Consider the following 57,089-nt stretch of genomic DNA (forward strand, 5'->3'; position numbering starts at 1 on the left):
GGCTTCGAGTGCCGCTGCGACAATGTGCTGCACCCCGTTGCATCAGGGGTGCAGCGCTATCCTGGGCGAGCTGATACAGATCAATTAAATCAACGAACCAGGTTCTTCGGCCTTCACATGTTGGCGCCCGTCGTGGGCGCCGGCGACCGTGAGCGCATCGGCCTCGGCTTCAGTGATATAGATCCGCTCGGCCGCCAATTCCACATAGGACATGGATTTGTCGGTGTCGGTGACGATATTGACCCGTGTCGCCGGCACGCTCTGTTCCTGGCCATTGTCATCGAGCATGAAGTAGCACAGCTGGTTTTCGATACGAATGGGCATGCCGTTCTCCTTTCTCATGGGCTATGAACGTTAGGGCGCAGCGATGTGCGCGGGTTCAAGGCAACTGACTGGCGGTCGCCGCTGTCCATCGTTGACCCATAAAGACAAAAAGGACGGCATCCATGGACGCCTGGTGGCAAGAAGTGTGGCAAACCCTGCAAGCTGAATTTGCCGATATCGGCGATGCGAAACAACTCACCCAAATCACCGTGCGCCTGCTGATCGCTGCGGTCCTGGGAGGCATTCTCGGTTTCGAGCGCGAGAGCAAGGGCAAGGCCGCGGGCGTGCGCACCCACATGCTGGTGGCCTTGGGCGCGGCGCTGTTCGTGATGGTGCCGCAGATGTCCGGCAATCAGGCCGATGCCATGAGCCGCGTGGTCCAGGGCGTGATTGCCGGGATTGGCTTCCTCGGCGCCGGGACCATCATCAAGGGCAAGGACGAGGAAGAAGGGCACGTGAAGGGCCTGACCACCGCCGCCGGCCTGTGGATGACCGCTGCGATTGGGGTCTCGGCCGGGTTGGGCCGGGAATCGACAGCGGTGCTGAGTACCTTGCTGGCTCTGCTGGTGTTCAGCGTGATGCCAAAAATCGTCAAGCGCTTTGAGAAGGGCTGACAATCACGGGCGGCATGGTGGTCGGCGGCTCCTCCACGGGTGGCGGGTCTTGGGGCGGGTCTTGTTCCGGAATCGGCTCCGGCTCGGTGGGTGGCAGCGTCGGGTTGTCGATATTCGGGTCCGGGGTTTCTGCCGGGATCGGGATATTCATCGGTGTGGCCTCCTTTGTGCTTTGCTCTATCGGTGGACAGCCGCCGGGGCGATTTGATTCCCGCTCAATGGCCGCACATCCACCTGAACTTTTCCCGGTGAGGCAGGCTCGGACCTTATACGGCCCTGCTCAGGGAGAGCGGCGTCGTCTCAGAATTCAGATCAAGCAAAGAGCGTCCACAGGGCGTAAGGGGAAGATGCTCGATGACTGCTGAAACACAGGTTCCAGAAGAATCCCTCTTGCCGCTGTCCCAGGCATTGTTGCTGCCCAGGATCGCGATCGAAAGCACCACCCCCGTGATCGATGGCGGCGAATTCGCCGTCAAGGCGGTGGTTGGCCAGCGCATTGACGTCACCAGCAAAGTCTTTGCCGACGGCCACGACAAGCTGGCGGTGCTGATCCGCTGGCGCCCGCTGCACCAGGAACACTGGCACAGCGTGGTGATGAACGACGTGGGCAACAATGGCTGGGAGGGCGGGTTTACCGTCAGTGACCAAGGCCCCCACGAATACTGCATTGAAGCCTGGATCGATACCTTCGCCAGCTTCTGCTACGAACTGCGCAAGAAACATGAGGCCGGGGTACCGGTCAGCCTGGAGTTGCAGGAAGGCCGCAGCCTGGTGCTGCAGGCCGCCGAACGCAGCGACAACGAGTTGCGCGACCGCCTGATGCTGCTGCACCACGAACTCTCCGGCCTGCTGGAAACCGAGCAGGTCGCGCAGTTCCTGCACGAAGACAGTGCACATTTGATGACCCAGGCCGACCACCGTGCCTATTTGAGCATCAGCCGTGTCTACCCGATTGATGTCGAGCGCGAGGCGGCGCAATTTGCCAGCTGGTACGAGCTGTTTCCGCGCTCGATCACTGACGATCCCGCCCGCCACGGCACCTTTAACGATGTGCACTCGCGCCTGTCGATGATCCACGACATGGGGTTCGACGTGCTGTATTTCCCGCCGATCCACCCCATCGGCCGCAGCCATCGCAAGGGCAAGAACAATTCCCTGACCGCCGGCCCGGAGGATCCGGGCAGCCCGTATGCCATCGGCAGCGAGGAGGGCGGCCATGAGGCAATCCATCCGCAATTGGGCAGTCGCGATGACTTCCGGCGCCTGGTCAAGGCCGCCGCCGATCACGGCCTGGAAATCGCCCTGGACTTCGCCATCCAATGCTCCCAGGACCATCCGTGGCTCAAGCAACACCCGGGCTGGTTCAACTGGCGCCCGGACGGCACGATCAAATACGCCGAGAACCCGCCGAAGAAATACCAGGACATCGTCAACGTCGACTTCTATGCCGCCGACGCGATCCCGAGCCTGTGGACCGAATTGCGCGACATCGTGGTGGGCTGGGTGGAAGAGGGCGTGAAGACCTTTCGCGTCGACAACCCTCACACCAAGCCGCTGCCGTTCTGGCAATGGCTGATCAGCGACGTGCGATCCAAGTACCCCGACGTAATCTTTCTCGCCGAGGCGTTCACCACGCCGGCGATGATGGCGCGCCTGGGCAAGGTCGGCTATTCCCAGAGCTACACCTATTTCACCTGGCGCAACACCAAGGCCGAACTCGGTGAGTACCTGACGCAGCTGAACCAGTCGCCGTGGCGTGAATGCTACCGGCCGAACTTCTTCGTCAACACGCCGGACATCAACCCCGGCTTCCTGCACGAATCCGGTCGGCCGGGCTTTCTCATCCGCGCCGCACTGGCGACCATGGGCTCTGGCCTGTGGGGCATGTATTCGGGTTTCGAGCTGTGCGAGGCGGCGCCGGTGCCGGGCAAAGAGGAATACCTGGACTCGGAGAAATACGAGATCCGTCCACGGGACTTCACCGCGCCCGGCAACATCATTGCCGAGATCGCCCAACTCAACCGCATCCGCCGACAGAACCCGGCCTTGCACACGCACTTGGGCCTCAAGCTCTACAACGCCTGGAATGACAACATCCTGTATTTCGGCAAACGCAGCGAGGATGGCAGCAACTTCATCCTGGTGGCCGTCAACCTCGACCCGTTCAACGCCCAGGAAGCGCATTTCGAGCTGCCGCTATGGGAGTTGGGCCTGCCCGACGATGCCCAGACCCAAGGCGAAGACTTGATGAACGGCCATCGCTGGACCTGGTACGGCAAAAACCAGTGGACCCGCCTGGAGCCGCATATGCCGTTCGGGATCTGGCGCATCACTGTTGCCTGAGACCGTCTCCCCTGCACGCGCCGGCTCGCCGGCGATGGCAGCGGGCCTGACACCTTTTTTTCCCTGAAACACCGCGACCGCCGGCAAGCCGGCTCCGACAAGGGCTCGCGGTGTTTCAAGTGGATGTTCACGCATTTCAGGAGTTTCCAATGGCGAAGAAACCCAAGGCTGCCACCTTTATCAAAGACCCGCTCTGGTACAAGGACGCGGTGATCTATCAGGTTCACGTCAAATCCTATTTCGACTCCAACAACGACGGCATCGGTGACTTTCCCGGGCTGATCGCCAAGCTCGACTACATCGCCGACCTGGGCGTGAACACCATCTGGCTGCTGCCGTTCTACCCCTCGCCGCGCCGCGACGATGGCTATGACATTGCCGAGTACCGGGGCGTGCACAGCGACTACGGGACCATGGCCGACGCCAAGCGCTTTATCGCCGAGGCCCACAAGCGCGGATTGCGGGTCATCACCGAGTTGGTGATCAACCACACCTCGGATCAGCACCCGTGGTTCCAGCGCGCGCGCAAGGCCAAGCCCGGTTCGGCGGCGCGGGACTTCTACGTGTGGTCGGATGATGACCAGAAGTACGACGGCACACGCATCATTTTCCTCGACACCGAAAAATCCAACTGGACCTGGGACCCGGTCGCCGGCCAGTACTTCTGGCACCGCTTCTATTCCCACCAGCCGGACCTCAATTTCGACAACCCGCAGGTGATGAAAGCCGTGCTGTCGGTGATGCGCTACTGGCTGGACATGGGCATCGACGGCCTGCGCCTGGACGCGATTCCCTACCTGATCGAACGCGATGGCACCAACAACGAAAACCTTCCTGAAACCCACGGCGTGCTCAAGCAGATCCGCGCCGAGATCGACGCGCATTACCCCGACCGCATGCTGCTCGCCGAGGCCAACCAGTGGCCTGAAGACACCCAGCTGTACTTCGGTGACCGCAAGGGTGATGACGGCGACGAGTGCCACATGGCCTTCCACTTCCCGCTGATGCCGCGCATGTACATGGCGCTGGCCCAGGAAGATCGCTTCCCGATCACCGACATCCTGCGCCAGACCCCGGAGATCCCCGCCAACTGCCAATGGGCGATTTTCCTGCGCAACCACGATGAACTGACCCTGGAAATGGTCACCGACAAAGAACGCGATTACCTGTGGAACTACTACGCCGCTGACCGCCGCGCGCGGATCAACCTGGGTATCCGCCGGCGCCTGGCGCCGTTAGTGGAGCGCGACCGTCGACGTGTCGAACTGCTCAACAGCCTGTTGCTGTCGATGCCAGGCACGCCGACCCTGTATTACGGCGATGAAATCGGCATGGGCGACAACATCTACCTGGGCGACCGTGACGGGGTGCGCACGCCGATGCAGTGGTCCATCGACCGCAACGGCGGTTTTTCCCGGGCCAACCCGGCGAGCCTGGTGTTGCCGCCGATCATGGACCCGCAATACGGCTACCAGTCGGTCAACGTCGAAACCCAGGCCCAGGACCCACACTCGCTGCTCAACTGGACCCGCCGCATGCTTGCGGTACGCAAGCAGTCCAAGGCGTTCGGCCGTGGCAGCCTGAAAATGCTCTCGCCAAGCAACCGCCGCATCCTCGCCTACACCCGCGAATTCACCGGCGACGATGGGCGCACCGAAATCATCCTGTGCGTGGCCAACGTGTCGCGCAGTGCCCAGGCGGCCGAACTGGACCTGTCGGCCTTCGCCGGCATGGTACCGGTGGAGATGCTGGGCGGTAATGCGTTCCCGCCGATTGGCCAGCTGAATTTCCTGCTGACCCTGGCGCCATATGGCTTCTATTGGTTCGTGCTGGCGGCGGAAAACCAGATGCCGAGCTGGCATGTGGAACCGGCGCAAAGCATGCCGGACTTCACCACGTTGGTGCTGAAAAAACGCATGGAAGAGCTGCTCGAAGAGCCGTGCCGCACGACCCTTGAGCAGACCTCGCTGCCGGCCTGGCTGCCCAAGCGCCGCTGGTTTGCCGGCAAGGACACGGCCATCGACAGCGTGCGCATCGTTTATGGCGCACGCTTTGGCGACCCGCAGCACCCGGTGTTGCTCAGCGAGCTTGAGGTGACCGCCGGTGGCCAGGTCAACCGTTATCAGCTGCCATTCGGCTTTCTCGGCGAAGACCAGTTCACCAGCGCCTTGCCGCAGCAACTGGCGCTGGCCCGCGTGCGCCGTGTGCGCCAGGTCGGGTTGGTGACGGATGCCTTCAGCCTTGAGCACTTCATTCGCGCGGTCATCCAGGGCCTGCAAGCCGGCACCGTGCTGAACACCAGCGATGGCGACCTGCGTTTTGAAGCCACGCCGCACCTGGCCAAGTTGCAGCTCAATGACGAGTCGGTGGTGCGCTACCTGTCGGCCGAGCAGTCCAACAGTTCAGTGGTGGTGGGCGAAAGCCTGGTGCTCAAACTGATCCGCAAAGTCAGCGCCGGGGTGCACCCGGAGCTGGAAATGAGCGCCTACCTGACCGCCGCCGACTACCCGAACATTTCGCCATTGCTGGGCTCGATGGTGCGCCGCGATTCGGCGGGCGACGACAACCTGTTGATGATTGCCCAAGGCTACCTGAGCAACCAGGGCGATGCCTGGAGCTGGACCCAGAACAACCTCGAACGCGCGATCCGCGACGAACTCGCCGAAGCCATTTCCGAGCAGGAACAGCACTACAACGCCCTGGGCGAACTGGCCGACTTTGCCGGATTGCTCGGGCAGCGCCTGGGCGAAATGCATGGGGTACTGGGCGCGAAGACCACCAACAAAGACTTCAAGCCCGAGGTCACCACAGTCAAGGACACCCAGGCCTGGGCCAAGGATGTCGGTGCACAGATCGACCGTGCGCTGCAATTGCTCAAGCTGCACCAAAGCCAATTGAACCCTGGCGATCAGGCGCTGGTCAGTGAATTGCTGGCGCAGAAAAAAGCCATCGCCAGCCATGTGCAGGCCTTGGCGAAAGCCACGCTGGGCGGCCTGCGCATTCGTGTCCACGGTGATTTGCACCTGGGCCAGGTGCTGGTGGTGAAGGGCGATGCCTACCTGATCGACTTTGAAGGCGAGCCTGCGCGGCCGCTGCATGAGCGCCGGGGCAAGCACAGCCCGTACAAGGATGTGAGCGGGGTGTTGCGTTCCTTTGATTACGCGGCGGCGATGGCGCTGAATGTGCAGGGCGTGGATCACTCGTCGGAGGCGGACGTTGCCCGCAAGCGCGTGACCGATCGTTACCTGAAAGAAGCGCGCCAGGCATTTATACAGGCTTATCAGGCAGCTACGTCTACACTGGCGCATGACTGGCAGGATGCCAAGGGCCAGGACGCTGCGCTGACGTTGTTCAGCCTCGAGAAGGCCGCGTATGAAGTGGCTTACGAAGCGGAAAATCGCCCGACCTGGCTGCCAGTGCCCCTGCAAGGGTTGCACGGCTTGCTGAGTGGGCTTGTACCTATATCGAAAACTGTACGCGGTGGGGAGACGTCATGAGCTTTACACATAAAGAACCGCTGCAGCCGAAATTGACTGCATTGCCGGCGTCCAACGACGTCGAAGCGCTGGTGCGCGCCGAGCACCATGATCCGTTCTCGATCCTGGGGCCGCACGATGACGAGCAGGGCGGCCAGTTTATCCGCGCCTTCCTGCCGGAAGCCCTCAGTGTGCAGGTGCTGGCACGCGACAGCGGCGAGCAGATCGGCAGCCTCGATGCGACCCAGGTGCCGGGTTTGTTTGTCGGGCACTTCGCGACTCGCCAGGCCTACCTGCTGAAAATCCAGTGGGCGGGCGGTGAGCAGATCACCGAAGACCCGTACAGCTTCCAGCAACTGCTGCTGGGTGAAATGGACCTGTACCTGTTTGCCGAAGGCAATCACCGCGACCTCGGCAGCTGCCTGGGCGCCCAGGTGACCAGCGTCGACGGCGTGGAGGGCGTGCGATTTGCCGTGTGGGCGCCGAATGCCCGGCGTGTGTCGGTGGTCGGCGACTTCAACATCTGGGACGGGCGTCGGCACCCGATGCGCCTGCGTCATCCGTCCGGTGTATGGGAGATCTTTATCCCACGCCTGCAACCGGGCGCAGCCTACAAATACGAAATTCTCGCTGCCAACGGGATCCTGCCGCTCAAGGCCGACCCGATGGCGCTGGCGACCCAACTGCCGCCGGACACCGCCTCCAAGGTCGCGGCGCCATTGCAGGTGGACTGGCAGGACCATGCGTGGATGCAGTCGCGCGTCGAGCGCCAGAAGACCACCGCGCCGCTGTCGATCTACGAGCTGCACGTGGGTTCCTGGCAGTGCGAGCTGGACGAGGCGGGCGAGGTCTCGCGCCAATACAACTGGCGCGAGCTGGCCGAACGGCTGGTGCCCTATGTGCAGCAACTGGGCTTCACCCACGTTGAACTGATGCCGATCATGGAGCACCCGTTCGGCGGCTCCTGGGGGTATCAGGCGCTGTCGCAATTCGCCCCGACGGCACGCTTTGGCTCGCCGGAAGACTTTGCCTACTTCGTCAATGCACTGCATCAGGCGGATATTGGTGTGATTCTCGACTGGGTGCCGGCGCATTTTCCTACCGATACACACGGTTTGGCGCAGTTCGATGGCACCGCGCTGTATGAATACGCCAATCCGCTCGAAGGCTTTCACCAGGATTGGGACACGCTGATCTACAACCTGGGCCGCACCGAAGTCCACGGCTTCATGCTGGCTTCGGCGCTGCACTGGCTCAAGCACTTCCACATCGATGGGCTGCGCGTGGATGCCGTGGCGTCGATGCTGTACCGCGATTATTCGCGCAAGGCCGGTGAATGGGTGCCCAATCGCCACGGCGGTCGCGAGAACCTCGAAGCCATCGACTTCCTGCGCCACCTCAACGACGTGGTCGCCCTGGAGGCGCCTGGCGCGCTGGTGATCGCCGAAGAATCCACCGCCTGGCCCGGCGTCAGCCAGCCCACCCAACAGGGCGGCCTGGGTTTCAACTACAAGTGGAACATGGGCTGGATGCACGATTCGCTGCACTACATCCAGCAGGACCCGGTGTACCGCGCCCATCACCACAATGAACTGAGCTTCGGCCTGGTGTATGCCTGGTCCGAGCGTTTCATCCTGCCGATTTCCCACGATGAAGTGGTGCACGGCAAGCACTCGTTGATCGACAAGATGCCCGGCGACCGCTGGCAGAAATTTGCCAACCTGCGGGCTTACCTGGCGTTCATGTGGATGCACCCTGGCAAGAAACTGCTGTTCATGGGCTGCGAATTCGGCCAGTGGCGCGAGTGGAACCACGACCAGCAGCTGGATTGGTACCTGCTGCAATACCCGGAACACCGCGGCGTGCAGAAACTGGTAGGCGACTTGAACCGCCTGTACCGCGAGGAACCGGCCCTGCACGAACAGGACGACGCGCCCCAAGGCTTCCAATGGCTGATCGGCGACGATGCGATCAACAGCGTGTATGCCTGGCTGCGCTGGAGCAAGGATGGCAAGCCGGTGCTGGTGGTTGCCAACTTCACCCCGGTGCCGCGTGAGGCGTACGCCGTCGGCGTGCCGTTTGCCGGGAGCTGGAGCGAAGTGCTCAACAGCGACGCCGACCTGTATGCGGGCTCCAATTACGGTAACGGTGGCATCGTTTCCACGCGTGATGAGCCGCGCCATGGGCAGGCGGTCTCGCTGTCCTTGAATCTGCCGCCGTTGGGGGTGCTGATTCTGCGGCCGCAAGCGCTTTAAAGCGCTCTACACGGCTGGATTCTGTTGTCCGCGCTACTGGCAGGGTGCCACAATGGCACCCTTGTCGTGGCAGTTGAATCAGGCGAATTTCATGAACGGCCTTGGGCGTAGGCAGGACCAGGATTGCTTTATAGAGGAACAGGTGCGGACTGACCGTTTGCATCAGTTGTTTCGGCAGTCCTTTGCCGCGATTTTCGGCAGTTACCTCGCTGCGGTGATGCTCTGCTGGCTGTGTTGGGAGCGTTTTGACCACACGGTCATGCTGGTCTGGCTGCTGGTGCTGGCGGCCACGTCATTGCTGCGGGTCAAGATGTTCATGGAGTGGTTCCGCTGTCCCAACGGCGAGCGCACCCCACAGCGCTGGGAACGTCGCTACTGGATCACGCTGATGCTGTCTGCCGGCGTCTGGGGCGCCGGCGCACTGGCCGTGATGCCGACCGACGATCGAGTGTCGCAGGTGCTGGTCATGCTGTTTACCGTGGGCATGTCGGTCAGTGCCGTCTCGTGTTATTCCGCGTATCGCTACATGACCCTGGCGTCCCTGGCCCTGGTGCTGCTGCCGTGCACGCTGTGGCTGTTGTTCCAGCCGTCGTCGATGCAAGTCGGGGTGGCAGTCGCCGTGCTGGTGTTCTCCACCTTTGTGGTCAGCGCCACGCGCAAGCTGTCGGATGCGCTGGAAAAAGCCTTTCGCCTGACCCGGCAAATGGAACGGGCCCACAACATCTCTACACGCGCCGCACAGACCGACGAACTCACCGGGCTGATGAACCGTCGCGCGTTTTTCGAACATGCCCAGGTGTTGTACGCGCAATGCCGCCACAACCAGCAGCCGCTGTGCGCGCTGATGCTGGACATGGACCACTTCAAGCAGATCAACGATACCTACGGTCACCAGGCCGGTGACCAAGTGCTGCGCCAGATTGGCGGGGTGATCAGTGCCTCGTTCCGCCAGGCCGATGTGTACGGCCGCCTGGGGGGCGAGGAGTTCGCGGTGCTGCTGCCCAATACCTCGCTGGAGGCGGCGCGAGACATTGCCGAGCAGTTGGTCAAGGCGATCTCCGGCCTGGTCTCCGAGCCGGTGCATGGCTTGACCGCCAGCCTCGGCGTGGCCTCCACCCATTCCCTTGACCAGGATTTGCACGGCCTGATGAACACCGCCGACAAGGCGCTGTATCGCGCCAAGGCGTTGGGTCGCAATCAAGTGGCCGTAGCGGAATAGGCTCAGTCCTTGAGCATGGCCTTGGCCAGCACCCGTGCGACCTGGTCGGCGGAGTAGGGCTTGGCGAGGAACTCGAAGCCTTCATAGCCGCTGTCAGCCAGCTCCTCGCTGTAGCCCGACGTGAGAACTATCGGCAGGTCCGGCCGGCGCTCGCGCAGCACCCTGGCCATCATCACGCCGGTGATCCCCGGCATGACCACGTCCGAGAACACCCCGTCGAAGGCCATGGCGTCCGCGCCGGCCATCGCCAGTGCCTGTTCGGCATCGGTGGCCCAGGTGGTCTGGTAACCCAGGTCCTGGAGGATCTGGTTGGCGAAGCGGCCCACGTCGAGGTTGTCTTCCACGATGAGGATATGGCGGTGCGACGGGTCATGGTCCGGGCACGCGGCTTGCTGCAGGTGCGCCAACTGGACTGCCTGGGATTCAACGGCCGGCAGGTACAGGGTAAATACTGTGCCCTGGCCCGGCGTGCTGGCCACGTCGACGTTGCCGCCGGACTGCTTGGCGAAACCGAACACCTGGGACAAACCCAGCCCGGTGCCTTTGCCGACGGCCTTGGTGGTAAAGAACGGCTCGAAGATGCGCTCCAGGTTGTCGCTGGCCATGCCGCTGCCGGTGTCCGCCAGGGACACCGTGACGAAGGGCTGGCGCGACTCGGCGTCGCCACGGATACGCGGCAGGGCCGCCACGGTGGCCACGCGCAGGGTCAGCGTGCCTTGGCCGTTCATGGCGTCACGGGCGTTGAGGGCCATATTGATCAGCGCGGTTTCGAACTGGCTGGAGTCGACGCGCACATGGCACGGGCTGTCGGGCAACTCGACGCGCACCTGGATCCGCGCCCCGGTGAGGCTTTCCAGCATCTCGCCGATATTCTTGACCCGCAGGCTCACATCGAACACTTCCGGGTTCAATGGCTGGCGCCGGGCGAAGGCGAGCAGCTGGCTGGTGAGTTTGCTCGCCCGCTCGACGGTGTCCGACACCGCGCCCATGTAACGCTGGCGCCGCTCCTCGGAGAGACCGGGCTGGCGCAGGAAATCCACCGACGAGCGAATGATCGTCAGCAGGTTGTTGAAGTCATGGGCGACGCCGCCGGTCAACTGGCCGATGGCTTCCAGCTTCTGTGACTGGCGCAGCGCGGCTTCGGCCTGGGAGAGGGCGGTGGTGCGTTCCGCCACCCGCTGTTCCAGGGTCGCATTCAGCTCGGTGAATGCGGCCAGGCCCTCACGCACGGCGACGTCGGCGCGCACGCGCTCGATATGTGCCCAGGAGCGTTCGGTGACTTCGCCCACCAGGGCCAGGTCATAGGGCGACCACACGCGCGCCGCTTTGTGATGCACGGCCATCAGCGCGGTGAGCCGGCCATGCTTGATCAGCGGGAAACACACGGTCGCCAACGCGCCCAGGGCCTGGTAGCTGGCGGCGATGTGCGGCTCGAATTCGATGCGATTGTCCTGCACCACCACCGGCTCGCCGGCGTGCAGGCGTTGTACGGCCAACTCACCGAACGAGGCCAGGCTGTAGCGTCCGACGATGCTCGGCGAGCCGGGCGCCGCCCAATTGCCGCGAATGGTGAAGCCGTCTTCATCGGCGTCCATGTCTGCATAGGCGCAGTTGGACACCTGCAGGTGCTCGGCCAGCAGGCGCGTGGTGGTGGACATGATGGTTTCGGCGTCGGTGGCATTGGTCACGGCGTTGCCGATCGCATCCAGCACCGCCAGGCGTCGCGCAAGAAATACCGTGGCGGTGGTTTCGGTCACCGTGTCCAGCAAGCCGACGACCTTGCCCTGCGGATCGCGGATGGGGCTGTAGCAAAAGGTGAAGTAGGCCTGCTCGGGGCCCGCGCCACGCTCGATCAGCAGCGGGAAGTTCTCGACGTAGGTGGCATGCCCTTCGAAAGCCGCGCCCGCGATGGGGCCGACCTGGTCCCACACTTCGTGCCAGGTTTCGCTGAATGGTCGCCCCAGCGAGTAGGGCTTATCGCCAAGGATGGGCACAAACGCATCGTTGTAGAGCGTGATCAGGTGCGGCCCCCAGACGATGGCCTGGGGAAAGCTCGAGGCAAAGCACAACGCTACCGTGGTCTTGAGCACATCCGGCCATTGTTCCAGCGGGCCCAGGGGCGTACTTGCCCAATCATGCTGGCGTACCCGCTCAGCCATGTCGCTGCTGCTTTGCAGCCAATTCATCATTGGGAGAACACCTTGTTTGCCACAATCGGTCGAGCGCCTGAAGAGGTCAGGCTAACAAGCAACAGACCGGAATGACCGTTGCCAGTTCAGCGGAATTATCCACGAGATGGCAATTTGATGCTGCATCCATTTGAATAGATAAATATTCCGCGATCCGGGCGCTGTTTTTACTGCGATGTGCCGAACAAACCGGTCCAGTAGATCCCTGCGTCACTTTTCGGGTCCATGGCATAGGCCGCGCCCAATTCGCGAAACTGCGGGTTCATCAGGTTGGCGCAATGCCCGGGGCTGGCGAGCCAGCCGTCGACGACCTTGCGCGGCGTGTCCAGGCCGGCGGCGATGTTTTCGCCGATGTTTTTCGCCGGGTAGCCGGCCAGTTCAGCGCGGTCACCGGGGGTGCGGCCGTCGTGGTCGAGGTGGTCGAAGAAATTGCCGTTGGCCATGTTGCGCGTGTGGCTGTTGGCGGCGCCGGCCAGGTCGTCATTCCAGGACAGCGGGGTGGTCGCGCTGAATGCCTGGGTGCCGCACTGGCGCGGTTGCGCGCGCGCGGTGTTGATCAGGGTGAGCAGTTGCTTGCCTTCGGTCTGCCAGTCGCCGAGGCCGCTGGACAGCAGTGGACGGGCGAGCACGATGCGCCAGTCCTGGCCGCTGTTGCTCACACCGATATCGACAAATTGCGGGTCCAGCACCACGCGGCAGAAACTCTCGCGCACCGCCTTCATGGCAGCCTGGGCATCCTTGGGGCCGGACAGGCTGATGGCCTGCACATTCACCATCGGGTATGCCGCCCGGGCCAGGGCCTGTTGCAAGTCGCCGACATTGGTGGCCGGCAGCACCAGGCGGGTGTCGCTGGCCAAAGGTGGCAGTTCCTGGGAACCCTGGTCACCGCAGCGCTGTACCTGGCTGCGGTAGTCGTTGATCTGTTGCACCAGCTGGATTTCTTCATTCGCCATCGCGCTGGCGCAGAACACCGTACTGGCGGCCAGCGTCGTAAGACCCATCATCAATGACAGAACGCGCATGGACGTTACCCTTGAGCTTGAAAGTGCCCATGATGCGCGATGTAGGTGCGTCCATGCACCCGTTGGTCCGAACTTTTTTCCTCAGTTCTTGAATGCCGAGTGCTTGCGGCCCTGGTCACACAACGCAAACACCACCACCAGCAGCGCCGAAATGGCGAGGATTATCACCACGCCATCAGTGGAGTGGGTGGCCGATGCCGCCACCATCGACAGCGCACCCAGTGGCGCCAGGCCGCCAGCGATGGCGGTGCCGATTTCACGGCCGGTACCGAAGCCGGAAGAGCGCGTCTGGGTCGGGAACTGCCGGCTCAGGAACGAGCCCTGCGGGGCAAACATCATCGGTGCGAGGAGGCCGGTGCCGACGCCGATCGCGATGTAGATCATCAGGCTTTCGCCGCTGTTGAGCAGGGCCAGGAACGGGTAGGCGAACAGCAGCGAGCACAGCCCGCCGAGGATCAGCACGTGCTTGCTGCTCCACTTGTCACACAGCCAGCCAAAGCAAGGCACGGCGACGATGGCGATCAGGCTGGCGATGGTTACCGACAGCGACGTGACGTGCACATCCACGCCTTTGAATTGGGTCAGGTACGCCAGGGAGAAGGTCTTGAAGATGTAGCTCAGCGCGTTGTAGCCGATGGCCACGAAGAACACTACGGCCAGGCCTTTGAGGTCGTTCTTGAACAGGGCCTTGAGCGGCGAGGCCTTGGCCTTGGCGGCTTCTTTGCTCAGCTCCTTGAACTGCGGGGTTTCCGGAATGCTCTTGCGTACCCACAGGCCGACGCCCACCAGCACGATGCTGCAGACGAAGGGAATACGCCAGCCGCCGGCCAGCAGGAACTCGTTGCCGTTGATGGTCAGCAGGTACACGGTGAGCGACGACAGCAACAGGCCCAGGTTCAGGCCCAGCGCCGGCCATGCGCCCTGACTGCCGCGCTTGCCCTGCGCAGCGTGCTCATAGGAGGTGACCGCCGCGCCGGACAGTTCGGCCCCCGCACCCAGGCCCTGGATGATGCGGATGAACACCAGCACGATCGGCGCCCAGATGCCGATGGAGGCGTAGCTGGGGATCAGGCCGATCAGCGTGGTGCACACGCCCATCAGGCAGAAGGTCAGTACCAGCACTTGCTTGCGACCGAACTTGTCGCCGAGGTAGCCAAACAGGATGCCGCCGAACGGACGTGCGATAAAGCCGATGGCAAAGGTCGAAAAGGCCATCAGCGTGGCGGTCTTCGGGTCGCTGTTATCGAAGAAGATTTTCGAGAACACAATCGCCGCCATGGTCGCGTACAGGTAAAAGTCGTACCACTCCAGCATTGAGCCAAAGATGGTCGCGGCGGCGACTTTGCGCAGGCGCTTGCGGGTTTGTTCAGGCGTTTCGGTGCTGGGGATGGAGGCAGATGCCGTCATGCTGTACTTCCTTCTGAGTCTTTGTAGTTATTGTCAAATGGAGGCGTATTGCCGGGTGTTACTGGGGCGTGAACAGGCGGTCGGCGATCATCGCGCCGATCGGCATGGCTGACGTCGCGGCCGGTGAGGGCGCGTTGCAGACGTGGAGCATTCGCGAGGTCTGGGCGAACAGGAAGTCGTGCACCAGGCTGCCGTCGCGCATCACCGCCTGGGCGCGGATCCCGGCTTCATAGGGCAGCAGGTCGTCGAGGGTCAGTGACGGGCAATACTTGCGGCACTGCTCCAGGTAGCCGGATTTGAACAACGAGTTCTTCATCTCGGTGGTGCCCGAACCGAGGTTCTGCCAGAGGGTTTTCCAGAAGCCGGGGAAGCGCGCGTACTCGGCCACATCGCGCCAGTTGATCGAGAACTTGCGGTAGTTTTCGCGACCCAGGCCCAGCACGGCGTTCGGCCCGACGGTGATGCTGCCGTCGATCATGCGGGTCAGGTGCACACCGAGGAACGGCAAGTCCGGGTCGGGAATCGGGTAGATGAGGTGATTGACGAGACCGTTTTTTTCCGGCGGCAGGCGGAAATATTCGCCGCGGAACGGGATGATCTGGTGGTCGATCTTGATCCCGGCCAGGGTCGCCAGGCGGTCCGACTGCAAGCCAGCGCACACCACCAGATGACGCGCCTGCCAGGTTTCGCCAAGGGTGTTGATGGTGACGGTGTCGGTGTCTTCATGGATGCCGGTGACGGTGCGTTCCAGGCAGATCTCGCCACCGCTGCGGCGAATCACCCGCGCCATGGTCTCGCACACCTGGCGGTAATCGACGATGCCGGTGGCATCCAGGAACAGCCCGCCCAGGCCGACGATGTTCGGTTCGCGCTCGCGCAACTGGTCCGCATCGAGTCGCTCGACCTGCATGCCGTTGAGTTGGGCGCGGGCATGCAGCGCTTCCATTCGCTGCATTTCCAGCGGGCTGGACGCCACCAGCAGCTTGCCGCACACCTCGAACTTGATGCCGTGCTCGGTGCAGAACTGCTTGGTGGCTTCGGCGCCACGCTTGCACAGGTCGGCCTTGAGGCTGCCGGGCGCGTAGTAGATGCCGGCGTGGATCACGCCGCTGTTGTGGCCGGTCTGGTGCTTGGCCAGCACCGATTCCTTTTCGAGGATCACCAGCGAGGCGCCCGGCTGGCGCTTGAGCAGCTCCATGGCGGTGGCGAGGCCGACGATGCCGCCGCCGATGATGCAAAAGTCGTGAATCATTGCGTGGGGTACCTGCGGTTGCACATCAGTCTGCTTATCAGGTTGTCAGACTAATGTTTTGGTTAAAAAAATGGCGTGTCGGGGACACGCTGCAAAAGGGTGGATTCGGTCAATGTTTGGCGGGCAGTTCCAGGCTCAGGCGGCGTGCTGCCGCGCGCAGGTGGGCCTCGGCACTCGCGGCGGCACGCTGGGCGTCGCCGTCGGCAATCGCCTGGAACAGTGCCTGGTGTTCCTGGGTGGCGTCGGCAGAGCCGGTGACAAAACGCGAGGCGGAGTTTTCCCAAGCGGTCTTGCGGGCGCTGGCCAACTGGCTGCGCAGGAAGTCATGGAAGGCCACGAAGTAGTCATTCTTGCTGGCGTCGGCGATGGCGCGGTGGAACTCCACATCGGCGAGGGCGGCCGCTTCGAAGTTGTCGCGGTGCTCCTGCATGTCCTGCAGCGCGCTTTTCATGCGCTGCAGGTCGGCTTCGTCGCGGCGTTGCGCGGCAATCGCGGCGGCCTGGGTCTCGATCCACAGGCGCACTTCGAACATCTGCGCGAGGTCGGGGCGTCGTCCATTCGGCTGCGGGAAACGGAACACCGTACCGGCTGGCGTCTGCGAGATAAACGAGCCCAGGCCCCGGCGCGCAGTGATCACGCCATCGGCCTTGAGCTGGGCAATGGCTTCACGCACCACGGAGCGGCTGACGTTGAGTTGTTCGGCCAGTTGCTGTTCCGTGGGCAAGCGCGACTCGGGCGGCAGTTGGCCGGAGTCGATTTCTGCGCGGATGGCACTGACAACCCGGACGACCAGCGAATCGGGGCGTTGAAGCTCAAGCATGGGAAAACCTTGTTGATCAGGTTGTCAGACAATAGTCGTTACGATTTTACCTTGTCAATATCGGCGTGGCTTTTGGGTGCGGCCTGCAGGCCATACACTTGCCGCAACAGGTACAATCGCCGCTGCCTTGACGCGAAACCCCAGGAATTTGCATGTACAGCCTTACCCGCTACACGACACCGTGCCCCGAGCCCATCAACGCGCAGGTCCTGCAGATGGTGGTGGACAACCTCACCGACATCAGCAGCGTCGCGCTGCCGCCGAGTAACCTGCTCTACAACATCTACCAGTACGCCATCGGTTTTGAAGTGCACCTGTACCTGGAAGCCCTGGACGGTTCAAAGGGGATTGCCGTCGAGTTGGTCGTGGCGATGGACGCGGAAAAACTGCTTGGCTTTTGCCTGTACCTGCCCGTCAAGGACGATCCGCAAGCCTGTGGGATTGCGTTCATGGCCGTGCAGGTCGGCCATCGGCGCCAGGGTGTGGCGCGCGCGATGATGCGCGATGTGCTGGGCCGTTATCCCCATGCGGAACTCGCGTGCTCGGTAGAAAAAGTACCGGCTTTTGAACGCATGGGCTTTCAGGTGCGGGGCGCGCGCGGCACCCAGGTGCTGATGAATACCCGCGACTACGGCACTGATGGCCTGATGGGCGTGCTGGACGTGGCGTCGATCTACAGCTCGCTGGAAGTGCGCCAGATCCACACGTACTTGCTGCAAAAGCACGGCAAGCGCGCGATGCTCGACGCCGAGAAACAGCGCGACCGGCATCTGGATCAACTGACGCGCAAGGTGCGGTTGTTCGTCCAGAACCTTCCGGCGTAAACCGTCAACCGCGCCCGCGATTGACCATCGCCAGCAGGGTCTCGAGCAACTCCTGCTGCGCCTCTTCACGGCTGACTTCGCCACTGGCTGCCGCCTGCGACAAGGCTTCCGCCGCGCCCAGCACCGCTCGCAGGCCGACCTGGGACACCGTGCCGCCGGGCGCGAAGGGCGATAGCGCGTCGCGGCACTTGGCGAGGAAAATCGCCTCGTATTCGCGCTTGAGGGTTTCCAGTTCCGGGGAGCTGCTCAGCGCGGCGATCACCCCCGGAATCTCCCGGCCCTGCAACAGCACGCAATCGACATAACTCGAGGCGATCACCCACGCGCGACCCTCCAGCGTGGCATCGCTGGCCTCGATGGCTTGGGTAAACACCTTGTCCTGGCGCGCGTCGAAGTCGGCATACAGCGCGGCGAGCAACCCCGCGCGGGTGACGAAATGGTCATAGACCACCGGCTTGGTCACTCCCGCGAGTTCCGCCAGGCGCCCCAGCGTCAGGGCTTCGGTGCCTTCATCGCGGACCAGTTGCCAGGCCACATCGAGCAACTGGCGCAGACGATCTTCACGGCTCAAGCGCCGGCGTGGGGCAGGGGACTGACTGCTTGACATGCTTATATACCAAAAGTAACTTAGTGACTGTAACTTACTAAACGTAGCTTAAGCCCAAAGGGAGTCAATGTCATGCATGCACTCATCGTTGTCGCGCACCACGACCCACAATCGCTCACTCACGCCGTCTCGGCGCAGGTGGCCGCCGGCCTGACTGCCAGCGGCCACACCGTGGAAATCGCCGACCTCGCCGCCGAAGGCTTCGACCCGCGCTACACCGCCGCCGACCACCGCGTACACCGCACTCGCGCCACGCCACCGGCCGACGTATTGGCCGAGCAGGCGCGTATCGACCGCGCCGATGCGCTCGTACTGGCATTCCCGATCTACTGGTGGTCGCTGCCGGGCCTACTCAAGGGCTGGGTCGATCGGGTGTTCGTCAACGGCTGGGCCATCGACTACGGCCCGGACACGCCGGTGGTGAAAAAGCTGCGGCACTTGCAGGTGCATCTGCTGGCGCTTGGCGCCGCTGATGAAAGCGCGTTTGAACGGCATGGTTATGCCCAGGCGATGCGTACGCAGATCGACTACGGGATTTTTGACTACTGTGGAGCGCAGGTGCTGACGTCCGAGCTGTTGCTGGAGTCGGAAAGCGACAGCGCGCAAAGCCATTTACGCACCGCCGAGAAGCTCGGCCGGCAGTTGTTTGTCCCGCGTCAGGTACGAGAGAACGCCTGAGCGCCAGCCTGTTCCAGGTTGCTTTGAATCAAGTGTGCCCAGTGCCATGTACCAGCGAATCCGTCGGAACGCGGCAACCGCTAGTTCGAGCGCGGTTCAATCGTCGCGAAACAGGTCGTGGGCATCCAGCAGGCGGTAGGCGATCTCGGGGTGTTTTTCCATGCCCCGGCGAATCGCCGCCGGGATCGATTGGCGGGTCTTGCGGCACAGGCCTGGCAGGTCGTCGATGACGATCTGGATGCCGCGCATGCTCTTGACCTCGGCGTGGCCGGGGGCGATGTGCACGCGGATTCCGAGGAGTTCGTACATGCGCTGCTGCATGCGTTCGAGGTCCTGCAGGCTCTGCAGGTTTTCGAGGCGTTCGACCAGGCGTTTTTCTTCCTGGCGCGTCAGGCTGAGGATGCGCAGGTCGGCGCCGGGACGTTCCAGAAGTTGTTCACGTTCGCAGACGCAGGCGCCGGGTGGGCAGGGTTGGCGAATTGTCATGTGCATTGCCTCCCCATTCCGGCGCCGATGCCTCAGTAGGTCAGTTGGACCCCGAGACTGCCCAGGGCCTTCCAGTACTCAGGATAGGTCTTGGCCACGCAGTCCGGATCCTGGATGCGGATGCCCGCAACCTTCAGCCCGGCCAGCGCAAAGCACATGGCGATGCGGTGGTCGGCGTGGGTGTCGATCAACGCGTTGCACGCGGTGCCGGCCAACGCAGGGTCGGCGGCGACCAGCAGGTCATCGCCCTCGATCGTGGCCAGGCCCGCACGGATTTCATTCAGGCCATCATGCAGCGTCTGCACGCGGTCGCATTCCTTGACCCGCAGGTTGGCCAGCTCGGTGAAGCGCACCGGGGTGTTGTTGAATGCGGCGAGCACCGCCAGGGTCGGGATGGCGTCCTGCATCTGCGAACCGACGACCGTGGCCTGCATGTTCGGGAATTGCGCGATCACCGCCTGGGCCTTGGCGTCCGGCTGGGTGAAGTCCTGCGCGGCGACGCCGATGTCGATGCGCCCACCGGTCAGCACTTCAGCGGCCCACAGGTAGGTGGCGGCGGAGGCGTCGGGTTCGATCAGGTAGTCGTGCGCGGTGTAGCCGGTCGGCGCCACACGCCAAGTGGTGTCGTCGACCACCTCGACCTGTGCGCCGAACGCGCGCATGCAGTCCAGGGTCAGGTCGACGTAGCCGCGTGCACCGATGTCCTTGCCGGTCAGCGCCACTTCAATCGGCGCTTCGCCGCAGGCCGCCAGCATCAGCAGGGCCGACACGTACTGGCTGGACAAGCCGCCGTCGATCTCGAAGCGCTTGGCCGCGACCTTGCCCGCACCGTGCACGGTGACCGGTGGACAACCGGTCGGGCTGTCGACCGCGATGCCGTTCTGGCGCAGGGTGGCCAGCAGCGGGCCGATCGGGCGTTTTTGCATATAGTCGTCGCCGTCCAGCACGACGGTGCCTTCGACGGTGGCGACGGCGGCGGTCAGAAAGCGCATGGCGGTGCCGGCATTGCCGAGGAACAGCGGCTGCGTCGGCAACTGCAGTTTGCCTTGGCCGGTGACGACGAAGGTGGTGTCATCCGGCTCGTCGATGGTCACGCCCATCTGGCGCAGGGCGACCGACATGTGGCGGGTGTCATCGCTTTTCAAGGCGCCGCTCAGGCGGCTGGTGCCCTTGGCCAGGGCCGCCAGCAGCAGGGCGCGGTTGGTAATGGATTTGGAGCCGGGGGGCGCGACCTTGCCATTGAGGGGGAAATTGGGCGGTGTCACGGTCACGGTTTTCTGCGAACTCAAGGTACGAGGCTCCTGATTCTAGGCGAGGTGGCACGGAGTGGCCGACGGGGCGGACTTGAATAATCGGGTATAGATGCGGTGCTTGTCGAGCTTGGGGTCGTGGTTGCTGATATTTATTGGGTGGGATTTGGTGTCACTGTGGGGGGATCAGGTGGGGGGTATATCCGTTTCTGTGGTGACGGCGGGCTATGGTTCCGCCCTTACGGCGGGTCACTTTTGGAAAGGAGCCCCAAAAGTAACCAAAGGGCTCTTGCCCCAACACTCGGCACCTCGCCTAGGCTCGGTGTGCCCGTAATCCGACATTGATTTGGGGGGCGCCGCCACGCGCCATCCATGGCGCGGGGCGGCTAAACCGGCATCCCTGCCGGTTTACCCCCAAATCAATATCGAATTCCGGCCAGCGTGTTTGATGGGGCGCCTGAGATCAAGATCACGATCAAGAGCAAAAGCACGGCGGCCTGATAGCCGGCCTGAGTGGTTAGATCAAAAGCAAAAACCTTTAGGAGCCGGCTTGCCGACTCGGGGTTTCAGATGGGCTCTGCAGCTTTTTATCGTTTTGCCAACCAGTAGTCATGCAGCGCGCGTGCGGCGGGTTCGAGTTCGCTGACTCGCTGCTGGTGTGTTTGCACGTCGAGGTCGGCGGGTAATTCGAAGTTGTCCTGTTCGGCGCACCAGGAGATTTTTTCCAGCAGTGCGGCTTGTTCCGCCGGCAGTTCCGGCCAGTTGCCGATGGTCGCGCCGCGGATGTAGCCAAAGCACCATTCTTCGGCCAGGGTGACGTTCTGGCCCTGGTGTTCGGTTTCGTCGAAGCGAGCCTTGAAGCCACGGGCGTCGGTGGTCAGTTGGCTGGCCAGGGTGTTGAGGTGGCGCACGCACAGTTCGAGGAAGCTTTGTGCTTCGTCCATGTTGTCCCACTCCGGGTTCTGCCCGCCCCATATCGCCGGGAACCACTCGGCCACGTCGACCTGGGCTGGGCTGGAGACCAGCGCGGTGAAGTAACCGTCGAGTTCGGCCAGGTTCAGCACCGAGTGGTCGTCGCCGTACTTGAGCAGGGTCTCTTCGATGAAGTCGAAATCGGCGGCGGTGAGGGGTTGGGCGTGCATGGCATTTCCTTGAGCGTCGAGCGCCGCTGATGGGGCGGCTTAAAGCGCAAAGGATGGCGCTTGAGGCGGTTTTTATCCAGCGTTTTGCAGGGTTTTTAGCCGAACCGCTGGCACAGTTTGCTCACGCACACCGCGCCCACTACCGCCAGAATGATCGGCACCAGGAAGTCATGGTCGATCCGGGTGAATTCCGCCACCAGCACGATCGCGGTCAGCGGCATGCTCATGCTCGCGGCCAGGAACGCTGCGGCGCCGATGATCGCGAACGCGCCCAGCGGCACGCCGGGCCAGGCCAGGCTCCAGGCGCCACCGAGGATGATCGCCAGCAGCGCGCCATTCGCCAGGCCCGGCGTCAGCAGGCCACCCTCGGCGCCGGCGCGCAGGCTGCTGGTGGTGATCAACACCTTGACCAGCAGCAACAGCGCCGCCAGGCCAATCGTCAGTTCATTGTCGAAACCCAGTTGCGCCGGGCCTTTGCCATTGCCGAGGATCTGCGGCAGCAGCATCGCCAGGCCGCCGATCAGGGTGAAGTTGATCAATGACCACACCGGCAGGCGCCAGCCGCGCGCGGCGTTGGCCCGCGCCGCACCGGTCAGGCGGGTGAAGCCATACGCCGCCACGCCGAACACCGGGCCGCACACCAGCGCCCAGGCGATCAATGCCGGGCTCAGCACGAAGTGCGGCACCACGTACTGCGATTCGGCACCCAGCCCGATCCAGGCCACCGCCGCGCCAATCGCCGAGGTGGCCAGGGCGATGATCGCCGCCGGCCAGCTGAACGCGCCCACCAGCACCTCCAGCACAAACACCGCGCCGCCCAATGGCACGTTGTACACCGCCGCCAATCCGGCCCCTGCACCGCAGGCGACGATCAGGCGATGCATGTGCGGTTCCAGCCGCGCCCGCTGCGACAACCACGTCGCCGCCAGCGCACCGACTTCACGCGGCGCCACTTCACGCCCCAGCGGCGAGCCGAGGGCCACGGTGATGATCTGCAGCAAGGCGTGGGCGAGGGTGGTCTTGGGCGGCATGATCGGCATCTTCTCGGACACCGCCTGCCGGATGCTCACCAGCGGGCGGCCGTAGCGATAAAGCGTCCACCAGCCCAGCCCCGCGACCAGCCCGCACACCACCAGCACCAGCAGGCGCCGTTCGGGCGCTGCAGCGGTCACGCCGGATAAAAAGGTTGCATGGCTGACCAGGCTGTCGAGGCTGTAGCCGTAAGCCAGGTGCTGGATGCCATGCAGCAGCAACGCCAGGAGCATCCCGCCCAAGCCGGCACCGATGCCGGTCAGCACGACCACCAGGGCCAGGATCAAGGATGAGCGAAACGTGGTCGGCATAGGCGGCTCCAGGCAGTGGCCCTGATTGTATAGCCGATAAACCGGACCTTACGGATGAAATGTATCGGCACTGCACGCAGCGCGTCCTCACAACATTCCATTACCTTTGCCAGTCCCGGTTTTGGCCGATGCGCCGTGGCGTACCCTTGTTATAGTTCGGGCCTTATCACTCGCCAGTCAGGGATCACTGCCATGTCCGAATACCAAGCTTTTGTCGTCGAACTCACCGGCAACGTTGCCCATGTGCAGATCAACCGCCCGGAAAAGATCAACGCGATGAACGCCGCGTTCTGGACCGAGATCATCGACATTTTCCAATGGATCGAAGACACCGACGCCGTCCGCGCGGTGGTGCTCAGTGGTGCCGGCAAGCATTTCTCCTCGGGTATCGACCTGATGATGCTGGCTTCGGTCGCGAATGAATTCGGCAAGGATGTGGGGCGCAACGCACGCTTGCTGCGCCGCAAGATCTTCGAGCTGCAAGCCTCATTCAACGCCGTCGACAACTGCCGCAAACCGGTATTGGCGGCGGTCCAGGGTTACTGCATCGGCGGCGCCATCGACCTGATCAGCGCCTGCGACATGCGTTACGCCGCCGAGGGCGCGCAGTTCTCGATCAAGGAAATCGACATCGGCATGGCCGCCGACGTCGGCACCCTGCAGCGCCTGCCGCGCATTATCGGCGACGGCATGTTGCGCGAGCTGGCCTACACCGGCCGCCAGTTCGGCGCCGAGGAAGCGCGCAGCATCGGCCTGGTCAACCGGGTGTATGCCGATCAGGACAGCCTGCTGGCCGGAGTCTTCGAAATCGCGCATGAAATCGCCGCCAAGTCGCCGATTGCGGTGACCGGCACCAAGGCGATGATCAGCTACATGCGTGACCATACGGTCAATGATGGTCTGGAATACGTTGCCACCTGGAACTCGGCTATGTTGCAATCCAACGACCTGCGCGTGGCCATTGCGGCCCATATGAGTAAGCAGAAACCCGAATTCGTGGATTGACTGACATGACCCCAGGCTGGATTACCACAACGCTGCTGGACAACGACGCCCCTGGCGGCTGGGCCGTCGCCCGCAGCCGCGACGGCTTTTTGCATGATGCCAACGGCCCGCTGTTCCCCCGGGAATGGCTCAAGCGCCAGGACCTTGCTGTGTTCGCCGAACACGGCATCGGTCACCTTGATGGCGAACCGGTGTACCTGCTGGAACTCGACGCGGCGGCGCAAGTGCCCGACTGCAGCTGGCAAGGCCTGCGCGGCTTCATGCTGCAAGGCGATCACACCCTGTACAAAGTGCTCGGCTACGCCGCGCAGATCGGTACCTGGGCGCGCGAACACCGTTTCTGCGGCAGTTGTGGCCAGGCGATGGTCCAGGTGCCACGGGAACGGGCGATGTTTTGCCAGGCCTGTGACCTGCGCAGCTATCCACGGATCTCGCCGAGCATGATTGTGCTGGTGACGCGTGGCGACGAAATCCTGCTGGCGCGTTCGCCGCGTTTTGTGACCGGTGTCTACAGCACGCTGGCAGGGTTTGCCGAGCCGGGCGAGTCGGCCGAAGACTGCCTGATCCGCGAAGTTCGCGAGGAAGTGCAGGTCGAGGTCAAGAATATCGAGTACCAGGGCAGCCAGTGCTGGCCGTTCCCGCATTCGATGATGCTGGGCTTCCACGCCGAGTACGCCGGCGGCGACATCGTGCCCCAGGCCGACGAGATCGAGGACGCGCAGTGGTTCAACATCCACGACCTGCCGCCGCTGCCGGCGTCACGTTCGATTGCGCGTTACCTGATCGACCTCTATGTGGCTCGGCGCCTAGGCCACGCTGAACCAGTGTTGCCAGGCTAGGCGCACTGTCAGCCCGAGCACCACGGTGATAAACACCGGGCGAATGAATTTGGCGCCGCCGCTGATAGCGCTGCGTGCGCCAAAAAACGCGCCGCCCATCACCGAGAAGCCCATGACCAGGCCGACGATCCAGTCCACCGAGCCATTGAAGATAAACACCGACAGCGCTGCCGCGTTGCTGACAAAGTTCATGCTGCGCGCCACGCCGCTGGCCTTCACCAGGTCGATGGGGTGCAACAGCATCGTGCTGACGGTCCAGAACGCCCCGGTGCCGGGCCCGGCCACGCCATCATAGAAACCCAGGCCAAAGCCCTGGGTGGATTGCCATTTCTTCTTGATCGGCGCATCGGCGTCCAGCGGCGCCTTGGGCGTGCCGCCGAACAACAGGTACAGGCCGCAGCCGAACACAATCACCGGGAGCATCTTGTTCAGGGTTTCGGCAGGCAGGTAGTGCGCGACCACGGCGCCGGAGAGGGCGCCGATCAACGTCCCGACGATGGCATGCACCCACTGGCGCGGGTGGAACAGCTTGCGCCGGTAAAAGGTGAAACTGGCGGTGGCGGAGCCGAAGGTGGAACTGAGCTTGTTGGTGCCCAGCACCAGGTGTGGCGGCATCCCGGCGGTGAGCAGTGCCGGGGTGGTCAGCAGGCCACCGCCGCCGGCGATGGCGTCGATGAAACCGGCGATAAAGGCAACGACGGCGAGAATGGCGAGGGTGGTCAGGTCAACGCTGAGTTCGAAGGGCATGGCAGGGCTTATTCTTGGAAGGGCGCAGCGAAGGGGCTACACCGAAGGCCTGCATCTTACCTGCCTGCTGTACACAGATCCAAATGTAGGAGCCGGCTCGCCGGCGATAGCGCAACATCAGCCACTCTCTCTGGAGCTGACGAACCGCAATCGCCGACAAGCCGGCCCCTGTAATTGAACGTTGTGGGCGCGGCTATTTGTGGTTGCCCAGCCACTCCAGTGCCGTACGCCAGATACAAATCCCGAGGAAGTACGCCGACATCAACGACCACAACCCAAATGTCCACGGGTTGGTATTCGGGTAATCCATCACCATCAAAAAGCTGCACAGCAGCCAGATGGTGGTCACCGCGATGTTGATCGGCATGAACCGCTTGACCCGGAACGGGTGCAGGAACTTCATCGGGGTCACGGTCAGCAGTGCCAGGCCGATCACCGTCAGCAAGGTCACCCAGGCTTCCGGCTGGATGATGTACACGCACAGCGCCACCACGTTCCAGGCGGCGGGGAAGCCGACGAAGTAGTTGTCCTTGCTCTTCATGTTCACGTTGCAGAAGCAGAACAGCGACGACACCAGGATCACCGACACCGTGAACAGGTGAGTAAATTCCGGCAGGTCGATATAGCGGTAGATAAACAGTGCCGGGATAAACACGTAGGTGAGGTAATCGATCACCAGGTCCAGCACCGAGCCGTCGAAGCTGGGCAGCACCGTGCTGACATTGACCCGTCGCGCCAGGGAGCCATCGACGCCGTCCACTACCAGCGCGAAGCCGAGCCAGAGCAGGCAGGCCTTGGGCGAGTTTTCCAGCAGCGCCAGGGTGGCCAGGAAGGCCAGTACCACGCCGGTGGCGGTAAAGCCGTGGGCGCCCCAGGCTTTGAGTCTGGCTACATGCAGGGTCGATATCACGGGCGGTTCTCCAAAAGGTGAAACGGGGCAGCCGACGGTGTGACACCGTCGGGTCTGGCCGGGGAATGCAGGTATCGACCGGGAAGGGGGGATAAGGTTCACCACCCCGGTGTATTGCTTAGCGTAGCAAGCGTAGGACGTTTCGGCATCAACCCTGGCGGAACACCAGGGCCTTCAAGCCACTTTGTGGGTCGATATCCGGAAATTCCGGCGGATTCTGCAGCCGCTCGACAAAGCGCAGGCCCGGTGCTTCGCGGGTTACGCCGTCGATCAGGAAGTCTTCGCCGAAGGCCGGGTCGTTCATGCACGCCAGCACCGTGCCCTGTGGCGTCAGCAAGTCCGGCAGGCGACGCAGCACGCGCTGGTAGTCCTTGGTCAGCAGAAAGCTGCCTTTCTGGAACGACGGCGGGTCGATGATCACCAGGTCATAAGGGCCGCTGTTGGTGACCTTGGCCCAGGACTTGAACAGGTCGTGGCCCAGGAAGCTGACCTTGCTCAGGTCGTGACCATTCAGGCGATGGTTGTCGCGGCCACGGCTGAGCGCGCCACGCGCCATGTCCAGGTTCACCACATGATCGGCGCCGCCTTCGATGGCCGCCACGGAAAACCCGCAGGTGTAGGCAAACAGGTTGAGCACGCGCTGGCCCTTGGCCTGTTCGCGCACCCAGTTGCGCCCGTAGCGCATGTCGAGGAACAGCCCGCTATTCTGTTTTTTACCCAGGTCGATCAGGTAGCGCAGCCCGCCTTCGGTAATCACCTTCTCGTCGACAGCGTCGCCCGCCAGCCATTCGGTGGTGCTGTGCGGCAGGTAGCGGTGTTGCAGGGCAATGGTATGGGTACCGAATTCAGCCTGCAGCAGGTTTTTTAGGGCCTGCAGGTGCGCGGCCTCGGGCTCCTTGAACAGCGCGACCAGCAGCACGCCTTGCAGCCAGTCCACGGTCAATTGTTCCAGGCCCGGCCAGCAACGGCCACGGCCGTGGAACAGGCGCCGGGTTTCACTCGGCGGAGTGGCCAGGGCGGTGAGCAGGTGGGCGTGCAGGGTGGCGAGGGCGTCTGGGGTCATCGTTAAACGTCAGTCATTGAGCGGGCGGCATTTTAAACACACTTGCGGGCTTGCGGGTTGGCTGAGCACAACGTGCTGGTAAAACCAGGATTGGCAGTGATTCATGCTCAAAATTCTGCTGTCTGCGCCTGATAACAGGCAAAAAATCCTCCGGCACCCACATAAACTGGAAAAAAAGCCCGGAGGTGCCCATGAACGGTTTCGCGAGTGCAGTCAATCACACAGCCACGGATCAGTTGGAGCAGGACGAGTGGCGCGATGCCCTGGCCTCGCTGGTGGCCAACGCCGGACCCGAGCGCGCCCGCCAGATCCTCGACCTGCTGGCCCGCGACGCCAGTGCGCCGCACATCGACTGGACACCGCGCCACGGCACGCCCTACATCAACAGCATCAGCGTCGAGCAGCAGCCGGCGTTCCCCGGTGACCTCGCGACGGAAGAGCGCCTGGCCTCGCTGGTGCGCTGGAACGCGCTGGCCATGGTGGTGCGCGCCAACCAGGCGTATGGCGAACTCGGCGGCCACATTGCCAGCTACGCCAGTGCGGCAGATTTGTTCGAAGTGGGCTTCAACCACTTTTTTCGTGCCCGCAACGATGGGTTTGGCGGCGACCTGGTGTTCTACCAACCGCATTCCGCGCCGGGCATCTATGCGCGTGCGTTTCTCGAGGGGCGTCTGAACGAGGGCGACCTGGCCCACTATCGGCAGGAACTCGGCGGGCCAAAAGCCGGTGCGCGCGGGCTCTCCAGCTATCCGCACCCATGGTTGATGCCGGACTTCTGGCAATTCCCCACCGGCTCCATGGGCATTGGCCCGATCAGCTCGATTTTCCAGGCGCGCTTTATGCGCTACCTGCAGCATCGCGGCTTGCAGGACACCACCGACCGCCACGTGTGGGGCGTGTTCGGCGACGGTGAAATGGACGAGCCGGAGAGCATGTCTGCGCTGACCCTGGCCGCGCGCGAAGGCCTGGATAACCTGACGTGGGTGGTCAACTGCAACTTGCAGCGCCTCGACGGGCCGGTGCGCGGCAACGGGCGCATCATCGACGAACTGGAGGCGTTGTTCGGCGGCGCCGGCTGGAACGTGATCAAGCTGGTCTGGGGTTCGGATTGGGATGCCTTGCTCGCCAAGGACGCCGACGGCTCGCTGGTCGATACGCTGTCGAACACCGTCGATGGGCAATTCCAGACCTTCGCCGCCAAGGACGGTGCCTACAACCGCGAACACTTCTTTGGCCAGAGCGAGGCCTTGGCCAGGCTGGTCGAGGGCATGAGCGACGAACAGATCGACCGTCTCAAGCGCGGCGGCCACGACATGGTTAAGATCCACGCCGCCTACCACGCCGCGCGCCGCGTCAAGGGCAAGCCCACGGTGATCCTCGCCCAGACCAAAAAGGGCTTCGGCATGGGCGAGGCGGGGCAGGGCAAGATGACTACGCACCAGCAGAAGAAGCTTGATCGCGAGGCGCTGATCGCCTTTCGCAATCGCTTCCAGTTGCCGCTGAGTGATGAACAGGCCGAGTCGCTGAGCTTCTTCAAGCCCGAGGACGACAGCCTGGAATTGCGTTATCTGCATCAGCGGCGCAAGGCCCTAGGCGGTTATGTGCCCAGCCGCAGCCAGCTTGCTGCGCCGGTGAGCATCCCGCCCATGGCGGGCTATGCCGGTTTCGCCACGGCGGCCGACGGCAAGGAAATGTCCACCACCATGGCCTTCGTGCGCATGCTCACCCAGCTGCTCAAGGACAAGGCGCTGGGCCCGCGCATCGTGCCGATTGTGGCGGATGAGGCGCGCACCTTCGGCATGGCCAACCTGTTCAAGCAGATCGGCATCTATTCCAGCGTCGGCCAGCGCTACGAGCCGGAAGACATCGGCTCGATACTCAGCTACCGCGAGGCCACGGACGGGCAGATCCTGGAGGAAGGCATCAGCGAAGCCAGCGCCATCAGCTCCTGGGTCGCAGCGGCCACCAGCTACTCGGTGCATGGCCTGCGCATGTTGCCGTTCTACATCTATTACTCGATGTTCGGCTTCCAGCGCGTGGGCGACCTGATCTGGGCCGCCGCCGACCAGCGCGCCCGCGGTTTCCTGCTCGGCGCCACTGCCGGGCGCACCACCCTCGGCGGCGAAGGCCTGCAGCACCAGGACGGCAGCAGCCACCTCACGGCCGCCACCGTGCCGAATTGCCGCGCCTATGACCCGGCATTTGCCGGCGAATTTGCAGTGATCCTCGACCACGGCATGCGCCAGATGCTGGAGCACGACGTGGACGAGTTCTACTACGTGACCCTGATGAACGAAAACTACCCGCAGCCAAGCCTGCCGGAAGGGGTTGAAGCGGCGATCATCAAGGGCCTGTATCGCCTGCAAGGCACCGCCGGCGCCCAGGTGCGCCTGCTCGGTGCGGGCACGCTGGTGCGTGAGGCGCAGGCTGCGGCGCAGTTGCTGGCAGACGATTGGCAGGTGACCAGCGAAGTGTTCAGCGTGACCAGTTTCAGCGAACTGGCGCGTGAAGCGCGCGAAGTGGAACGCTGGAACCGCCTGCACCCGCAGGAAGCCGCACGCAGCAGCCACCTCGCGGATTGCCTGCCCACCGGCGCGCCGGTGATCGCGGTGTCTGACTACGTGCGCGCAGTGCCGCAGATGATTGGCTCGTACCTGGACTCGCGCTACACCGTGCTCGGCACCGATGGTTTCGGGCGCAGTGATACGCGTGCGGCGTTGCGCGATTTCTTTGAAGTGGACCGCCATCACCTGGTGCTGGCAGCGCTGACGGCGTTGGTGGAGCAGGGGAGCCTGCAGCCGCAGGTGTGCCAGCAGGCGATTGAGCGGTACGGCCTGCAGGCGGAACGCGAAGCTTCCTGGACCCGCTGAACCTGCAGGAGCCCGGCTGGCCGGGCTCCTACGGGGCAGCGGTGTTGGTCAGAGGGTGGCGATCAGGGCCGGCCCAAACGCTTCTTTCAAGAAAACCGGGGCGATATACCGCTCGTAATGCGCCTCGGACAGCAGGAAAAACTCGCGGTCAATCGCATCGCGCAAATCCGCCAGGCTGCGCTCGCGAAACTCCGGCAGCAACGCCAGGCCATACGCATCCAGCTTGGAAATCACCCGCGCACCCCGCGCAATCAGCTGGTAGGCCCAGCAATACGGCGACTGATGCGGCATGAAGCGAATCTTGCGGTCTTCCAGCTGCTGGCGCAGGCGCTGCGGGTCAAGCACTTCGAGCTTACTGGTCATCACCTGCACCAACAGCTGTTCCAGGCGCAGCCACACCGCCTGCTTTTCATCGGCGTTGTAGCCATTCCACTGGATGACTTCATGGTGATAACGCTTGCACCCCCGGCAGACCAGGTCACCGTAGACGGTAGAGCACAGGCCGACGCAGGGCGTCTTGATGGTTTGATTGGGCATAAATAGCGACTGCTTTTCTAATCAAGAAAACGTGGGCTCATTTTCAATCTGGTGATGAAAGTGTTAGCGCGTTTTGTCGGTTTTTCTTTGTGGCTGAGCGGGCAAAGATGGGCGCATTCCACACCGAGTACCGATCATGAAACTCACCCTCAAACCCCTGGGATACTGGCTCTGCGCAGTGATGATTGCCGTTGCGAGCAGCGTCTTCGCAAGTCCGCCCTCTAACGGAGTTACCGTCATGAACAAACAGCTGGTATCGATCGCAGTCCTCAAGGCCAAGCCAGGCAAACAACAGGCGCTCAAGGAAGGCTTGTTGGCGCTGGTGGAGCCTACGCGCACAGAACCCGGCAACCTTGACTATGTGCTGTATGAACTGCGGGACGAACCCGGCACGTTCTACATGCGTGAAGCGTTCAAGGACCAGGCGGCACTCGATGCGCATTTTGCGACGCCATACTTTCAGCGGTTTGCCGCGACGGCGGATGAGCTGCTCAGCGAGCCGTTGAAGCTGATCTTTCTGGAGCAGGTTTCCAACTGAAGAGCGATGTCGGTCTTCAGGGCGCCATCGCCGGCTTGCCGGCGATAGCGTCCACAAGATCAATCAGTCCCAGCTCAACGCACCGCCAGTCTGGTACTCGATCACACGGGTCTCGAAGAAGTTCTTCTCTTTCTTCAAGTCCATGATCTCACTCATCCAAGGGAACGGGTTGGTCGTGCCTGGATATTCTTCCTTCAAGCCAATCTGCGACAGGCGACGGTTGGCGATGAACTTGAGGTAGTCCTCCATCATCGCCGCGTTCATGCCCAACACGCCGCGCGGCATGGTGTCGCGCGCGTATTCGATCTCCAGCTGCGTCCCTTGCAGGATCATCTGGGTCGCTTCTTCTTTCATCTCGGCATCCCACAAGTGTGGGTTTTCGATTTTGATCTGGTTGATCACGTCGATACCGAAGTTCAGGTGCATCGACTCGTCACGCAGGATGTACTGGAACTGCTCGGCGACGCCGGTCATTTTGTTGCGGCGGCCCATCGACAGGATCTGTGTAAAGCCGCAGTAGAAGAAGATGCCTTCCAGGACGCAGTAGTAGGCGACCAGGTTGCGCAGCAGCTCCTTGTCAGTCTCGACGGTGCCGGTTTCGAACTTCGGATCGGAGATCGAACGGGTGTATTTCAGGCCCCAGGCGGCTTTTTTCGCGACCGATGGGATCTCGTGGTACATGTTGAAGATTTCGCCTTCATCCATGGCCAGCGATTCGATGCAGTACTGGTAGGCGTGGGTGTGGATCGCTTCCTCGAAGGCCTGGCGCAGGATGTACTGGCGGCACTCCGGGTTGGTGATCAGGCGGTACACGGCCAGGACCAGGTTGTTGGCAACCAGCGAGTCGGCGGTGGAGAAGAAGCCGAGGTTGCGCATGACGATGCGACGTTCGTCGTCGGTCAGGCCTTCGGGGTTTTTCCACAGGGCGATGTCGGCGGTCATGTTGACCTCTTGCGGCATCCAGTGGTTGGCGCAGCCGTCGAGGTACTTCTGCCAGGCCCAGTCGTACTTGAAGGGCACGAGTTGGTTGAGGTCGGCGCGGCAGTTGATCATGCGCTTTTCGTCAACGGCGACGCGGGCGGCGGAGCCTTCCAGCTCGGCGAGGCCTTCGGCGACGTCGAGTTTGTCGAGGGCGGCCTTGGCGCGGATGATCGCGGCGGAGTCGTTGGCCGTCACGTTGCGCGCTTCGAGCGCGGCGGCGGCGCCTGCGCCATCCAGGCGGTCCATGTTGGCTTCACTGGCGTGGCCGGCGTTGGCGCCCTTGATCACCGCTGCACCGGTGTCTTCGTTGTCGACTTCATCCCAACTCAGCATTGAAATACTCCTTCCTGGTCTGTTCTGACGGCGTGTGAACCCGTCCAAAAATATGCAATTTGCAGGCTACTAGGCATTGAAATACTGCGCGTAGTGTGGTCGGTAAATATCGATTCTGCACACTATGTAGTGGTCTGTTCTGTTTGTGGGCACACTATATGGTGTGTAACAAAGATGGTCAACGCACAAGATGTACGCTCTCGAGTGGCTGGCGTGACGTGGGTCAGCTATAAAGACCGGGATTATTGACCCGAAGCAGGACCTCAAGGGAATGAGCCATTTATTGATCCGCGCCGCCCGTCTGGAAGACGCCGAAGGCATTTTCCAGGTGCACAAAAACTCCGTCGAAAGCCTCTGCCACGCCGATTACGGCCCCACCCAGATCAGCATGTGGCTGGATGGCCGCTCGCCCGAGACGTACCGCGAGGCAATCGTCGCCGGCAATGTGTGGCTGGCCTGCACGGACGTGATCCAGGGGTTCGTGGAAATCGATGGCCACGAAGTCAGCAAACTGTTTGTGCGTGGCCAGGCCGCCGGGCAGGGCGTAGGGGCTCGCCTGCTCCGCGAAGCGCTGGCGCGCATCGAAGCCGCCGGTCATGCCAAGGCGTATCTGGAAGCGACCCTCACCGCCGAAAAATTCTATGCCGCGAGCGGCTTTCGCAAGATTGGCGAAGGCACCTTCAGCCGTGGCAACAGCCCGGTTTGCATCGAGATCATCAAGATGGAGCGCGCTTTTCCGCGGGCATGAGAAAAACTCACAGCCCCATGACTTTTAATGGTTACGCCCGCCCTCAGCGCCAGTGCTAAAAAATCGCCAACCAGCTCCCCATAACAACAAAGAGCGTTTGCGAAATGAAAACACTGGATCTGTACATCGGCGAAGGCTTTGAAGGCCCGGGCGTCAACGCGGCCCACATCAATATCCTGATCGGCCCGCGCAACGGCCCGGCCGGCCAGGCGTTCGCCAACAGCCTGGCGTCTCCCAGCCAAGGGCATTGCCCGTTCATGGTGATCGCCCAGCCGAACATCCCGGTCAAGCCCATGACCCTCTACGTCAACAAGGCCGCGATCGGCAGCGACCTGCACGGCAACGCCACCTGGGGCGCCTCCCAGGCCGGTATCGCCAAGGCCGTGCTCGAAGCGTTGCTGGACGGCACCTTGCCGGCCGAGGCCGAAGACGAGTGGGCCATCGTCACCGCCAACTGGGTCAACCCGGCCTGCGACGACCTTGATGCCGTCTACCTGAACAACTACAACGCCTGCCGCACCGCGATCCGCGCAGCCCTCACCGGCACGCCGTACACCGCGCAACTGGCGGACGTGGTCAACCAGATCAGCAACCCTTTCTACACGCCTAAAGCCTGAGGACATCCCCATGCAATACATTCGTTTGGGCAACTCCGGCCTGCAAGTCTCGCGCCTGTGCCTGGGCACCATGAACATGGGCACCCCGGACTGGAAACCGTGGATCTTCGACGAGAAGCAAAGCGAGCCGATCGTCGCCCACGCCCTGGCCAACGGCGTCAATTTCATCGACCTGGCCGACTTCTATTCCGCCGGTGTCGGCGAGGAAGTGGTAGGGCGCATCCTCAAGCGCGTCGCCCGGCGTGACGAGATCGTGGTCACCACCAAGGTCGGCTACGGCACCCGCAGCGGCATCAACGCCAGCGGCCATTCGCGCAAGCACATCATGGACAGCATCGACGCATCCCTCAGCCGCCTGGGCATGGATTACGTCGACGTGTTCATGCTGCATTACTTCGACGTGAACACCCCGGTCGAAGAAACCATGAGCGCCCTCAATGACATCGTGCGCTCCGGCAAGGCGCGCTACATCGGCGTGTCGACCATGCTCACCGGCCAGCTGGCGAAAATTCTCCTGGCCTGCGAGCGCAATGGCTGGGTCAAGCCGATCAACATGCAGCTGCAACTGAACTGCGCCTACCGCGAGGAAGAGCGCGAGATGATCCCGTTTTGCCGCGACCAGGGCCTCGGCGTGTCGGTGTTCAGCCCGCTGGCGCGCGGCTTGCTCACCGGCGAGGTGCAATCGACGCGCAACCAGACCGACTTCTTCACCCAGCAGATGTACAGCGACCAAACCTCGTTCGATATCGCCCATTCGGTGCAGCGCGTGGCACGTGCCCGTGGCGTGTCCAACGCGCAGATCGCCCAGGCGTGGGTCGCCAACCATCCAGGTGTCGATGTGATGCTGGTCGGCGCCGACACCACCGCGCAGTTCGACAGCGCGCTGGCCGCCCTCGACACCCAATTGGATGCCGAAGAACTGCATGAGCTGGAACGCAACTACACACCGTGCGATGTGATCAACGACTACACCGCCGGCAAGCGCATCCTGCGTGCGGCCCGTCCGGGCCTGGACCGTTTCAACCTGATCGAGGCCGTGGCATGAACCCGCTGATCCGTACTGGCAACTACATCGATGGCCAATGGTCCAGCGGTGGCTCGACCTACCCGGTGCTCAATCCGGCGAATGGCGCGCTGATCGCCGACGTACAACGCGCCGGCGCTGAGCACACCGACCTGGCCATCGCCGCCGCCCACCGCGCGTTGCCGGCCTGGCGTACGCTCACCGCCAAGGAGCGCAGCCAGCGTCTCAAGCGCTGGAGCGAGCTGATGCTCAGCCATCAGAAAGACCTCGCGCAGTTGCTCAGCCTCGAGCAGGGCAAGCCCCTCGCCGAAGCCATGGGCGAAGTGGTCTACGCCGCGAGCTTCCTGGAGTGGTTTGGCGAAGAGGCCAAGCGTGCCTATGGCGACGTGATTCCGAGCCACAAGGCCGATGCCCGCATCATCGTGACCAAGGAAGCCACCGGCGTGGTCGCGGCGATCACGCCTTGGAATTTCCCCCTGGCGATGGTCACCCGCAAGGTAGGCCCGGCGCTGGCGGCGGGCTGCACGATGATCCTCAAGCCCTCGGAAGAAACCCCGCTGTCGGCCTTCGCCCTGGCGGTCCTTGCCGAGCAGGCCGGCATTCCGGCCGGTGTGTTCAATATTGTCTCCGGTGACGCCGTGGCCATCGGCGGCGCGCTGCAGGCCTCCAGTGTGGTGCGCAAGCTGTCGTTCACCGGCTCCACGCGCACCGGCAAACTGCTCATGCGCCAGGCGGCGGACACGCTGAAAAAAGTCTCGCTGGAACTGGGCGGCAACGCGCCGTTCATTGTGTTCGACGACGCCGACCTCGACGCCGCCGTCAAAGGCGCGATGGCGTCCAAGTTCCGCAATACCGGGCAGACCTGTGTGTGCGTCAACCGCTTCTTTATCCAGGACGGCGTGTATGACGCGTTCACCACCAAACTTGCCGAGGCGGTCAAGGCCATGCGCGTCGGCAGCGCCCTGGACGGCGACACCGAGCAAGGCCCGCTGATCAACGCCGCCGCGCTGGCCAAGGTTGAAGCCCATGTGGGCGACGCCTTGGAAAAGGGCGCCAAACTGTTGTGCGGCGGCCGGCGCCATGCGCTGGGCGGCACCTTCTTCGAGCCGACCATCCTCACCGAAGCCCACGGCGAGATGCTGATCGCCCAGGAAGAAACCTTCGGCCCGGTGGCGGCGTGCTTCCGCTTCAGCGATGAAGCCGAGGTACTGCAGCGCGCCAATGACACGCCGTTCGGCTTGTCGGCCTATTTCTACAGCCGCGACATTGGCCGCGTGTGGCGCATGGCCGAAGGCCTGGAGGCGGGCATGGTCGGCATCAATGAAGGGATCATCTCCACCGAGGTCGCGCCGTTTGGCGGCATCAAGGAATCCGGCCTCGGCCGCGAAGGCTCCAAGTACGGCCTGGATGATTACCTGGAGATCAAATACCTGTTGATGGGCGGGCTGTAGACCCCCAGGTCTGCAAACAGCACAGGTCGACTGTGGAAGCTGGCTTGCCTGCGACAGCGGTACGCCAGCGACCCATGCTTCGACCGATCCACTGCTCGCACCACAAGGCGCACGCCCACCGTTACTCCATCAAAAACAACAATAGGGAGAACACCATGACCGCCCAACCCGTCAATATCGACGACCTGCCGATCGGCCGCTTTCACCTGAAGATCGCCGGCCTGACCTTTGGCGCGCACTTCACCGATGGCTACATCCTCGGCCTGATCGGTATCGCTTTCACCCTGCTCAGCCCGCAGATGCAACTCGATGCCTTGTGGCAAGGCTTGATCGGCGCCTCGGCGCTGATCGGGCTGTTCCTCGGCAGCCTGTTTTTCGGCTGGATCTCCGACACCCTCGGCCGGCAGAAAATCTTCCTGGTCAGCTTTGTGTTGATCACTGTCGCCTCGGTCATGCAGTTCTATGCCGAAACAGCCATGGGCCTGTTGTTGTGCCGCATCCTCATCGGCATTGGCCTGGGCGGTGATTTCAGTGTCGGCCATGCCATGCTGGCGGAGTTCTCGCCGAAGAAACATCGCGGCGTGTTGCTGGGCTCATTCAGTGTGATCTGGACCTTCGGCTACGTGGCCGCAACCTTTGTCGGCACGGCCATGCTCAGCCTGGGTGACGATGCCTGGCGCTGGATGCTGGCGTCCTCGGCGATTCCCGCCGGGCTGATCCTGATCGCGCGTATTGGCACCCCGGAATCACCGCGCTGGCTGATCAACCGTGGGCGCATCGCCGAAGCCCGCGCCATCGTCAAGAAGCACCTCGGCGAACACGTGGTTCTCGATGAAGAACCGTCGACGCCGACCCGTTCGGGCTACGGCGTCCTGTTCAGCCGTGAATACCGCAAGCGCACGGCGTTCAACTGCCTGTTCTTTGTGTGCATCGTGATGCCGTACTTTGCGATCTACACGTTCCTGCCGTCGATCCTGCAGAAGATGGGCCTGTCCCAGGGCTTTGGCACCGAACTGCTGCTCAACCTGTTGCTGATTGTCGGTGCGCTGATCGGCATCTGGTGCACGGTGAAGTTCTCGCGCCGGGGCTTCCTGATCAACTCATTCATCATCCTCGCCGTCGCGCTGTTCCTGCTCGCGGTGTTGCCGGGCAGCATGGCCTGGCTGATGGTGCTGACCTTCGGCGTGTTCACCCTGGTGTTGTCGGCGGTGAGCAACCTGGTCGGGGTGTTCCCGGCAGAAAGCTTCCCCACCGAAGTGCGTGCCAGCGGTATCGGCCTGGCGACGGCGGTGAGCCGCCTGGGCTCGGCGGTCAGTACCTTCCTGCTGCCGGTGAGCGTGGCCGGCATCGGCTTGAGCCCGACCATGGGCATTCTCTCGGCGATCCTGGTGCTGGGCGCGCTCATCTCCTGGGCATGGGCGCCGGAAACCAAGGCGTTGACCTTGAGCCAGGCGTGCAAGGCCGAGGCGCCCGTGCCATCAGGGATTGCTGACCTGGCCCAGCCACTGCGTAAACAGCCGAACCTTGGATAAGCCCAGCTTGTCCGGCGCCACATCCAGCCAATAGCCATACGGGCCGATCACCTCCACGGGGGTGATCGGCAGCAGGCTGCCATTGGCCAATTCCCGCTCGATCATCTGCCGGTCGATCACCGCCAGGCCACCGCCTGCCAGCGCGGTGTGAATCACCTGGTCCAGGGTGCTGAATTCCAGGCCCTGGTCCGCATCGATGTCCTCCCGGCCCATGGCCGCCAGCCAGTTCTCCCAGACCTTCAAGCGCTTGCCGTCGTGCAGGATATGCAGGAGCGGGGCGCGGCGCAGGTCGGGCGGCTGGCCGTCGATGAACAGCTCCGTGCTGGCCACGGCGATGTGGCGTTCCATCACCAGCAATTCGCTGCTGCAATGCAGCGCCGGCTCCAGGCCGAAGCGGATCTGGCAGTCGATTTCCGCCAGGCTTGCGTGACTGTTTTGATGGGTGACGCTGAGGTTGATGTCCGGGTAGCGCTCGCAAAAGCGCCGCAAGTGCGCGGACAGCCAGCGCGTGGCCCAGGTCGGCGGCGCGACGATGCGCAGGCGCTGGCGCAGGTTGGGCACGCGCACGGCCTGCAGGGCTCGCTCGATATGGTCGAAGGCGTCACTCAGGTGCGGCGAGAGGGCAAAGCCGGCTTCGGTCAGGGCCAGGCCTTGCGGCGTGCGGATGAACAGAGCGACACCGAGGTAGTCCTCCAACTGCTTGATCTGCCGGCTGACCGCACCTTGGGTCACGTTGAGGCCGACGGCGGCCTGGCTGAAGCTGCGGTGGCGGGCGACTTCTTCGAAGACGCGGAGCATGTTGAGGGAGGGTAGTTGGCGCATGAAATGGATTCCACACCGGTTGTTTTTATAGTGTTTTTGGCGGCCTCTTCGCGGGCAAGCCCGCTCCCACAGGGGAATGCATTCAAACTGTGGGAGCGGGCTTGCCCGCGAAGGCGTCAGTAATGACGCCGCCTATTAGAAGTAATACCCAATGTTCATGTACAGCTGATTTTCCCATTGGTTACTACCCCCAGCCCCCAAGCTCTGGGTATAGCTGCTCCCACCAATGTACGGATCGTTCTTGCCGATCAACCATTCCGTCGCCACCCACAACTTGCTGACCGAAAACGACGTCCCCAGAATCACCCGCTGCGAGGTCTTGAACTGATCCTCGGATTTATCGAACGCACTGTAGTTGGCATACAGCTTCACCCCACTGACCTGGTCGAACAGGTACTTGCCGCCGACGTCATAACTCAGGTCCGCCACATACAAATTGCCCCGGCTGGCCACGTTGAAGGTGCCGTCATAACCGCCCAACGTGACCACGCTGTCAGTGCCCGGGTTGCGCGGTGACATCTGTTGGCGCGCTGCCTGCAGCTGCAGGCCCCACGGGCCGTTCTTGCCCAGGTAGTGGACGGCTACTGCGTTGCGGCGGCCGTCGTTGCCGGTGTCTTTGTTTTCCAGGGTGGAGGTCAGGCCGGACACGCCGACTTCGGACTTCCAGCCGCCCAGGTCGAGGGCCTTGGCCACGCGCAGCACCACGGTGTTGCGTTCCTGGTTGTCGCTGCCGTCGGCGACGTAGCTGTCGGCGCCGGAGACCACGCTGGAATAGGTCACGCCCTTGCTGGTGCCTTTGCCTTGCCAGGCCGGACGCAGGTAGTAGCCGGCCTGGACGTTCCAGTCGCCGGTCTGCTGCACGTACTTGGCGCCGACCTGCTGCACGTCTTCCAGGCCGATCACGTTGCCGAGGGTTTCATAAAAGGTGCTGCCGAAGTACGGCTGCAGCCCGAACGGCACGGTGTTGAGGCCGACTTGCACCTGTTGCTCGGGGTTGAACTTGTAGCCGACCCAGGCGAACTTGGCGAACTGGATATCGCCGTAGTTCTTGGTGTACTGGTAGGGGTACGAGCGCCCGTAGAACCGGTACTGTGCTTCGCCGATCCAGCTGTCGGAGTTGTACTTGGCGCTGAGGTACACGGTGTCGAGGCCGAACTTCTGGATGTCGCGGTCCGGGTCATAGTCCCAGCGTGCCCGGATGGCGCCGCCGAGGTCGAGGTTATCGGTGACTTGCACGGCCATGGCCGGCGCCGCGAGGGCGCCGAGCACAGGGATAAGGGTGAAGTAGCGCATCGTTGGTCGCATGGTTTTACTCTCGTTTTTAGTTATTTTTGGCAACAGCAGCCCGTTGCCGCAGCGAACGCTGCGACGCGGGGAAAAGGTTTCAACTCAGTGCGCGGCGGGGCGGATCAGCCGTAGCGGCGGCCCGGCCGCCGGCAATTGCGACGCGCCGGGAGCCGCGGCGAGCAATGCCTGGGTGTAGACGTTCTGCGGGCGCAGCAGCACCTGTTCGGCGGTGCCGTATTCGACCACCTCGCCCTGGCGCATCACCGCGATGTGGTCGCTGATCTGCGCCGCCACGCGCAGGTCGTGGGTGATGAACAGGATGCTCAGGTTCAACTGCTGCTGCAGCGTGGCGAGCAATTCCAGTACCTGCTTTTGCACCGACACATCCAGCGCCGACACGCTCTCATCGGCGATCAGCACTTCCGGGCGCATCGCCAGGGCGCGGGCAATGCCGATGCGCTGGCGCTGGCCGCCGGAGAACTGCCGAGGCTTGCGCTGCAGGGCATCGCGCTTGAGGCCCACCTGCTCGAGCAGGTCGCCGGCTTCGGCCCAGGCATCCTTGGCCGACAGCCCACGCAATTGCGCGGCGCGCGCGATGATGTCGCCGACACGGTGGCGGGGATTGAGCGAGCCATACGGGTCCTGGAAAATCATCTGGATACGCCGGCGATTGGCGGCCAGTGCCGCGCCGCGCAGGGCCAGGAAGTCGGTGTCGCCGACCCACACATGGCCACTGTCGCTGTCCACCAGGCGGATCGCGGCCTTGACCAGCGTGCTTTTGCCCGAGCCGGATTCGCCGACAATCGCCAGCGTCTTGCCGCGCGGCAGGTTCAGCGACACATCGCGCAGCGCCGCCACCGAACTGCCGCCGACCGTGTAGGTCTTGGTCAGGTGCTCGATGCGCAAGGCCATTTCGCCGTCCTCGCTCGGCACATGCAATTCGGGGTGCAGTGCCGGCACCGCCGCAATCAGCGTGCGGGTGTAGGCATGAGCCGGCGCATTCAGTACCTGGTCGCGTGCGCCGATTTCCACCAGGCGGCCACCTTCCATCACCGCGATGCGGTCGGCAATCTGCGCCACCACGCCAAAGTCGTGGGTGATAAACAGGATGCCGTGCTGCCCGCGCCCACGCAGGTCGCGCACCAGCTTCAGCACTTGGGCCTGGGTGGTCACGTCGAGGGCGGTGGTGGGTTCGTCGGCGATCAACAGGTCCGGGTTCATCGCCAGGGCCATGGCAATCACCACGCGCTGGCATTGCCCCCCGGACAACTGGTGCGGGAAGCTGTTGGCGATGCGCGGCGGGTCCGGCAGTTGCGTGGACGCCAACAGCGCAAGCATGCGTTCGCGGCGCTCGGCGGCGGGCATCTGCGGCGCATGAATGTCGAAGATCTCTTCGACTTGTTTGCCGATGCGAATCGCCGGGTTGAGTGCGGCCATCGGCTCCTGGAAAATCATCGCAATGCGGTTGCCGCGCAGTGCCCGCAGGCGCGCGTCGTCGAGGCGGCAGATATCCTCGCCGAGAAAGTCGATGACCCCACCGGCATGTCGCAGGCCCTTGGCGTAATCGCCCATGATCGCCGCCGACAGCACGGACTTGCCCGAGCCCGACTCGCCGATCACACAGAGGATTTCGCCCTTGCGCACGTCCAGGCTGATGCCTTGCACGGCGTGGCTGCGGTCGGCGCCCTTGGGCAGTTCGACGGACAGGTTGTCGACCCGCAATACGGTTTGCTCGCTGCTCATGCTCAACTCCTTGCGCCTTGCTGCGCGTGTTCATCCAGCCCGTCGGCGAGCAGGCTCAGGCCGAGCATCAGGGTGGAGATGGCGATGCAGGGGAAGATCACCAGGTGCGGGAAGGAAATGGCCATGGCGCGGCCGTCATTGATCATGCCGCCCCAGTCCGGGGTCGGTGGCGGCAGGCCGAGGCCGAGGAACCCGAGGGCGCCGATCATGATCGCGGTGTAGCCAATGCGCAGGCAGAAATCGACGATCAGCGGCCCGCCGCAGTTGGGCAGGATTTCCACCAGCATGATCCGCAGCGAGCCTTCGCCCTGGGTGATGGCGCTGAGCACGTAGTCGCGCGAGCGGATGTCGATGGTCAGCGCGCGCATGATGCGAAAGATCGCCGGTGCGCTGGTGAAGGTCACCGCAATCAGAATGTTCAGCGCCGAAGCGCCGAGGGCGATGATGATCACGATGTACAGCACCAGCACCGGGAACGACAGCACGGTGTCGGCCACATACGACAGCACCGCGTCGACCCAGCCATTGAAGTAACCGGCGCACAGGCCCATGGCGATGCCCACGGCAAAGGCGGTGAGGGTGGCGAGGATCGACCAGAACAGCACGGTGCGCGTGCCCCAGATCAGCCGCGAGAGAATGTCGCGGCCAATCATGTCGGTGCCCAGCAGGAACCGCGCGCCGTCATCGCCGGCAGTCAGCGGGGTCAGCAGTGGCGTGAAGCTTTCCAGCGGATCATGCGGCGCCAGCCACGGCGCGCACAGGGCGATCAGCACCCAGCCGCCGACCAGCAGCAGGCCGAGCAGCGCCAGCGGATGCTTGAAGGATTTGAGCAGGTTCATGGGCGGCCTCCGCCGAGACTGCGCAGGGTGATGCGCGGGTTGAGCCAGGTGTAGGCGAGGTCCGAAAAGATCTTGCTGATGCCCACCACCACGCCACTGATCATCGCGCAGGCTTCGATCAGGTAGACGTCATGGTTGAGCGAAGCGGTATAGAGCAGCGAGCCGAAGCCTTTGTAGGCGAAAAACACTTCCACCACGATCACGTTCGACAGCAGCCAGGGGATGTACAGCATGATCACCGTGACCGGCGCGATCAGCACATTGCGCAGCGCATGGCGCAGCACGATGCGTGCAGTGGAGGCACCTTTGAGGCGCGCGGTGCGGATGTACGGCGCCTGCATCACCTCGACCATCGACGCGCGGGTGATACGCGCCAGGTAGCCGATGCCGAACAGGCACAGCACCATCAGCGGCAGCACCAGTTCCACGGCGCTGAAGCCGTCACTCATGCTGCTGACACCGGGCAGCCAGTTGAGCCAGAACACAAAGATCGCCGAGACGAATACGGCGCTGGCGAAGTCCGGGATCGAGGTGGTGACGATCGACAGGAACGACACCAGCCGGTCGACCGGCGAGCCCTGGCGGATCCCCGCGAGGACGCCCAGGGTCAGCGCCACCGGCACCATCACCAGTAGCGCCAAGCCGGCCAGGGTCAGGGTTTGCCAGAGGTTGGGCAGCAGCAGCTTGAGCACCGATTCGCGAAAGTACACCGAAGTGCCCCAGTCGCCACTGACGAAATCCTTCAACCACACCAGGTAACGCCACGCGAACGGCTGGTTATAGCCGTGTTCCAGCAGCCACGCGGCGCGCTGGTCGGCGGCGGAGTAGGGGCCGAGGACGTTGATTGCCACGTCCTCGATATTCAGTTCCAGCGCCAGGAACACAATCAGCGATACCGACAGCAGGGTCGCCAGCAGCATCAGCAATTTGCGCAGTAGAAAATGAGCCATCAGGTGCACGCTCCGACGGGGGGATGGGAAGGGGTGTTGCGCCTGTCGATCAGGCGCTCAGCCAGACACTGCCCATGGGGTAGAAGTCGGAGGGGTGGACCTGGAAGCCCTGGACCTTTTTGCTCACGGCGGTGAACTTATCGCCCCAGAACGGCTGCACGATCACGCACGCGTCCTGCAGGATCTGCTCGACGTCCTGCATGGCCGCCGCGCGTTGCTTGGGGTCGATGATGCCCATGGCCTTGTCCAGGGCCGCATCAAAGGCCGGGTCGTGGTAGTGGCTTTCGTTCCAGGCGCCGCCGCCACGGTAGGCCAGCTCCAGGGACATCACCCCGAGCGGGCGGTGGGCCCAATAGGTCAGGCTGAACGCGGCCTTGTCCCAGATCGGCCAGTACTGGGCCGCGGGCACCACCTTGAGGTTGATGCGGATGCCGGCTTCCAGGCAGTTCTGTTGCAGGATCTGCGCGCAATCCTGCTCATAGCGGCCCTGGGTGTTGCCGACGATCAGGTCGATGTCCAGGCCATTGGCAAACCCGGCCTCGACCAGCAGTTTTTTCGCCGCCGCCACGTCGCGCTCGCGCTTGGGCAACGCAAAGTACTCGGGATGAGAGGGCGCCACGTGGTGGTCTTCGCCGAGGGTGCCCATGCCGCGATAGGCGACCTTGAGCATTTGCGCGTTGTCGGCGCACAGCACTACCGCCTTGCGCACCCGCACATCGGTGAACGGCTTCTGATCGCAGGCCATGCGCATCACCACGGTCTGCGCGGATTTGCAGCTGAGCAGCTGCGCACCCGGCAAGCGCTTGGCCAGGTCGAGTTCGGCCACGGTCACGCGGTACAGCACGTCGACCTGGCCGGCCTGCAGGGCGGCGAGGTGGGTGGACACGTCGGTGCCCATGTCGATATAGCGCAGCTCGTCGAGGTTGGCCGGCTTGCCCCAATAGTCGGCGCGCTTGGCGAACGTCGCCTGCTTGTTGACCGCGAATGACACCAGCTTGAATGGCCCGGTCGCCAGCGGGTTCTTGGCCCAGTCATCGCCAGCCTTGAAGCTGCGATGGACCATGGCGCAGGTGAACGCGTTGAGCATCTCCGGGATCGCCAGGATCGGCCGCTTGAGTTGCAGGCGGAACTGATAGTCGCTGACTTTTTCGAAGGCCTTGATGTCCTGGAACGCCGTGCGGTTGACCGACTTGGAGTCGGCGGCGATCCAGCGCTGGATATTGTGCTGTACATCGTCGACGTTGAAGCTGTCGCCGTTGCTCCACTTCACGTCCTGGCGCAGGTTGAAGGTCCAGGTGGTGAGGTCGTCGGACGGGCTCCAGCTTTCGGCGAGGTACGGGTGGGTGATGTTGTCGGCGTCGACCCAGGTCAGGTATTCCAGAGCATTGCGCAGCAGGTTCGACGCTTCGATCCAGGTGATCAGCATCGGGTCCTGGATTTCCTGGATCGCGCAGGCAAAACGCAGGCTGCCGCCTTGGCGGGCCGGCGTGCCGTCGGCGGCCTGGGCATCGTTGCCGAGCAGGGCTGAGCCGATAAAGCTGCTGGCGCTGGCCACGGTGATGCCAAGGAGGGCGGCGGTGCGCAGGAATTGCCGGCGGTTGATCTCGCCGCTTTGCACCTGATTGCACAGGGCTTCGACGGCCGGGTGCGGCGCGTTACCGTCCAGGGTCGCTAAAACGTTGGAATCGGACATGGGGCTGCTCTCATGTTGTTTTTATTAGAGATGCCCGCAGTTTTGTCATCGGTGCGACGATCGACAAACGATAAATTCAGCGGTTAAACGTTCCTTAAACGCATGTTAGTCGGCGTGGCGGTGGCGGTGTGTCGAGATAGACGCGCCGCTGGCGTGGCGATCGTTACTGCGCGATACAAAAAATCATGTTGGCTAGGAAAAAACTGCTGGCTCATGGGATGCTTGGCGCCTCGTCAGTCGTCCTCGAGTGCTTCCCATGAAACGCAAAATGCCCGGGCTCAATGCCCTCAAGGCTTTCGAAGTGGCCGGCAGTACCGGCAGTTTTACCCGGGCTGCCGAGCTGCTGAACGTGACCCAGAGCGCGGTCAGCCGCCAGGTCCGGCAGTTGGAAGAGCAGTTGGGCGAGAACTTGTTGGAGCGTCGTCACCATCACCTCGAACTGACCAGCGCCGGGCGCGTGTTGCTGCGCGCGTTGCACCAGTCGTTCGACAAGATCGAGTTGACGGTGCGCAGCATCCAGCAGAAAACCCATTCGAACCGGTTGCACGTCAACGCGCCGCCGACCTTCACCAGCCGCTGGCTGATGCCCCGTCTGGGCCGCCTGCGCGAGGCCCATCCGGAGCTGGAATTGAGCATCACCACCTGTTTGCAGGACAGCCTGGCGCAGACCAGCACGCTGGATTGCGCGATTCGGTTTGGCAACGGCGAATGGGATGGCCTCGACAGTTCGTTGCTGATACAGGAGCGGCATATCGCCGTGTGCGCGCCGTCGCTGTATGCCCGTGAGTGCAGCGACGAGGGTGTGGACCTCAACCGCATGACCTTGTTGCATGTGCTGGCCAGCGAAGACCAGCGCTATCTGACCTGGAAACACTGGCTGGACGCGGCGCGCATCCACGGTGTGGATACCCAGGGCGGGTATGAATTCGACTTGCTGGACCTGGCCATTCGCGCGGCCACCGATGGGTTGGGGATCACCATTGCCGACTGGCATATGGTCGCGGCGGAGTTGGCATCGGGGCAGTTGACCCAGGTGTTGAACGTGCATGTGGAGGGGCATCAGTCCTATTGGCTGGTGACGCGGCCGGAGCAGACGGATTTGCCGCAGTTGCAGGTGTTCAGCCAGTGGTTGCAGGAAGAGATCTGGTTGGCGCAGCGGCAGTTGGAGCCGTCTACGGCGGCGAACTGACGGATTTTCTGTAGGCGCGGGCTTGCCGGCGATCGCAGCGCCGGCAAGCCAGCGCCTGCCGGGGTATCTCACAAGCTGATCTTGATCTGCGCGCACAACCCGCCTTCCGGGCGGTTGCTCAAGGTCAGCGAACCGCCGATGGCCACCACCAGTTGCTGGGCAATCGCCAGCCCCAGCCCGGTGCCGCCGGTGCCACGGTTGCGTGAGCTTTCCACGCGGTAGAACGGCTGCATGACCTGCACCAGTTCGTCTTCGGCGATGCCGGGGCCGTTGTCCAACACCTTGATCGACAGCTCGCCCTCGGTCGTCGAACCGACTTCCAGCTGTGCGGCGCCGGCAAATTTGAGGGCGTTGTCCACCAGGTTGACCAACACCCGCCGCAACGCGTGGGGACGGGTGTCGAGCACCACCGCACTTTTGCCGCTGAGGCTCACCTGCTTGTGCATGTCCTGGTAGTCGAACACCAGGCTGTCGAGGAAGGCGTCGAGGTGGATGCGGTGGCTGGCTTCGGTGGCGCCGTGCACGCTGCGGGCATAGGCGACGCCTTCGCGCACCAGGTGCTCCATTTCGCTGAGATCACCCCAGAGTTTGTCGCGATCAGCCGAATTCTCCATGAACTCGGCGCGCAGTTTCATGCGCGTGATCGGGGTTTGCAGGTCGTGGGAAATCGCCGCCAGGATCTGCATGCGTTCCTTGAGGTATTCGGCGATGCGCTGCTGCATGGCGTTGAACGCGGCGGCCGCGTGGGCCACTTCGGTCGGGCCGTGTTCATCCAGCGGCGTCGGATGGGCGTTGGGGTCGAGGGTCTCCACGGCGCGGGCCAGTCGGGTCAGCGGGCGGATGGCGAGGCGCACGGCGAACCAGGTGCAGCCCAGCAGCAGCGCGAGTTGCAGCACCAGCACCACCGGCAGCCAGTAGGCCACGGGCAGGGCGGCGGGGCGTACGTCGAGGGTGATGGGGTTGCCATCGGCCAGGGTCAGGTGCGCCTGGAAGTGCTTCTGCAGGCCAGGGATCGTACGAAAGGTCAGGGCGTACTGTTCGCCCAGGGCCTCGGCGATCGAGGTGGCGGCCATCGGGATGTCATCGTTGCGCATCGGCTCGCCTGGCTCGCCGGCGTTGAGCAGGTAGCGGTAGTTCTGCCGGTCGATGCGCGGCAGCCAGGCCGCGCGTTCGTTGGCGGGCAGACGGTCGAGGATCGCCACCGAGGTGGACACGTCGTTTTCCAGGTTGCCGAGCATGGCAGTGCGCGCGCTGATATAGCGCTCGTAGAACTGCGCACTGAAGGACAGGCCATGGGCGCACACCAGGCTGATCAGGAAGATCAGCGACAACTGCGACGCCAGGGTGCGTGGCCAGCCGAGTTTGAAGGTCATTGATCGGCCCCGAGGATTTCCACCGCCAGGGAAAACACATAACCCTCGCTGCGCACGGTCTTGATATAGGCCGGCTCGCGCGCATCATCCAGCAGGCGCTGGCGCAGTCGGCTCACCAACAGGTCGATGGAGCGGTCGAACAGGTCGGCATCGCGGCCCTGGGTCAGGTTGAGCAACTGGTCGCGGTTGAGCACTCGCTGGGGGTGGTCGAGGAACACCCGCAGCAGGCGGTATTCGGCGCCGCTCAGCGCCACCAGGGTGTCATCTTCATCGAGCAGGTGGCGCGCGGTGGTGTCCAGGCGCCAACGGCCAAACCGGATCAAGCGCCCGGTTTCGCTGACCACCAGGTTCGGCGGCAGCATCCGCGTGCGCCGCAACACTGCGTTGATGCGTGCAAGCAACTCGCGGGCGGCGAAGGGTTTGACCAGGTAATCGTCAGCGCCCATTTCCAGGCCGATGATGCGGTCGGTTTCATCGTTGCGCGCGGTGAGCATCAGCACCGGCGTGGCCTTGTGCTTGCCCACTCGCAGCTCGCGGCACAGCTGCAGGCCGTCGTCGCCGGGCATCATGATGTCCAGCACGATCAGGTCGACGGGGGTGGTGTCGAGGAAGCTGCGCATCTGGCGGCCGTCGGCAACCACGGTGGTGCGCATGCCGTTTTTTTTCAGGTAATTGCCCACCAGTTCGCGGATCTCGCGGTCGTCATCGACGATCAGGATGTGATCGACATGGTCCATGCTGCCTTCCTCGTTAAATACTTATGGGCGGCAGTCTAGCCAGTGTCGGCGCGCTTGCCTTGTGCCCTTTGTATTGCAGTGTATCTGGCGATAAGGAGATACACGACGAAGCAAAAAACCAGCGCGGAAGGTGGGTCGACCTGCCTAAGCTAATTCTAAAAAGATATTTATTGCGGGTTTTTAAGATCGTTTAGCTTGGACGCTTCTCAAGGATTCTATTCAAGGAGCGAGCCGCCGATGTCCCACGTGCAGTCCATCACCACGTTGCCCTTGCTCGACCTGTCGCAGCTCGATGGCAGCCCGCAGCAACGCCAGCAGTTCCTCGACGAGTTGCGCCTGGCGGCGCGGCATATCGGGTTTTTCTACCTCACCGGCCACGGGATCGACCCAGTGTTGCTGGCCGAAGTGCAGCAGCAGGCGCGCGCGTTCTTCGCCTTGCCCGAGGCCGACAAGCTGGCGGTGGGCATGCTCAATTCGCCGCACTTTCGCGGCTATAACCGCGCGGCCTCGGAGATCACTCGTGGGCAGCCGGACCTGCGCGAGCAATTTGACGTCGGCGCCGAGCGCGAGCCACTTGATGCGGGCCACCATCCGGCGGCCTGGGCGCGCCTGCAAGGCCCTAATCAATGGCCGGTAGCCTTGCCGCAACTCAAGCCGCTGGTGCTCGGCTGGCAGCAGGCGATGACGCAGATGGCGCTACGCCTGTTGCGTGCCTTTGCCCAGGCGTTGTCGTTGCCGGAAAACGCCTTTGACCCGCTGTACGGCGACAAGCCCAACGAGCACATCAAGCTGATCCGCTACCCCGGTCGTCACGCCCAGCAAAGCCGCCAGGGGTGGGGGCGCACAAGGACTCCGGCTTCCTGAGCTTTTTGCTGCAGGACCAGCCCGGCTTGCAGGTGGAAGTCGAGGAGGGCCGCTGGATCGATGCGTCGCCGCGCCCCGACACACTGGTGGTGAACATCGGCGAGTTGCTGGAACTGGCCAGCAATGGCTACCTGCGCGCCACCGTGCACCGGGTGGTATCGCCGCCGGTGGGCAGCGAGCGCCTGTCGCTGGCGTTCTTCCTCGGTGCGCAACTCGACGCGGTGGTGCCGGTGTTCCCACTGGCGCCAGAGCTGCTGCGCGACGCCCATGGCCCGACGAGCGATCCGCGCAATCCGTTGCTGCGCGAGGTCGGCTGGAATTACCTCAAGGGCCGCCTGCGCTCGCACCCCGATGTCGCCCAACGTTTCTACGCCGACGCCACGCTTCCCCACGCACTGTCCGCCTGATCAGGAGATCACTATGTTGAAGAAATCTGCACTTACCCTGGCGGCGTTGCTGGCCTCTTTCAGCGTGTCGGCCGCCGACGCCTTGCGCGTGGCTGCCGACCCGATTCCCCACGCGCAAATCCTTGAATACGTGCAAAAGCTCGACCCGGGCCTGAAGCTGAAAATCATCGAGATCCCCAGCGGCGTGAACTCCAACGAGTTGCTCGCGCATGGCGATGTCGACGCCAATTACTTCCAGCACCTGCCGTACCTCAATTCCCAGGAGCAGGCGCTCGGCCAGAAGTTTGCGGTGGCGGCCACCGTGCATATCGAGCCGCTGGGCATCTACTCCCATCGCCACACCAGCCTCGCCCAGGTGCCGGACAAAGGCACCGTGGCCGTGCCGAACAACGTCACCAACCTCAGCCGCGCGTTGTACCTGCTGCAAGCCAACGGACTGATCAAACTCAAGCCGGGCTTCAACGACGCCTCCAAGGACCAGGCCACGCCCAAGGACATCGCCGAGAACCCCAGGCACTTGAAGATCCTCGAAATCGAGTCGCCGCAGATCCCGCGGGCCCTGGATGACGTGGACCTGGCGGTGATCAATGGCAACTTCGCCCTGGAAGCCGGATTGCAGCCGGCCAAGGATGCGCTGGGGCTGGAAAAGGCCGAAGGCAATCCGTATGCGAATATCCTCGTGACCACGCCGAAATTGCTCGAAGACCCGCGCATCAAGCAGCTGGCCAACGACCTGCGCTCACCGGCGGTGGCCAAGTTCATCAGCGAGAAATACGCCGGTTCCGTGATCCCGGTGGCGGCCGAATGATCGTCGTCGAGGCGGTCAGCAAAACCTACGCCGATGGCCAGCCACCGGCGCTGGATAACGTGTCGTTGCAGATTGCCGATGGTTCGATCTTTGGCATCGTCGGGCGCAGCGGCGCGGGCAAAAGCACCTTGCTGCGCTGCCTCAACCTGCTTGAGCGGCCGACCTCCGGACGCATCCTCATGGACGGCCAGGACCTCACGCAACTGAGCGACAAGCGTTTGCGCCAGCAGCGCCAGCGCATCGGCATGATCTTCCAGGGTTTCAACCTGCTGCATTCGCGCAACGTGGCGGATAACGTCGCGGTGCCGTTGGAAATCGCCAATATGCCCAAGCCTGAACGTGCCGTGCGAGTCGCCGAGTTGCTGGCATTGGTGGGCTTGAGCGACAAGGCCCAGGCCTTTCCCTCGCAGCTGTCGGGCGGGCAGAAACAGCGCGTCGGCATCGCCCGTGCATTGGCGGCGCGTCCGGCGTATCTGTTGTCGGATGAGGCCACCAGCGCCCTTGACCCGGAAACCACGGCGTCGATCCTCGAATTGTTGCGCGACATCAACCGGCAACTGGGGGTGACCATCGTGCTGATCACCCACGAGCTGGAGGTGGTCAAGGCGATTTGCGACAGCGCCGTGTCCCTGGCCGATGGGCGCGTGGTGGAAAGCGGCAGCCTGGTGCAATTGCAGGCCGACCCATCCTCGCGCCTGGGCAGGTCGCTGGCCCCCAGCCTGCAAGTGGTGAGGGCCGTATGAAAACCGACTGGCAGGACATCCTGCAATTGCTCCTCAACGCCACCGGCGAAACCCTGTACATGGTGCTGCTCGCGGGGTGGTTCACCCTGCTGATCGGCCTGCCGCTGGGCGTGCTGCTGTTTATCAGCCGGCGTGGCGGACTGCTGCCGTTGCCTCGGGTCAATCGTGTGCTCGGCGGGGTGATCAACCTGGGGCGCTCGTTGCCGTTCGTGGTGATGTTGATTGCGCTGATTCCGCTGACCCGCCTGATCGTCGGCACCACCCTGGGCAGCACGGCGGCGGTGGTGCCGATCACCATCGGCGCGTTTCCGTTTTTGCGCGGATTGTCGAGACCGCGCTGGATGAAGTGGACAAGGGCCGCATCGAAGCCATCGTGGCCATGGGCGGCGATATCCGGCATGTGATTCTCAAGGTGCTGTTGCCCGAAGCGCTGCCGGCGCTGGTGGCCGGGGTGACCTTGACGCTGGTGATGTTGATCGGCTTTTCGTCGATGGCCGGGGTGATCGGTGGCGGCGGGCTGGGCGACCTGGCGATCCGCTACGGTTACCAGCGTTTCAACAATCAGATCATGGTGGTCACGGTGATTGTGCTGGTGGTGCTGGTGCAGGGCGTGCAAAGCCTGGGTGATCGGTGTGTACGCTCATTGGCGCACCGTCGCTGAGGGGGATGCGCGGCTATCGCAGGCCAGCCAGCGTCTAGGGCTTATGGTTATTTGCTAATGAATTTTAAATATTTTCGGTTATAACGAGGAGTCAGTACAGTCACGCTTCATCTTCCATCCTTGCCGCCGGGAAATTGTTCATGAGCCGTCCCCACGGGCACCCCACGCCGATCCTGACCTTGCCCCAGGGCGAAAAGGATCCGCTGTCGATTCGCGCCAAGGCCCTGGTGTTTTCCGACCCGCGCTCACTGCAATTGCTCGACTACCTCAAGCGTGTCGGGCCCAGCGAAGCGCCGGTGTTGATCAATGGCGAGACCGGTACCGGCAAGGAGTTGGTGGCGCGCTACATCCACAGTGCCAGCGGGCGCACCGGCGCTTTTGTGCCGGTGAACTGCGGCGCGATCAGCGAGAACCTTGCCGAGAGTGAGTTTTTCGGTCACGAAGCCGGTTCGTTTTCCGGGGCATCCGGGCGGCGCATCGGCTGGTTTGAGGAGGCGGATGGCGGCACGCTGTTTCTCGATGAGATCGGCGACCTGCCACTGCCTTTGCAAGTGAAGTTGCTGCGAGTGTTGCAGGAACAGGAGGTGGTGCGCGTCGGTTCGCGCAAGCCGATCAAGATCAATATCCGCCTGGTCACTGCGACCAACATCGACCTTGAGCAAGCTGTGGAAGCGGGCAATTTCCGCCTCGACCTGTTCTACCGCATCAACGTTGCCCAGGTGCAGGTGCTGCCGCTGCGCGAACGGCCGCTGGATATCCTGCCGTTGGTGGAGCACTTCCGCCGGCTGTACAGCGCCAAGTTGAAAATCGCCGAGCCGATGCTCTCCGAGTCCGCCACCCAGGCACTGCTCGATTACCCGTGGCCGGGCAATATCCGCGAGCTGGAAAATGTCGTGCACCTGGCACTGCTGGTGGCCGGCGACAAACCGATCATGCCCAACCACCTGAAGTTTTCCGCCGGGCTCAGTGCCCTGCATTCGAGTGCCAACAGCAGCGCGCCGCGCATCCCCCAGGAGGTGATGCGCGAGCAACTGCTGCGCCTGTTCGAGGTGCCGGGGGATACCTTGCTGCACGACATCGAAGACTTGATCGTGCGCGAGGCGTTTGCGTTCTGTGGCTTCAACCAACTGCGAACCGCCGACTTGCTGGGGATTACCCGCAATGCGATGCGCACGCTGCTGGTCAATCACGGCATGCTCAAGGGGCGCGCGAAGCCCTGAGCAACTGTTCGAACAATTGCTGCACCCGTGGCTCGTCACTGTGGGCCACATTGAAACGCATCGAATCACGGTGCGCCGGGTCGTAGCCGAACAAGGTGCCCGGTGCCAACACCATGCCTTGCTTCAGCGCGGCCTGGGCCAACTGCTCGCCGTCGACTCCGGCGGGTAGCCGCGCCCAGATGAACATCCCGCCTTCAAACCCCATTGGCAGCTCGCAACCGCAGCGCTTGAGCCATTGCTCGACGCGCCCACCGGCTTCCATCAAACGCTGGACCATGCGCTTGCGGTGCTTGCCGTAGCTGCCTTCGCTGAGCATGCGGTAGACGATCTGCTCGAACAGCTCTGAAGTCACGCCGCCGCTCATCAATTTCATATTGGTCAGGTTGGCCGCCAGTTGCGGCGCGGCCACCACGTAGCTGACGCGGGCGTTGGCACTGAGAATCTTGGAGAACCCCGACAGGTAGGTGACCTGCTCCAGGCCGGCGAGGGCGGCCAGGCGTGGCGGCGGATTGGGGTGCAGGTCGCCGTAGAGGTCATCCTCGACGATATGGCAGTGGTACTGCTGGGTCAGTTGCAGCAGGCGAAACGCCTGGCTGGGGCTGAACGAATGGCCGGTGGGGTTGTGCAGCACGCTGGTGGTCAAGTACAGGCTGGGACGGTGTTCGGCCAGCAGGTGTTCGAGGGCGGTGAAGTCGAACCCGTCGGGGCGACGTTCGAGGGTCACCACCTTGACCCCATGCAAGGCCAGGTTGGCGTGGAAATTGAAGTAGCAGGGTGCGTCCAGCAGCACCGTGTCGCCGGGACGCGCGAGCAGGCGCATGAGCATGTCCAGGCCTTGCACGGTATTGGGCGTGGTGATGATCTGTTCCACCGGCACCGACAGGCCTTCCGTGTGCAGCTTCTGTTGCAGGGCCTGGCGCAACGGTAGCAGCCCGGCCGGCGTGCCCAGCCCGGCGATGCGCAACGAGGGCGCACGCACGGTGCTGCGCATGGCTTGGCGAATCGGCTCGGCGTCCAGCCATTCCTCCGGCAAGTGGCCGCCGCCGGGGCGCAGATCGCCGCCGGCGGTGGCCAGCGGGCGTCGCAACACGCTGAGCAGGTCCTGGGGCAGTAGCTCGACCCAGGCCGCCGAGGCCGGGCGCACGCGGTCTATCGCCACGAAAAAACCACGGCCCTGGCTGGAGGTGAGCAGGTTGCGCCCGCGCAGGCGGTCCAGCGCCTCATTGAGGGTGAACTTGCTGACGCCCAGCACCTGGGTCAGTTCACGCACCGACGGCAACTTGCTGCCAGGCGCCCACTCACCGTGCTCGATGGCCTGGCTGAACGCCTCGACGATCTGCTGCACCTTGGGCACGCCCGGTACAAAGGCGATGGCGGATACCAACATGGACCTTCCTTGTGTTTGCTGGTGATTTCACCGGTAAAGTCAGGGCGGATTAGGCCTTACTTTACCTGCCTTGTACACGGCTGCTTGCCTAGACTGCAGGTCTTCTTACCCAAGGTCCACGCCATGACCAGCGCATTGACGCTTTCTTCGTTTCTCTACTTCCTGCTGTTTTGCGCCACCATGACCTTCAGCCCTGGCCCCATGACGTTGCTGCTGTTGAGCCTGGGCCTGAAGGCCGGCCTGCGCAGTTCACTCCCGGCGCAGCTCGGCGCCAGTGTGGCGTACCTGATTTCGATCCTGGTCTTTGCCGTGGGCTTCTCGGAATTGATCAAGGGCAACCAGGCCATCACCCAAGGAATCCAGCTGGTCGGCGTGGCCTACATCCTTTACCTGGCATACAGGCAGTGGACCAGCAGCGGCGTGTCGATAGACCGGATGGGCGCCGTGGACGGCGCGCGCGGCCTGTTCGGCAAGGGTTTGCTCACCGGGTTTTCCAACCCCAAGACCCTCATCATGTTCAGTGCCGTGTTCCCACAGTTCGCCGGGGCAGGGGAGCACAGCTCGATGACGGACATCGCCATCCTCGGGCTGACGTTTCTGCTGCTGCAATTTGCCAGCGGCTGCCTGTACTGCTACTTCGGTCAACGCATCAAGCACCTGCTGGAAAATCCCCGGCGCCGAGTGCTGTTGCAGCGGGTCACGGCAGTATTGCTGCTGGGGGTGGCGCTGATGCTGGCGCGCGGCTTTGCACACTGACGGTGACAGCCTTATGAGCGGTAGTGGCGATCTGCCCGTGCCCTGATAGACTCCAGGCATTCCTCCAGGATCTCACCCCACCATGTCAGCTGCAGAAGGAAACGGACTTCCGCTCGCTTCACGGCTGTACAAATCCCGTACCCTGGGGCTGACGCTCGGTTTCGTCTGCGTGGTGTTCGGCATGTATCCGCTGAACCCACCTGCATGGCTGTGGGCCTGGATGCTGATCAACGCGTTCGCGTGGCCGCACCTGGCCTTTCAACTCTCGCTGCGCAGCGCCCAAACGCTGCGCAGTGAACGCCGCAACCTGTTGTTCGATTCCTTCTGTGGCGGGTTCTGGGTCGGCGCCATGCACTTCAATCCACTGCCCAGCGTGACCACGCTGTCGATGATGACCATGAACAACGTGGCCATCGGCGGCCCGCGTTTCATGCTCGCGGGCTGGGTGGCGCAGGCACTGGGTATTGGCAGCTCGCTGCTGATCCTGACCCCGGCGTTTATTGCGGTGACCACCGAGACCCAGCTTTACGCGTGCCTGCCGATCCTGATGCTCTACCCGCTGGCCCTCGGCTGGATCTGCTATCGCCAGGCGGTGACGCTGGCCCGTCACAAACGTGAGCTGCTGGCGTTGAGCCGCACCGACAGCCTGTCCGGCCTGCTCAATCACGGCGCCTGGAAAGACCACCTGGAAATCGAATTCCAACGCTGCCGCCGCGAGCAACAGGGCGCCGCGATTGCGTTGATCGACATTGATCATTTCAAAGTCATCAACGACACCTACGGGCATGTCACCGGCGATATCGTCCTGCGCCAACTCAGCAAGGTGCTGCGCCAGAACCTGCGCGCCACTGACCTGGCCGGGCGCTATGGCGGGGACGAATTCTGCGTGATCCTGCCGGACATGCCGCTCAACCGCGCGACCGAAGTGATGGACGCCTTGCGTGATCGCTTCAATGCGCTGGCCTACGCCCAGGACCCGACCCTGCGTGTCAGCCTGAGCATCGGCCTGGCGCCGTATCATTCGGCCCACGCCGATTCCACCAGTTGGCTGAACGACGCCGACCAGGCGTTGTACGAGGCAAAGAGCAGTGGGCGTAACCGCGTCAGTTCCGTACAAGGGAGTTGGTTGCGATCGATCTAGTGGGGTAGGGTGTGGCGGCACCT

At 63.2% G+C, this 57,089-nt stretch carries 48 protein-coding genes and 3 pseudogenes; 24 read left to right on the forward strand and 27 right to left on the reverse strand.

Annotated elements, in window-relative coordinates; all coding sequences use genetic code 11:
- Positions 1-84: 84 nt before the first annotated feature.
- Positions 85-324 (reverse strand): DUF3203 family protein, encoded by a 240-nt coding sequence (locus JFU04_RS12595; protein ID WP_058425476.1) that lies wholly within the window; start codon positions 322-324, stop codon positions 85-87.
- 122 nt (positions 325-446) lie between these two features.
- Between JFU04_RS12595 and JFU04_RS12600 the strand changes: the two genes are divergently transcribed.
- Positions 447-938: an MgtC/SapB family protein gene (locus tag JFU04_RS12600; RefSeq protein WP_065906642.1), complete on the forward strand. Its 492-nt coding sequence runs from the start codon at positions 447-449 to the stop codon at positions 936-938.
- Here the strand turns inward: JFU04_RS12600 and JFU04_RS12605 are convergent.
- The gene (locus tag JFU04_RS12605; RefSeq protein ID WP_162946078.1) at positions 916-1,089 is read right to left on the reverse strand and encodes a hypothetical protein; all 174 of its coding nucleotides are present in this window, start codon (positions 1,087-1,089) and stop codon (positions 916-918) included. The genes JFU04_RS12600 and JFU04_RS12605 overlap by 23 nt on opposite strands.
- 203 nt (positions 1,090-1,292) lie before the next feature.
- Here JFU04_RS12605 and JFU04_RS12610 point away from each other — a divergent pair, with 203 nt between their 5' ends.
- The 4 genes from JFU04_RS12610 (at position 1,293) to JFU04_RS12625 (ending at position 10,231) form a co-directional block, all read left to right on the forward strand.
- Complete coding sequence (locus tag JFU04_RS12610) at positions 1,293-3,281, forward strand: alpha-1,4-glucan--maltose-1-phosphate maltosyltransferase (RefSeq protein ID WP_201144200.1); 1,989 nt, start codon at positions 1,293-1,295, stop codon at positions 3,279-3,281.
- Between the two features lie 149 nt (positions 3,282-3,430).
- Complete coding sequence (gene treS, locus JFU04_RS12615; protein ID WP_201144201.1) at positions 3,431-6,778, forward strand: maltose alpha-D-glucosyltransferase; 3,348 nt, start codon at positions 3,431-3,433, stop codon at positions 6,776-6,778.
- On the forward strand, positions 6,775-9,012 hold the full coding sequence (gene glgB / locus JFU04_RS12620; RefSeq protein WP_201144202.1) for a 1,4-alpha-glucan branching protein GlgB: 2,238 nt from the start codon (positions 6,775-6,777) through the stop codon (positions 9,010-9,012). Before treS ends, glgB begins: the two co-directional genes overlap by 4 nt.
- A 52-nt stretch (positions 9,013-9,064) precedes the next feature.
- Positions 9,065-10,231, forward strand: a complete 1,167-nt coding sequence (locus JFU04_RS12625; RefSeq protein ID WP_120448420.1) for a GGDEF domain-containing protein — start codon at positions 9,065-9,067, stop codon at positions 10,229-10,231.
- Between the two features lie 2 nt (positions 10,232-10,233).
- On the opposite strand, the gene JFU04_RS30635 is transcribed toward JFU04_RS12625, so the two are convergent.
- The 6 genes and pseudogenes from JFU04_RS30635 to JFU04_RS12650 all read right to left on the reverse strand — a co-directional run bounded on the left by JFU04_RS30635 (position 10,234) and on the right by JFU04_RS12650 (position 16,921).
- Positions 10,234-10,575 carry a response regulator gene (locus JFU04_RS30635; RefSeq protein WP_446739697.1) on the reverse strand — a complete coding sequence of 114 codons (342 nt, stop codon included), beginning with the start codon at positions 10,573-10,575 and terminating at the stop codon, positions 10,234-10,236.
- 68 nt (positions 10,576-10,643) lie between these two features.
- A pseudogene (locus JFU04_RS12630) lies at positions 10,644-12,420 on the reverse strand (ATP-binding protein); the annotation flags it as partial.
- 167 nt (positions 12,421-12,587) lie between these two features.
- Positions 12,588-13,442 carry a CAP domain-containing protein gene (locus JFU04_RS12635; RefSeq protein ID WP_065906660.1) on the reverse strand — a complete coding sequence of 285 codons (855 nt, stop codon included), beginning with the start codon at positions 13,440-13,442 and terminating at the stop codon, positions 12,588-12,590.
- An 81-nt stretch (positions 13,443-13,523) separates the two neighbouring features.
- On the reverse strand, positions 13,524-14,849 hold the full coding sequence (locus tag JFU04_RS12640; protein WP_201144204.1) for an MFS transporter: 1,326 nt from the start codon (positions 14,847-14,849) through the stop codon (positions 13,524-13,526).
- A gap of 58 nt (positions 14,850-14,907) precedes the next feature.
- The gene (gene lhgO, locus JFU04_RS12645) at positions 14,908-16,101 is read right to left on the reverse strand and encodes an L-2-hydroxyglutarate oxidase (RefSeq protein ID WP_065906664.1); all 1,194 of its coding nucleotides are present in this window, start codon (positions 16,099-16,101) and stop codon (positions 14,908-14,910) included.
- Positions 16,102-16,210: 109 nt separating this feature from the next.
- On the reverse strand, positions 16,211-16,921 hold the full coding sequence (locus tag JFU04_RS12650) for a FadR/GntR family transcriptional regulator (protein WP_065906667.1): 711 nt from the start codon (positions 16,919-16,921) through the stop codon (positions 16,211-16,213).
- A gap of 152 nt (positions 16,922-17,073) precedes the next feature.
- Here JFU04_RS12650 and JFU04_RS12655 point away from each other — a divergent pair, with 152 nt between their 5' ends.
- Entirely contained in the window at positions 17,074-17,745 is a 672-nt protein-coding gene (locus JFU04_RS12655; RefSeq protein WP_120448422.1) for a GNAT family N-acetyltransferase, read from the forward strand.
- Between the two features lie 4 nt (positions 17,746-17,749).
- Here the strand turns inward: JFU04_RS12655 and JFU04_RS12660 are convergent, their stop codons facing one another.
- Positions 17,750-18,352: a TetR/AcrR family transcriptional regulator gene (locus tag JFU04_RS12660; RefSeq protein WP_201144205.1), complete on the reverse strand. Its 603-nt coding sequence runs from the start codon at positions 18,350-18,352 to the stop codon at positions 17,750-17,752.
- 72 nt (positions 18,353-18,424) lie between these two features.
- On the opposite strand from JFU04_RS12660, the gene JFU04_RS12665 reads away from it, so the two are divergent.
- A complete protein-coding gene (locus tag JFU04_RS12665; protein WP_106804111.1) occupies positions 18,425-19,030 on the forward strand; it encodes an NAD(P)H-dependent oxidoreductase in 606 nt (201 codons plus the stop codon).
- 96 nt (positions 19,031-19,126) lie between these two features.
- Here the strand turns inward: JFU04_RS12665 and JFU04_RS12670 are convergent, their stop codons facing one another.
- The 4 genes from JFU04_RS12670 to JFU04_RS12685 all read right to left on the reverse strand — a co-directional run bounded on the left by JFU04_RS12670 (position 19,127) and on the right by JFU04_RS12685 (position 23,251).
- Positions 19,127-19,516 carry a hypothetical protein gene (locus tag JFU04_RS12670; protein ID WP_201144206.1) on the reverse strand — a complete coding sequence of 130 codons (390 nt, stop codon included), beginning with the start codon at positions 19,514-19,516 and terminating at the stop codon, positions 19,127-19,129.
- Positions 19,517-19,548: 32 nt separating this feature from the next.
- Positions 19,549-20,805: a 3-phosphoshikimate 1-carboxyvinyltransferase gene (locus tag JFU04_RS12675; protein WP_201144207.1), complete on the reverse strand. Its 1,257-nt coding sequence runs from the start codon at positions 20,803-20,805 to the stop codon at positions 19,549-19,551.
- A 548-nt stretch (positions 20,806-21,353) separates the two neighbouring features.
- Complete coding sequence (locus JFU04_RS12680; protein WP_201144208.1) at positions 21,354-21,908, reverse strand: UPF0149 family protein; 555 nt, start codon at positions 21,906-21,908, stop codon at positions 21,354-21,356.
- 95 nt (positions 21,909-22,003) lie between these two features.
- Positions 22,004-23,251, reverse strand: coding sequence for a chloride channel protein (locus JFU04_RS12685; protein WP_201144209.1), 1,248 nt, complete (start codon positions 23,249-23,251; stop codon positions 22,004-22,006).
- Between the two features lie 192 nt (positions 23,252-23,443).
- On the opposite strand from JFU04_RS12685, the gene JFU04_RS12690 reads away from it, so the two are divergent.
- A complete protein-coding gene (locus tag JFU04_RS12690) occupies positions 23,444-24,256 on the forward strand; it encodes a crotonase/enoyl-CoA hydratase family protein (RefSeq protein ID WP_201144210.1) in 813 nt (270 codons plus the stop codon).
- 5 nt (positions 24,257-24,261) lie between these two features.
- The gene (nudC, locus tag JFU04_RS12695; protein WP_065906678.1) at positions 24,262-25,095 is read left to right on the forward strand and encodes an NAD(+) diphosphatase; all 834 of its coding nucleotides are present in this window, start codon (positions 24,262-24,264) and stop codon (positions 25,093-25,095) included.
- Here nudC and JFU04_RS12700 read toward each other — a convergent pair.
- The 3 genes from JFU04_RS12700 to JFU04_RS12710 form a co-directional block, all read right to left on the reverse strand.
- Complete coding sequence (locus JFU04_RS12700) at positions 25,063-25,842, reverse strand: TSUP family transporter (RefSeq protein ID WP_201144211.1); 780 nt, start codon at positions 25,840-25,842, stop codon at positions 25,063-25,065. The genes nudC and JFU04_RS12700 overlap by 33 nt on opposite strands.
- Positions 25,843-26,035: 193 nt before the next feature.
- The gene (gene pcsA, locus JFU04_RS12705) at positions 26,036-26,752 is read right to left on the reverse strand and encodes a phosphatidylcholine synthase (RefSeq protein WP_065906682.1); all 717 of its coding nucleotides are present in this window, start codon (positions 26,750-26,752) and stop codon (positions 26,036-26,038) included.
- 148 nt (positions 26,753-26,900) lie between these two features.
- On the reverse strand, positions 26,901-27,815 hold the full coding sequence (locus JFU04_RS12710; RefSeq protein ID WP_201144212.1) for a class I SAM-dependent methyltransferase: 915 nt from the start codon (positions 27,813-27,815) through the stop codon (positions 26,901-26,903).
- Positions 27,816-28,006: 191 nt separating this feature from the next.
- Here JFU04_RS12710 and mdeB point away from each other — a divergent pair, with 191 nt between their 5' ends.
- Positions 28,007-30,685 (forward strand): alpha-ketoglutarate dehydrogenase, encoded by a 2,679-nt coding sequence (gene mdeB, locus JFU04_RS12715; protein ID WP_201144213.1) that lies wholly within the window; start codon positions 28,007-28,009, stop codon positions 30,683-30,685.
- 48 nt (positions 30,686-30,733) lie between these two features.
- On the opposite strand, the gene JFU04_RS12720 is transcribed toward mdeB, so the two are convergent.
- A complete protein-coding gene (locus JFU04_RS12720) occupies positions 30,734-31,222 on the reverse strand; it encodes a DUF1289 domain-containing protein (protein WP_065906688.1) in 489 nt (162 codons plus the stop codon).
- Positions 31,223-31,460: 238 nt separating this feature from the next.
- On the opposite strand from JFU04_RS12720, the gene JFU04_RS12725 reads away from it, so the two are divergent.
- Entirely contained in the window at positions 31,461-31,760 is a 300-nt protein-coding gene (locus JFU04_RS12725) for a putative quinol monooxygenase (protein ID WP_201144214.1), read from the forward strand.
- A gap of 63 nt (positions 31,761-31,823) precedes the next feature.
- Here JFU04_RS12725 and JFU04_RS12730 read toward each other — a convergent pair whose 3' ends face one another.
- Positions 31,824-33,074 carry a ribonucleotide-diphosphate reductase subunit beta gene (locus tag JFU04_RS12730; RefSeq protein ID WP_005788524.1) on the reverse strand — a complete coding sequence of 417 codons (1,251 nt, stop codon included), beginning with the start codon at positions 33,072-33,074 and terminating at the stop codon, positions 31,824-31,826.
- A 271-nt stretch (positions 33,075-33,345) separates the two neighbouring features.
- Between JFU04_RS12730 and JFU04_RS12735 the strand changes: the two genes are divergently transcribed.
- From JFU04_RS12735 to JFU04_RS12755, 5 genes are all read left to right on the forward strand, one after another.
- On the forward strand, positions 33,346-33,822 hold the full coding sequence (locus JFU04_RS12735; protein ID WP_201144215.1) for a GNAT family N-acetyltransferase: 477 nt from the start codon (positions 33,346-33,348) through the stop codon (positions 33,820-33,822).
- A gap of 104 nt (positions 33,823-33,926) precedes the next feature.
- A complete protein-coding gene (fae, locus tag JFU04_RS12740) occupies positions 33,927-34,439 on the forward strand; it encodes a formaldehyde-activating enzyme (protein WP_065906694.1) in 513 nt (170 codons plus the stop codon).
- 10 nt (positions 34,440-34,449) lie between these two features.
- A complete protein-coding gene (locus JFU04_RS12745; protein WP_065906695.1) occupies positions 34,450-35,484 on the forward strand; it encodes an aldo/keto reductase in 1,035 nt (344 codons plus the stop codon).
- Positions 35,481-36,914 (forward strand): NAD-dependent succinate-semialdehyde dehydrogenase, encoded by a 1,434-nt coding sequence (locus tag JFU04_RS12750; protein ID WP_201144216.1) that lies wholly within the window; start codon positions 35,481-35,483, stop codon positions 36,912-36,914. The genes JFU04_RS12745 and JFU04_RS12750 overlap by 4 nt, the downstream gene beginning before the upstream one ends.
- Positions 36,915-37,069: 155 nt before the next feature.
- On the forward strand, positions 37,070-38,446 hold the full coding sequence (locus JFU04_RS12755) for an MFS transporter (RefSeq protein ID WP_201144217.1): 1,377 nt from the start codon (positions 37,070-37,072) through the stop codon (positions 38,444-38,446).
- On the opposite strand, the gene JFU04_RS12760 is transcribed toward JFU04_RS12755, so the two are convergent.
- The 6 genes from JFU04_RS12760 to JFU04_RS12785 form a co-directional block, all read right to left on the reverse strand.
- On the reverse strand, positions 38,393-39,268 hold the full coding sequence (locus JFU04_RS12760) for a LysR substrate-binding domain-containing protein (RefSeq protein WP_201144218.1): 876 nt from the start codon (positions 39,266-39,268) through the stop codon (positions 38,393-38,395). The genes JFU04_RS12755 and JFU04_RS12760 overlap by 54 nt on opposite strands.
- A 135-nt stretch (positions 39,269-39,403) precedes the next feature.
- On the reverse strand, positions 39,404-40,573 hold the full coding sequence (locus JFU04_RS12765; RefSeq protein ID WP_065906703.1) for a hypothetical protein: 1,170 nt from the start codon (positions 40,571-40,573) through the stop codon (positions 39,404-39,406).
- Positions 40,574-40,657: 84 nt separating this feature from the next.
- Positions 40,658-42,298, reverse strand: a complete 1,641-nt coding sequence (locus JFU04_RS12770; protein ID WP_201144219.1) for a dipeptide ABC transporter ATP-binding protein — start codon at positions 42,296-42,298, stop codon at positions 40,658-40,660.
- Between the two features lie 2 nt (positions 42,299-42,300).
- Positions 42,301-43,137, reverse strand: coding sequence for an ABC transporter permease (locus tag JFU04_RS12775; RefSeq protein WP_120448432.1), 837 nt, complete (start codon positions 43,135-43,137; stop codon positions 42,301-42,303).
- Positions 43,134-44,087 (reverse strand): ABC transporter permease, encoded by a 954-nt coding sequence (locus JFU04_RS12780; protein WP_201144220.1) that lies wholly within the window; start codon positions 44,085-44,087, stop codon positions 43,134-43,136. Before JFU04_RS12780 ends, JFU04_RS12775 begins: the two co-directional genes overlap by 4 nt.
- 49 nt (positions 44,088-44,136) lie before the next feature.
- On the reverse strand, positions 44,137-45,780 hold the full coding sequence (locus JFU04_RS12785; protein ID WP_201144221.1) for an ABC transporter substrate-binding protein: 1,644 nt from the start codon (positions 45,778-45,780) through the stop codon (positions 44,137-44,139).
- 256 nt (positions 45,781-46,036) lie between these two features.
- Here JFU04_RS12785 and JFU04_RS12790 point away from each other — a divergent pair, with 256 nt between their 5' ends.
- On the forward strand, positions 46,037-46,969 hold the full coding sequence (locus tag JFU04_RS12790; protein WP_065906715.1) for a LysR substrate-binding domain-containing protein: 933 nt from the start codon (positions 46,037-46,039) through the stop codon (positions 46,967-46,969).
- A gap of 68 nt (positions 46,970-47,037) precedes the next feature.
- Here the strand turns inward: JFU04_RS12790 and JFU04_RS12795 are convergent, their stop codons facing one another.
- Positions 47,038-48,342, reverse strand: a complete 1,305-nt coding sequence (locus JFU04_RS12795; RefSeq protein ID WP_201144222.1) for an ATP-binding protein — start codon at positions 48,340-48,342, stop codon at positions 47,038-47,040.
- Positions 48,339-49,079, reverse strand: a complete 741-nt coding sequence (locus JFU04_RS12800) for a response regulator (RefSeq protein ID WP_065906718.1) — start codon at positions 49,077-49,079, stop codon at positions 48,339-48,341. Before JFU04_RS12800 ends, JFU04_RS12795 begins: the two co-directional genes overlap by 4 nt.
- Positions 49,080-49,316: 237 nt before the next feature.
- Here JFU04_RS12800 and JFU04_RS12805 point away from each other — a divergent pair.
- The 5 genes and pseudogenes from JFU04_RS12805 to JFU04_RS12825 all read left to right on the forward strand — a co-directional run bounded on the left by JFU04_RS12805 (position 49,317) and on the right by JFU04_RS12825 (position 53,782).
- A pseudogene (locus JFU04_RS12805) lies at positions 49,317-50,350 on the forward strand (isopenicillin N synthase family dioxygenase).
- A 13-nt stretch (positions 50,351-50,363) separates the two neighbouring features.
- Positions 50,364-51,158, forward strand: a complete 795-nt coding sequence (locus tag JFU04_RS12810; protein WP_065906720.1) for a MetQ/NlpA family ABC transporter substrate-binding protein — start codon at positions 50,364-50,366, stop codon at positions 51,156-51,158.
- Positions 51,155-51,901 (forward strand): methionine ABC transporter ATP-binding protein, encoded by a 747-nt coding sequence (locus JFU04_RS12815; protein ID WP_201144223.1) that lies wholly within the window; start codon positions 51,155-51,157, stop codon positions 51,899-51,901. Before JFU04_RS12810 ends, JFU04_RS12815 begins: the two co-directional genes overlap by 4 nt.
- Positions 51,898-52,562 (forward strand): annotated as a pseudogene (locus tag JFU04_RS12820) (methionine ABC transporter permease). The gene JFU04_RS12815 and the pseudogene JFU04_RS12820 overlap by 4 nt, the downstream one beginning before the upstream one ends.
- Positions 52,563-52,702: 140 nt before the next feature.
- Positions 52,703-53,782, forward strand: a complete 1,080-nt coding sequence (locus JFU04_RS12825; RefSeq protein WP_106804092.1) for a sigma-54 interaction domain-containing protein — start codon at positions 52,703-52,705, stop codon at positions 53,780-53,782.
- Here JFU04_RS12825 and JFU04_RS12830 read toward each other — a convergent pair.
- On the reverse strand, positions 53,760-55,169 hold the full coding sequence (locus JFU04_RS12830; RefSeq protein ID WP_106804091.1) for an aminotransferase-like domain-containing protein: 1,410 nt from the start codon (positions 55,167-55,169) through the stop codon (positions 53,760-53,762). The genes JFU04_RS12825 and JFU04_RS12830 overlap by 23 nt on opposite strands.
- 123 nt (positions 55,170-55,292) lie before the next feature.
- Between JFU04_RS12830 and JFU04_RS12835 the strand changes: the two genes are divergently transcribed.
- Positions 55,293-55,925, forward strand: a complete 633-nt coding sequence (locus tag JFU04_RS12835) for a LysE family translocator (RefSeq protein WP_201144224.1) — start codon at positions 55,293-55,295, stop codon at positions 55,923-55,925.
- Positions 55,926-56,007: 82 nt separating this feature from the next.
- Positions 56,008-57,066: a diguanylate cyclase gene (locus tag JFU04_RS12840; protein ID WP_120448439.1), complete on the forward strand. Its 1,059-nt coding sequence runs from the start codon at positions 56,008-56,010 to the stop codon at positions 57,064-57,066.
- Positions 57,067-57,089: the final 23 nt, after the last annotated feature.

It is taken from the genome of Pseudomonas sp. TH21 (genome assembly GCF_016651025.1).
Classification (GTDB): Bacteria; Pseudomonadota; Gammaproteobacteria; order Pseudomonadales; family Pseudomonadaceae; genus Aquipseudomonas; species Aquipseudomonas aylmerensis.

Excerpts from the sequence above, each read along its gene's own strand:
- JFU04_RS12595 (WP_058425476.1), bottom strand. The coding sequence starts at position 324 with ATGCCCATTCGTATCGAAAACCAGCTGTGCTACTTCATGCTCGATGAC.
- JFU04_RS12600 (WP_065906642.1), top strand. The coding sequence starts at position 447 with ATGGACGCCTGGTGGCAAGAAGTGTGGCAAACCCTGCAAGCTGAATTT.
- JFU04_RS12605 (WP_162946078.1), bottom strand. The coding sequence starts at position 1,089 with ATGAATATCCCGATCCCGGCAGAAACCCCGGACCCGAATATCGACAAC.
- JFU04_RS12610 (WP_201144200.1), top strand. The coding sequence starts at position 1,293 with ATGACTGCTGAAACACAGGTTCCAGAAGAATCCCTCTTGCCGCTGTCC.
- treS (WP_201144201.1), top strand. The coding sequence starts at position 3,431 with ATGGCGAAGAAACCCAAGGCTGCCACCTTTATCAAAGACCCGCTCTGG.
- glgB (WP_201144202.1), top strand. The coding sequence starts at position 6,775 with ATGAGCTTTACACATAAAGAACCGCTGCAGCCGAAATTGACTGCATTG.
- JFU04_RS12625 (WP_120448420.1), top strand. The coding sequence starts at position 9,065 with ATGGCACCCTTGTCGTGGCAGTTGAATCAGGCGAATTTCATGAACGGC.
- JFU04_RS12635 (WP_065906660.1), bottom strand. The coding sequence starts at position 13,442 with ATGCGCGTTCTGTCATTGATGATGGGTCTTACGACGCTGGCCGCCAGT.
- JFU04_RS12640 (WP_201144204.1), bottom strand. The coding sequence starts at position 14,849 with ATGACGGCATCTGCCTCCATCCCCAGCACCGAAACGCCTGAACAAACC.
- lhgO (WP_065906664.1), bottom strand. The coding sequence starts at position 16,101 with ATGATTCACGACTTTTGCATCATCGGCGGCGGCATCGTCGGCCTCGCC.
- JFU04_RS12650 (WP_065906667.1), bottom strand. The coding sequence starts at position 16,921 with ATGCTTGAGCTTCAACGCCCCGATTCGCTGGTCGTCCGGGTTGTCAGT.
- JFU04_RS12655 (WP_120448422.1), top strand. The coding sequence starts at position 17,074 with ATGTACAGCCTTACCCGCTACACGACACCGTGCCCCGAGCCCATCAAC.
- JFU04_RS12660 (WP_201144205.1), bottom strand. The coding sequence starts at position 18,352 with ATGTCAAGCAGTCAGTCCCCTGCCCCACGCCGGCGCTTGAGCCGTGAA.
- JFU04_RS12665 (WP_106804111.1), top strand. The coding sequence starts at position 18,425 with ATGCATGCACTCATCGTTGTCGCGCACCACGACCCACAATCGCTCACT.
- JFU04_RS12670 (WP_201144206.1), bottom strand. The coding sequence starts at position 19,516 with ATGACAATTCGCCAACCCTGCCCACCCGGCGCCTGCGTCTGCGAACGT.
- JFU04_RS12680 (WP_201144208.1), bottom strand. The coding sequence starts at position 21,908 with ATGCACGCCCAACCCCTCACCGCCGCCGATTTCGACTTCATCGAAGAG.
- JFU04_RS12685 (WP_201144209.1), bottom strand. The coding sequence starts at position 23,251 with ATGCCGACCACGTTTCGCTCATCCTTGATCCTGGCCCTGGTGGTCGTG.
- JFU04_RS12690 (WP_201144210.1), top strand. The coding sequence starts at position 23,444 with ATGTCCGAATACCAAGCTTTTGTCGTCGAACTCACCGGCAACGTTGCC.
- nudC (WP_065906678.1), top strand. The coding sequence starts at position 24,262 with ATGACCCCAGGCTGGATTACCACAACGCTGCTGGACAACGACGCCCCT.
- JFU04_RS12700 (WP_201144211.1), bottom strand. The coding sequence starts at position 25,842 with ATGCCCTTCGAACTCAGCGTTGACCTGACCACCCTCGCCATTCTCGCC.
- JFU04_RS12710 (WP_201144212.1), bottom strand. The coding sequence starts at position 27,815 with ATGACCCCAGACGCCCTCGCCACCCTGCACGCCCACCTGCTCACCGCC.
- mdeB (WP_201144213.1), top strand. The coding sequence starts at position 28,007 with ATGAACGGTTTCGCGAGTGCAGTCAATCACACAGCCACGGATCAGTTG.
- JFU04_RS12720 (WP_065906688.1), bottom strand. The coding sequence starts at position 31,222 with ATGCCCAATCAAACCATCAAGACGCCCTGCGTCGGCCTGTGCTCTACC.
- JFU04_RS12725 (WP_201144214.1), top strand. The coding sequence starts at position 31,461 with ATGAACAAACAGCTGGTATCGATCGCAGTCCTCAAGGCCAAGCCAGGC.
- JFU04_RS12730 (WP_005788524.1), bottom strand. The coding sequence starts at position 33,074 with ATGCTGAGTTGGGATGAAGTCGACAACGAAGACACCGGTGCAGCGGTG.
- JFU04_RS12735 (WP_201144215.1), top strand. The coding sequence starts at position 33,346 with ATGAGCCATTTATTGATCCGCGCCGCCCGTCTGGAAGACGCCGAAGGC.
- fae (WP_065906694.1), top strand. The coding sequence starts at position 33,927 with ATGAAAACACTGGATCTGTACATCGGCGAAGGCTTTGAAGGCCCGGGC.
- JFU04_RS12745 (WP_065906695.1), top strand. The coding sequence starts at position 34,450 with ATGCAATACATTCGTTTGGGCAACTCCGGCCTGCAAGTCTCGCGCCTG.
- JFU04_RS12750 (WP_201144216.1), top strand. The coding sequence starts at position 35,481 with ATGAACCCGCTGATCCGTACTGGCAACTACATCGATGGCCAATGGTCC.
- JFU04_RS12755 (WP_201144217.1), top strand. The coding sequence starts at position 37,070 with ATGACCGCCCAACCCGTCAATATCGACGACCTGCCGATCGGCCGCTTT.
- JFU04_RS12760 (WP_201144218.1), bottom strand. The coding sequence starts at position 39,268 with ATGCGCCAACTACCCTCCCTCAACATGCTCCGCGTCTTCGAAGAAGTC.
- JFU04_RS12765 (WP_065906703.1), bottom strand. The coding sequence starts at position 40,573 with ATGCGACCAACGATGCGCTACTTCACCCTTATCCCTGTGCTCGGCGCC.
- JFU04_RS12770 (WP_201144219.1), bottom strand. The coding sequence starts at position 42,298 with ATGAGCAGCGAGCAAACCGTATTGCGGGTCGACAACCTGTCCGTCGAA.
- JFU04_RS12775 (WP_120448432.1), bottom strand. The coding sequence starts at position 43,137 with ATGAACCTGCTCAAATCCTTCAAGCATCCGCTGGCGCTGCTCGGCCTG.
- JFU04_RS12780 (WP_201144220.1), bottom strand. The coding sequence starts at position 44,087 with ATGGCTCATTTTCTACTGCGCAAATTGCTGATGCTGCTGGCGACCCTG.
- JFU04_RS12785 (WP_201144221.1), bottom strand. The coding sequence starts at position 45,780 with ATGTCCGATTCCAACGTTTTAGCGACCCTGGACGGTAACGCGCCGCAC.
- JFU04_RS12790 (WP_065906715.1), top strand. The coding sequence starts at position 46,037 with ATGAAACGCAAAATGCCCGGGCTCAATGCCCTCAAGGCTTTCGAAGTG.
- JFU04_RS12795 (WP_201144222.1), bottom strand. The coding sequence starts at position 48,342 with ATGACCTTCAAACTCGGCTGGCCACGCACCCTGGCGTCGCAGTTGTCG.
- JFU04_RS12800 (WP_065906718.1), bottom strand. The coding sequence starts at position 49,079 with ATGGACCATGTCGATCACATCCTGATCGTCGATGACGACCGCGAGATC.
- JFU04_RS12810 (WP_065906720.1), top strand. The coding sequence starts at position 50,364 with ATGTTGAAGAAATCTGCACTTACCCTGGCGGCGTTGCTGGCCTCTTTC.
- JFU04_RS12815 (WP_201144223.1), top strand. The coding sequence starts at position 51,155 with ATGATCGTCGTCGAGGCGGTCAGCAAAACCTACGCCGATGGCCAGCCA.
- JFU04_RS12825 (WP_106804092.1), top strand. The coding sequence starts at position 52,703 with ATGAGCCGTCCCCACGGGCACCCCACGCCGATCCTGACCTTGCCCCAG.
- JFU04_RS12830 (WP_106804091.1), bottom strand. The coding sequence starts at position 55,169 with ATGTTGGTATCCGCCATCGCCTTTGTACCGGGCGTGCCCAAGGTGCAG.
- JFU04_RS12835 (WP_201144224.1), top strand. The coding sequence starts at position 55,293 with ATGACCAGCGCATTGACGCTTTCTTCGTTTCTCTACTTCCTGCTGTTT.
- JFU04_RS12840 (WP_120448439.1), top strand. The coding sequence starts at position 56,008 with ATGTCAGCTGCAGAAGGAAACGGACTTCCGCTCGCTTCACGGCTGTAC.